Annotated in this window: 48 protein-coding genes and 2 pseudogenes; 12 read left to right on the top strand and 38 right to left on the bottom strand. The window is 39.9% G+C overall.

The window, feature by feature from the left end:
- From B1R93_RS10755 to B1R93_RS10765, 3 genes are all read left to right on the top strand, one after another.
- Positions 1-842: CofH family radical SAM protein (locus B1R93_RS10755; protein ID WP_088103968.1), on the top strand; the 842-nt coding region annotated here is incomplete at its 5' end.
- 253 nt (positions 843-1,095) lie between these two features.
- Positions 1,096-1,656 (top strand): transposase, encoded by a 561-nt coding sequence (locus B1R93_RS10760; protein WP_088103969.1) that lies wholly within the window; start codon positions 1,096-1,098, stop codon positions 1,654-1,656.
- Positions 1,557-2,483 carry an IS3 family transposase gene (locus B1R93_RS10765; protein ID WP_133058600.1) on the top strand — a complete coding sequence of 309 codons (927 nt, stop codon included), beginning with the start codon at positions 1,557-1,559 and terminating at the stop codon, positions 2,481-2,483. Before B1R93_RS10760 ends, B1R93_RS10765 begins: the two co-directional genes overlap by 100 nt.
- Before the next feature lie 118 nt (positions 2,484-2,601).
- Here B1R93_RS10765 and dapF read toward each other — a convergent pair whose 3' ends face one another.
- The 3 genes from dapF to B1R93_RS10780 form a co-directional block, all read right to left on the bottom strand.
- Positions 2,602-3,450 (bottom strand): diaminopimelate epimerase, encoded by an 849-nt coding sequence (dapF, locus tag B1R93_RS10770; protein ID WP_088103970.1) that lies wholly within the window; start codon positions 3,448-3,450, stop codon positions 2,602-2,604.
- Between the two features lie 9 nt (positions 3,451-3,459).
- A complete protein-coding gene (locus tag B1R93_RS10775; protein ID WP_088103971.1) occupies positions 3,460-3,699 on the bottom strand; it encodes a hypothetical protein in 240 nt (79 codons plus the stop codon).
- Between the two features lie 90 nt (positions 3,700-3,789).
- A complete protein-coding gene (locus B1R93_RS10780; protein WP_088103972.1) occupies positions 3,790-4,026 on the bottom strand; it encodes a YuzB family protein in 237 nt (78 codons plus the stop codon).
- 203 nt (positions 4,027-4,229) lie between these two features.
- On the opposite strand from B1R93_RS10780, the pseudogene B1R93_RS23810 reads away from it, so the two are divergent.
- Positions 4,230-4,391, top strand: a pseudogene (locus B1R93_RS23810) (TetR/AcrR family transcriptional regulator); the annotation flags it as partial.
- Between the two features lie 411 nt (positions 4,392-4,802).
- Positions 4,803-5,870 (top strand): NAD(P)/FAD-dependent oxidoreductase, encoded by a 1,068-nt coding sequence (locus tag B1R93_RS10785; RefSeq protein WP_342587528.1) that lies wholly within the window; start codon positions 4,803-4,805, stop codon positions 5,868-5,870.
- Between the two features lie 58 nt (positions 5,871-5,928).
- Here B1R93_RS10785 and B1R93_RS10790 read toward each other — a convergent pair whose 3' ends face one another.
- Positions 5,929-6,240 (bottom strand): YuzD family protein, encoded by a 312-nt coding sequence (locus tag B1R93_RS10790; protein ID WP_088103974.1) that lies wholly within the window; start codon positions 6,238-6,240, stop codon positions 5,929-5,931.
- 184 nt (positions 6,241-6,424) lie between these two features.
- On the opposite strand from B1R93_RS10790, the gene B1R93_RS10795 reads away from it, so the two are divergent.
- Positions 6,425-6,718 (top strand): NifU family protein, encoded by a 294-nt coding sequence (locus B1R93_RS10795; RefSeq protein WP_425348952.1) that lies wholly within the window; start codon positions 6,425-6,427, stop codon positions 6,716-6,718.
- A 745-nt stretch (positions 6,719-7,463) separates the two neighbouring features.
- On the opposite strand, the gene B1R93_RS10800 is transcribed toward B1R93_RS10795, so the two are convergent.
- The 5 genes from B1R93_RS10800 to yutH all read right to left on the bottom strand — a co-directional run bounded on the left by B1R93_RS10800 (position 7,464) and on the right by yutH (position 12,309).
- Positions 7,464-7,694, bottom strand: coding sequence for a transcriptional regulator SplA domain-containing protein (locus tag B1R93_RS10800; protein ID WP_088103976.1), 231 nt, complete (start codon positions 7,692-7,694; stop codon positions 7,464-7,466).
- Between the two features lie 51 nt (positions 7,695-7,745).
- Complete coding sequence (gene thrB / locus B1R93_RS10805) at positions 7,746-8,666, bottom strand: homoserine kinase (protein ID WP_088103977.1); 921 nt, start codon at positions 8,664-8,666, stop codon at positions 7,746-7,748.
- A complete protein-coding gene (thrC, locus tag B1R93_RS10810) occupies positions 8,663-9,727 on the bottom strand; it encodes a threonine synthase (RefSeq protein WP_088103978.1) in 1,065 nt (354 codons plus the stop codon). Before thrC ends, thrB begins: the two co-directional genes overlap by 4 nt.
- A 2-nt stretch (positions 9,728-9,729) precedes the next feature.
- Positions 9,730-11,025, bottom strand: a complete 1,296-nt coding sequence (locus tag B1R93_RS10815; RefSeq protein WP_088104652.1) for a homoserine dehydrogenase — start codon at positions 11,023-11,025, stop codon at positions 9,730-9,732.
- A 264-nt stretch (positions 11,026-11,289) separates the two neighbouring features.
- A complete protein-coding gene (gene yutH / locus B1R93_RS10820) occupies positions 11,290-12,309 on the bottom strand; it encodes a spore coat putative kinase YutH (protein ID WP_088103979.1) in 1,020 nt (339 codons plus the stop codon).
- Positions 12,310-12,447: 138 nt separating this feature from the next.
- On the opposite strand from yutH, the gene B1R93_RS10825 reads away from it, so the two are divergent.
- The gene (locus B1R93_RS10825; protein ID WP_088103980.1) at positions 12,448-12,945 is read left to right on the top strand and encodes a phosphatidylglycerophosphatase A family protein; all 498 of its coding nucleotides are present in this window, start codon (positions 12,448-12,450) and stop codon (positions 12,943-12,945) included.
- 773 nt (positions 12,946-13,718) lie between these two features.
- On the opposite strand, the gene B1R93_RS10840 is transcribed toward B1R93_RS10825, so the two are convergent.
- Genes B1R93_RS10840 through hepT form a run of 3 tightly spaced genes read right to left on the bottom strand, consistent with a single transcriptional unit; the run spans position 13,719 to position 15,651 of the window.
- The gene (locus B1R93_RS10840) at positions 13,719-14,486 is read right to left on the bottom strand and encodes a TIGR01457 family HAD-type hydrolase (protein ID WP_088103983.1); all 768 of its coding nucleotides are present in this window, start codon (positions 14,484-14,486) and stop codon (positions 13,719-13,721) included.
- Between the two features lie 50 nt (positions 14,487-14,536).
- Positions 14,537-15,175, bottom strand: coding sequence for a helix-turn-helix transcriptional regulator (locus tag B1R93_RS10845; protein WP_088103984.1), 639 nt, complete (start codon positions 15,173-15,175; stop codon positions 14,537-14,539).
- Positions 15,176-15,195: 20 nt separating this feature from the next.
- Positions 15,196-15,651, bottom strand: coding sequence for a type VII toxin-antitoxin system HepT family RNase toxin (gene hepT, locus B1R93_RS10850; protein ID WP_088103985.1), 456 nt, complete (start codon positions 15,649-15,651; stop codon positions 15,196-15,198).
- A gap of 111 nt (positions 15,652-15,762) precedes the next feature.
- On the opposite strand from hepT, the gene B1R93_RS10855 reads away from it, so the two are divergent.
- The gene (locus B1R93_RS10855; protein ID WP_088103986.1) at positions 15,763-16,029 is read left to right on the top strand and encodes a DUF3055 domain-containing protein; all 267 of its coding nucleotides are present in this window, start codon (positions 15,763-15,765) and stop codon (positions 16,027-16,029) included.
- A gap of 44 nt (positions 16,030-16,073) precedes the next feature.
- Here the strand turns inward: B1R93_RS10855 and B1R93_RS10860 are convergent, their stop codons facing one another.
- The gene (locus tag B1R93_RS10860; RefSeq protein WP_088103987.1) at positions 16,074-16,364 is read right to left on the bottom strand and encodes a YutD family protein; all 291 of its coding nucleotides are present in this window, start codon (positions 16,362-16,364) and stop codon (positions 16,074-16,076) included.
- A 149-nt stretch (positions 16,365-16,513) separates the two neighbouring features.
- Here B1R93_RS10860 and B1R93_RS10865 point away from each other — a divergent pair, with 149 nt between their 5' ends.
- Complete coding sequence (locus B1R93_RS10865; RefSeq protein WP_088103988.1) at positions 16,514-17,161, top strand: YhcN/YlaJ family sporulation lipoprotein; 648 nt, start codon at positions 16,514-16,516, stop codon at positions 17,159-17,161.
- Between the two features lie 101 nt (positions 17,162-17,262).
- On the opposite strand, the gene lipA is transcribed toward B1R93_RS10865, so the two are convergent.
- A complete protein-coding gene (gene lipA, locus B1R93_RS10870; protein ID WP_088103989.1) occupies positions 17,263-18,177 on the bottom strand; it encodes a lipoyl synthase in 915 nt (304 codons plus the stop codon).
- 246 nt (positions 18,178-18,423) lie between these two features.
- On the opposite strand from lipA, the gene B1R93_RS10875 reads away from it, so the two are divergent.
- The gene (locus tag B1R93_RS10875; RefSeq protein WP_088103990.1) at positions 18,424-19,428 is read left to right on the top strand and encodes a M23 family metallopeptidase; all 1,005 of its coding nucleotides are present in this window, start codon (positions 18,424-18,426) and stop codon (positions 19,426-19,428) included.
- A 73-nt stretch (positions 19,429-19,501) separates the two neighbouring features.
- Here the strand turns inward: B1R93_RS10875 and B1R93_RS10880 are convergent, their stop codons facing one another.
- The 23 genes from B1R93_RS10880 to B1R93_RS10995 form a co-directional block, all read right to left on the bottom strand.
- Positions 19,502-20,632, bottom strand: a complete 1,131-nt coding sequence (locus B1R93_RS10880; RefSeq protein WP_088103991.1) for a Ger(x)C family spore germination protein — start codon at positions 20,630-20,632, stop codon at positions 19,502-19,504.
- Positions 20,632-21,717, bottom strand: coding sequence for a GerAB/ArcD/ProY family transporter (locus B1R93_RS10885; protein WP_088103992.1), 1,086 nt, complete (start codon positions 21,715-21,717; stop codon positions 20,632-20,634). Before B1R93_RS10885 ends, B1R93_RS10880 begins: the two co-directional genes overlap by 1 nt.
- Entirely contained in the window at positions 21,714-23,219 is a 1,506-nt protein-coding gene (locus B1R93_RS10890) for a spore germination protein (protein WP_088103993.1), read from the bottom strand. Before B1R93_RS10890 ends, B1R93_RS10885 begins: the two co-directional genes overlap by 4 nt.
- 150 nt (positions 23,220-23,369) lie before the next feature.
- A complete protein-coding gene (locus tag B1R93_RS10895) occupies positions 23,370-23,480 on the bottom strand; it encodes a methionine/alanine import family NSS transporter small subunit (RefSeq protein ID WP_088103994.1) in 111 nt (36 codons plus the stop codon).
- Between the two features lie 2 nt (positions 23,481-23,482).
- A complete protein-coding gene (locus B1R93_RS10900) occupies positions 23,483-25,015 on the bottom strand; it encodes a sodium-dependent transporter (RefSeq protein ID WP_088103995.1) in 1,533 nt (510 codons plus the stop codon).
- A gap of 158 nt (positions 25,016-25,173) precedes the next feature.
- The gene (locus tag B1R93_RS10905) at positions 25,174-26,784 is read right to left on the bottom strand and encodes a Na+/H+ antiporter NhaC family protein (protein ID WP_088103996.1); all 1,611 of its coding nucleotides are present in this window, start codon (positions 26,782-26,784) and stop codon (positions 25,174-25,176) included.
- 169 nt (positions 26,785-26,953) lie between these two features.
- The gene (gene yunB / locus B1R93_RS10910; RefSeq protein WP_088103997.1) at positions 26,954-27,730 is read right to left on the bottom strand and encodes a sporulation protein YunB; all 777 of its coding nucleotides are present in this window, start codon (positions 27,728-27,730) and stop codon (positions 26,954-26,956) included.
- Between the two features lie 83 nt (positions 27,731-27,813).
- Complete coding sequence (locus B1R93_RS10915; RefSeq protein WP_088103998.1) at positions 27,814-28,299, bottom strand: dihydrofolate reductase; 486 nt, start codon at positions 28,297-28,299, stop codon at positions 27,814-27,816.
- Positions 28,296-29,090, bottom strand: coding sequence for a thymidylate synthase (locus B1R93_RS10920; protein WP_088103999.1), 795 nt, complete (start codon positions 29,088-29,090; stop codon positions 28,296-28,298). The genes B1R93_RS10915 and B1R93_RS10920 overlap by 4 nt, the downstream gene beginning before the upstream one ends.
- An 8-nt stretch (positions 29,091-29,098) precedes the next feature.
- Complete coding sequence (locus B1R93_RS10925; protein WP_088104000.1) at positions 29,099-30,214, bottom strand: HD-GYP domain-containing protein; 1,116 nt, start codon at positions 30,212-30,214, stop codon at positions 29,099-29,101.
- A gap of 195 nt (positions 30,215-30,409) precedes the next feature.
- Positions 30,410-30,718, bottom strand: coding sequence for a YunC family protein (locus B1R93_RS10930; RefSeq protein WP_088104001.1), 309 nt, complete (start codon positions 30,716-30,718; stop codon positions 30,410-30,412).
- A 78-nt stretch (positions 30,719-30,796) separates the two neighbouring features.
- Positions 30,797-32,167 (bottom strand): bifunctional metallophosphatase/5'-nucleotidase, encoded by a 1,371-nt coding sequence (locus tag B1R93_RS10935; RefSeq protein WP_088104002.1) that lies wholly within the window; start codon positions 32,165-32,167, stop codon positions 30,797-30,799.
- 27 nt (positions 32,168-32,194) lie between these two features.
- Positions 32,195-33,013, bottom strand: coding sequence for a sulfite exporter TauE/SafE family protein (locus B1R93_RS10940; RefSeq protein WP_088104003.1), 819 nt, complete (start codon positions 33,011-33,013; stop codon positions 32,195-32,197).
- 871 nt (positions 33,014-33,884) lie between these two features.
- Entirely contained in the window at positions 33,885-34,727 is an 843-nt protein-coding gene (locus B1R93_RS10950; protein WP_088104005.1) for a DUF72 domain-containing protein, read from the bottom strand.
- 132 nt (positions 34,728-34,859) lie between these two features.
- Positions 34,860-36,257 carry a Fe-S cluster assembly protein SufB gene (gene sufB / locus B1R93_RS10955; protein ID WP_088104006.1) on the bottom strand — a complete coding sequence of 466 codons (1,398 nt, stop codon included), beginning with the start codon at positions 36,255-36,257 and terminating at the stop codon, positions 34,860-34,862.
- A 29-nt stretch (positions 36,258-36,286) separates the two neighbouring features.
- Positions 36,287-36,730, bottom strand: coding sequence for a Fe-S cluster assembly sulfur transfer protein SufU (sufU, locus tag B1R93_RS10960; protein WP_088104007.1), 444 nt, complete (start codon positions 36,728-36,730; stop codon positions 36,287-36,289).
- Positions 36,717-37,937, bottom strand: a complete 1,221-nt coding sequence (locus B1R93_RS10965) for a cysteine desulfurase (protein WP_088104008.1) — start codon at positions 37,935-37,937, stop codon at positions 36,717-36,719. Before B1R93_RS10965 ends, sufU begins: the two co-directional genes overlap by 14 nt.
- Positions 37,937-39,244, bottom strand: coding sequence for a Fe-S cluster assembly protein SufD (gene sufD / locus B1R93_RS10970; RefSeq protein ID WP_088104009.1), 1,308 nt, complete (start codon positions 39,242-39,244; stop codon positions 37,937-37,939). The genes B1R93_RS10965 and sufD overlap by 1 nt, the downstream gene beginning before the upstream one ends.
- 65 nt (positions 39,245-39,309) lie before the next feature.
- Entirely contained in the window at positions 39,310-40,095 is a 786-nt protein-coding gene (gene sufC, locus B1R93_RS10975; RefSeq protein ID WP_088104010.1) for a Fe-S cluster assembly ATPase SufC, read from the bottom strand.
- A gap of 242 nt (positions 40,096-40,337) precedes the next feature.
- Positions 40,338-40,769, bottom strand: a complete 432-nt coding sequence (locus tag B1R93_RS10980; protein ID WP_088104011.1) for a carboxymuconolactone decarboxylase family protein — start codon at positions 40,767-40,769, stop codon at positions 40,338-40,340.
- A gap of 164 nt (positions 40,770-40,933) precedes the next feature.
- Positions 40,934-41,170 carry a YusG family protein gene (locus B1R93_RS10985; RefSeq protein ID WP_088104012.1) on the bottom strand — a complete coding sequence of 79 codons (237 nt, stop codon included), beginning with the start codon at positions 41,168-41,170 and terminating at the stop codon, positions 40,934-40,936.
- 141 nt (positions 41,171-41,311) lie between these two features.
- Entirely contained in the window at positions 41,312-41,701 is a 390-nt protein-coding gene (gene gcvH / locus B1R93_RS10990; protein WP_088104013.1) for a glycine cleavage system protein GcvH, read from the bottom strand.
- A gap of 66 nt (positions 41,702-41,767) precedes the next feature.
- Entirely contained in the window at positions 41,768-42,124 is a 357-nt protein-coding gene (locus tag B1R93_RS10995) for an arsenate reductase family protein (RefSeq protein ID WP_088104014.1), read from the bottom strand.
- A 184-nt stretch (positions 42,125-42,308) separates the two neighbouring features.
- On the opposite strand from B1R93_RS10995, the gene B1R93_RS11000 reads away from it, so the two are divergent.
- Together B1R93_RS11000 and B1R93_RS11005 are read left to right on the top strand one after the other, a co-directional pair.
- Positions 42,309-42,578, top strand: a complete 270-nt coding sequence (locus B1R93_RS11000) for a hypothetical protein (protein WP_088104015.1) — start codon at positions 42,309-42,311, stop codon at positions 42,576-42,578.
- A 14-nt stretch (positions 42,579-42,592) separates the two neighbouring features.
- Positions 42,593-42,919 (top strand): spore coat protein, encoded by a 327-nt coding sequence (locus B1R93_RS11005; RefSeq protein ID WP_088104016.1) that lies wholly within the window; start codon positions 42,593-42,595, stop codon positions 42,917-42,919.
- On the opposite strand, the pseudogene B1R93_RS11010 reads toward B1R93_RS11005, so the two are convergent.
- Positions 42,910-43,409: pseudogene (locus B1R93_RS11010) on the bottom strand (transposase); the annotation flags it as partial. The gene B1R93_RS11005 and the pseudogene B1R93_RS11010 sit on opposite strands and share 10 nt — an antisense overlap.

The raw sequence follows: 43,409 nt of genomic DNA on the forward strand, positions 1-43,409 counted from the left end.
TATTACGTGCCTATACCATGGATGGCGAGGCGTTGCTAAAATACGTTGAGGAGCGCTGGAATGATAACATCCGTGAATTCCATATCGTTGGTGGGCATAATCACGAAGTACCGTTTGATTATTACTTAGATACGATTCGGACTTTAAAAAAGCACTATCCTAAAGTGACAGTGAAAGCTTACACTGGTGCTGAAATTGAATTTTTCTCTCGTATCTCTGGTTTATCAATGAAAGAAGTTCTTGAAGAATTAATTAAAGCTGGTCTTGATACTCTTCCAGGCGGGGGAGCAGAAATTTTAACAGAGCGCTATCGTGAAAAAATGAGTCCTGATAAGGCATCAACGGATCAGTGGCTTGAAGCGCACGAAATTGCTCATGGATTAGGATTAAAAACACATGCAACGATGCTTTACGGTTCAATCGAAACGTTAGAAGAGCGTCTAATTCATATGGATCGTCTTCGTCAGCTTCAAGATCGTACCAATGGTTACATGGTGTTCATTCCTTTAGCAATGCAGCCTCGAAGCATTAATGCCAACTTAAAACGCCGTACGTCTGCATTTGACGATATGCGTACGCTAGCAATTAGTCGCTTAATGCTCGATAACTTTGACCATGTTAAAGCGTATTGGATTAATATCGGCGTTCAGCTTACACAAATGGCGCTTGCTTTTGGCTCTAGTGACATCCATGGTACGTTAATTGAGGAACGAATTTCTCACTCTGTTGGCGCATTAACATCACAAGGGATAACACGAGATGAATTAATTCACCTCATTAAAAGTGCGAATAAAACCCCTATTGAACGCGACACTTTCTATAACACCGTTAAAACCTATTAAAAAAAGTGGCAATATGCGAGGACGTTGAAAAAGGGTGCTTTTCCCTTTTTCAGTGCCTCTAAGCAATGTGTGGAGCCGTTGTAATCTTTTTAAAAAGCCTACTATGAGTGGATTTCTCATAGAAGCGAGCAACGTGTGGAGCCGTTGCTACTTAATAAGAGCCACTGAAAAAGGTAGGTTTTTGAGGGCACTGAAAAAGTGAACTGCACCCCAAAAGTTAGAGTTAACAATCTGACTTTGGGGTGTGTTTTTTATGGCTAAATATAGTGACCAATTTAAATTAATGATGGTACATGAGTATCAAAAAGGACATTTATCGTTTGACAGGTTGGCAAAAAAACACGGTATGAATGACAGCACTGCCATAAAAAAATGGGTGAAAGTTTACGATAAATTTGGGACGACAGGTTTGATGAAAAAGAGTAAGAGGGAAACTTTTTCTGTCCAATTCAAACTCGATGTATTAAGCTTTATGAAAAGAACAGGATCTTCAGAGATGGATACCGCTATTTACTTTGGATTGTCCACCCCTTCGATGATAGGTGCATGGAAGAAAGCTTTTTTGGAAGATGGTGCTGAAGCCCTGGATAGAACGAAAGGAAGACTACCCATGTCTGATAAAGCTAAAAATATAAAAAAACAACGTACAGAAAAAGAAATGACGTATGAACAAAAGCTTGAAAGAGAGAACGAGCTCCTACGTTTAGAGGTAGAATACTTAAAAAAGTTGCGAGCTTTTCAGATGGATCCGGAGGGCTATCTCGAAAAGCACAAGCAGCGTTATCATTCGAACTCAAAGAAAAGTTCAAACTAAAAGATGTTCTACAAAGAGTCGGAATTCCTGATTCCTCCTACCATTATCATATAAAAGAGATCAAGAAGGAGAATCCGAATCAGAAACTCGAGGAATGCATCCAATCCAAGTTTGAGGAACATAATGGGAATTATGGGTATCGTCGTATCTGTTTGGAGTTAAAACAAGATGGGCTCAAAGTGAATCACAAGAAGGTTCAACGCATCATGAATAAACTTGGGCTTAAATGCAAGAAATTTAGTAGAAAGTCACGAAAATATAGTTCTTACAAAGGAACAATTGGAACTGTTGCCAAGAACCTTATCAATCGTCGGTTTCACACAAGTGTGTGTCATCAGAAATTAACAACAGATATCACAGAATTCAAGTGCTCAGATGGTGTAAAACTGTACCTAAATCCAATTATGGACTTGTTTAATGGCGAAATTCTTTCTTATGAGATAAATATGCGTCCAACCTTAGAATTGGCTCTTAAACCTCTTGAGGAAGCTTTAGAAATAGTAAAAGATTCAAGGTATAGAACGACTGTTCATTCTGATCAAGGCTGGCATTATCAACATAAAAAATGGGTAAAAACTCTAAAGAAACATAAGGTGTTCCAGAGTATGTCACGAAAAGGAAATTGCTTAGACAATTCACCTATGGAAAGCTTTTTCGGATTATTAAAACAAGAAATGTATTATGGTGAGGCACTCTGCTCATTTGAGAAATTAAAAAAGAGAATTGAAGACTATATCAATTATTATAATAACAAACGCATAAAGCAAAAATTGGCAGGCATGAATCCGGTTCAATACCGTATTCATACCAGCCAATTAGCAGCTTAATATAAAACTCTAACTTTAGGGGGTCACATCAAGTAGTAATGGCTTCCGATATGTCGCTTTTTTTTTCATCAAAACTTATGCATCTGCTCAAAAAGTGAAAAGGTTAACGACATGTCTTCTATCTACGCTCAAACACACCTTCACAAATAACCTCTGCAGCCCCTGTCATCAGCACGTCGTCGTTGGCTTTCCACTCAATCGTTAAATCACCGCCAAGTAAATGGACCACGACTGGCTGCTCTTTTTTGACATGTCCGTTTAATACGGCAGCAACAACGGCAGCACATGCCCCTGTTCCACATGCTTGAGTAATTCCAGAGCCGCGCTCCCATACCCGAAAATGCAATTCCTCTTGACTGACGACCTCCACAAATTCAACATTCACCCAATCTGGAAAGCGCTCATGTTTTTCCAATAGTGGCCCTACTTCCTCAACTGATGCACTCTCAATATTGTCAACAAACATCACGGCATGGGGATTTCCCATTGAAACGGCAGTTAACTCAAAGGATTGCCCATTCACATCAATTTTCTCTGCTACAACTTGGGCTACTGCTTCCCCCGTCATCGGAATCTCTTCACGCTTTAAACGCGGTTGACCCATATTTACCGTTACGCTTGTGACACGGGTTCCATTAGTAATAACCGTTGCTTCGACCATGCCACCTAACGTTTCAATCAAAAATGTTTCACCTTCTACATACCCATGCTCATATGCAAATTTCGCTACACAGCGTAATCCGTTTCCACAATTCTTCGCTTCTGAGCCGTCATTATTAAATACCCGCATTTTTACAGGGGCTTTCTCGGATGGACATATGAGAATAAGACCGTCAGAGCCAATTCCTTTATTTTTATCTGCCACTTCAATCGCCAGTGGGGCTAACTGAGCCTCGTCTACTGTCTCTTTGAATAAGTCAACATAAATATAGCTATTCCCTAATCCGTGCATTTTCGTAAACTTCATCGTTTTTCCTCACTTTCGTAGTGCATCTGTTGTCCAAAAATAATCATCATCAGCTTCTAATATCGTCATCTTACTATTACAGCAAGGTAAAATCAGAATCGTTTTGATCCCTTCCTTTGCTCGATTTAAATCACGTGGCTTCATATGTGTTAATACCTGATCACTTCCACAATACGGACATTGATGCAAATAAATATCATTATATTGCTTCTCATAAGGCCACGTGTTTTGAAATGGTACAACACTCATGAGTTTCTCCCCTTCCAAACACCTAATCTATAAGTGAACCCGTTCAAAGTTTTTCAAAAAAAAGCTTCTAGTGTATGCTAGAAGCCTGTTTTAAATCATCATGTTTTCCTCTAGAAAATCATGTATATTTTCAAGTAATTCTTCATTGGTTTCACCTGATACAAACTCCCCGTTAACTAGCGCAAAAGGAGTGCGTGCACAATTTCCACAATTACCGAGGCATCCGTACTCAATAATATCTAAATTCGGATCCTTTTCAAGCTCTTCCATTACCTTTTGAGTACCACTTGCTAAGTTACTTAAACAAAATTCAATGATCGGACGCATACTTTCACCTCTATTTTCTTCATCATCTATGCTACTCCTACAAATAATAGAAGTCAATGATGTTCATCCTAAGAAGGTAAAGACAATTAAAAACAAATCAGAAAATAAAAAAAGTCAAAAATTCTTCACAAAGTTGTTGTTTCTATCCAAATGAGTCGTTATAATCAAAACTGACCAGGGTCATTTTTATGAGGAGCGACGTCATGAGTGAACGAGCAAAAAAGAAACAGACAAAAGAACGGATCGAGCGAGCAGCTTTAGAACTTTTTCGTGAAAAAGGATTTGCTCACACAACCGTACTTGAAATAACAAAGGCTGCAAATGTAGCGAAGGGGACGTTTTTTAATCATTTCCCGACAAAAGAGTCCATTATGCATTCACTTGCTAATGACCGTCTACAAGAAGTGCTTCCATATATTCAACAACGGCATCTAGTTCATCGCCCGTTATTAGTAAGGATGCGTGCTTATTTAAATTTTATTTTAACTGATTATGACATTCACCCTAAATTAACGATTCAAATTTGGAAGCATGTTATGGAAAATGAACAATTACTATTACCTCATTGGGAACAGCTAGTCCAACAAGCCCAAGAGCGTGGAGAGGTTAACCGGTCCGCCTCTCTTTATACATGGAGCCATATATTAAACAGCCATGTATCCTATGGGCTACAAACGTTTGCAAACGAACCAACAAAGGCACAGCTGCTCACAAAAGTGATAGCTTTGGTCGAAGCGAGCTTAGATGCAATCATAGAAAAAAGGAGACATCCACGTATGAAAAAACTAGTCCTTTTAGGTGGAGGATATGGCGGAATGCGGATATTACAACGCCTTCTTCCAAATGAATTGCCCGATAACATCGAGATAACATTAATTGACCGACTGCCTTACCACTGTTTAAAAACGGAATATTATGCCCTTGCAGCTGGAACGGCACCCGATAAACATCTTCGTGTCGATTTCCCAGATGATCCTAGATTGACAATTAAATACGGTACGATTACGAATATTCATTTAGCTGAAAAATCCGTCGAGTTAGAAACAGGTGAGCATGTTTCATACGACACATTAATTATCGGCCTAGGCTGCGAGGATAAATATCACAATGTCCCAGGTGCACCTGAGCATACGTACAGCATTCAAACAATGGGAGCAACTCGTAGAACATATGAAGCCTTAAATAATGTTCGACCAGAGGGTGTTGTTTCCATCGTTGGAGCTGGCTTGAGTGGAGTCGAATTGGCTAGTGAGCTTCGTGAAAGCCGACCTGATTTAACGATTCGATTGTTCGATAGAGGTGAAATTATCCTCTCCATGTTTCCAAGAAGATTGAGCACCTATGTTCAAAATTGGTTTATTGACCACGGGGTAGATGTACAAAATAAGTCAAACATCACAAAGGTCGAAGAAGGTGCACTTTATAACCATGATGAAAGAATTGAAAGTGATGCGATAATCTGGACGGCAGGTATTCAACCTGTGGAGGTTGTTCGGAATCTCGATGTCGAAAAGGATTCACAAGGTCGTGTCGTTTTAACACCACAGCATTTCCTTCCAACAGACGAAAATGTATTTGTTGTCGGTGATTGTGCTAGCTTACCTCATGCACCAAGCGCACAGCTAGCAGAAGGGCAAGCAGAACAAATTGTCACGATTTTAAAAAAACAATGGAATGGTGAACCATTGCCAGAAGAGCTACCACGAATCAAACTAAAAGGTGTGTTAGGTTCTCTTGGGAAAAAACACGGATTTGGTTTAATGGGGGAACGCACTTTACTCGGCCGTGTTCCTCGTGTTTTAAAGAGTGGCGTTTTATGGATGTATAAACATCATTCAGGTTAATCATATCATTAGGAAGACCAAACCTCAGAGGTTTGGTCTTTTCCTTTTAGAAAACCCTTTAAGGACATTCCTCAATTTTTTGATAGATCGTTTTTAAATTCGGGTTCCCTTCAGCTACAACTTCACCACCAAGAACAACTAAAGGGTAAAAATATTCATCGTTCAAAATTGCCTCAGCATACTGACGGTCCTTTTCACCTACCTGTTCTTCAATATCCACATATCGAATGTGAAAAATTTTTTCTGGGTATTTTCGTGTTAAAGCTGCTTCAAGCCACTCCTTCGTTTCAAACGCACTCGGTAAATGAACACAGCTTGCACATTTATTTTCTGCTCCAAATACAACAAGCTCGACGGTAGGCTTCTTCATCTTAGTCCCCCCTTTTTTTAAAATGTGGCCAAATGTGATTTTATCATCATTTTTTCGGAGTTATCATCATTTTTCCGCGAATTATCATCATTTTTTTCTGAGGTATCATCATTTTTTAAAATTTATCATCATTTTGTCAGTTTTGTCATTTAAAAAGGCAAGACGTACAAAAGTTTGCAGATTCATGGATTTTTTTTATCATCACTATTATAATAAGGATAGAAAGGAGTTGTTCTTAATGGAAACAAGTACTGAAATGTTTGAACAAGTACAAGAAGTATTAGATAAGCTTCGTCCTTTCTTGCTTCGTGATGGCGGGGACGTTGAACTTGTAGAAGTAGAAGATGGCATCGTAAAAGTTCGTCTTCTCGGTGCATGCGGCTCTTGCCCAAGCTCAACAATTACGCTAAAAGCAGGGATTGAGCGTGCACTTCTTGAAGAGGTTCCTGGAGTAAAGGAAATCGAGCAAGTATTCTAAATTAATCCGAGCCAAACGGCTTGGCTAACTTCTTATGTCAGTATTGATAGTAAAACGCCCATTTATTGGGCGTTTTCTTTTTTAGTTTAGGTAACGAAGAGGGAATTAGGAAAGGATACACCGCCTTTCTTTTTTTTTTCGCATGGCTCCGCTCGATGCTCGTTGGACGAGAAGAGCGCTCGTCCAACTTTAAGTGCTTGCAGCGGCTTCGCTCATGCGAAGAGGGAATTAGGAAAGGATACACCGCCTTTCTTTTTGTCGCATGGCTCCGCTCGATGCCCGTAGGACGGAAAAACGGCTCGTCCAACTTGAAGTGCTTGCAGCGGCTGCGCTCATGCGAAGAGGGAAGTAGGAAAGGATACACCGCCTTTCTTTTTGTCGCATGGCTCCGCTCGATGCCCGTAGGACGGAAAAACGGCTCGTCCAACTTGAAGTGCTTGCAGCGGCTGCGCTCATGCGAAGAGGGAAGTAGGAAAGGATACACCGCCTTTCTTTTTGTCGCATGGCTCCGCTCGATGCTCGTTGGACGAGAAGAGCGCTCGTCCAACTTTAAGTGCTTGCAGCGGCTTCGCTCATGCGAAGAGGGAATTAGGAAAGGATACACCGCCTTTCTTTTTTTCGCATGGCTCCGCTCGATGCTCGTTGGACGAGAAGATCGCTCGTCCAACTTTAAGTGCTTGCAGCGGCTTCGCTCATGCGAAGAGGGAATTAGGAAAGGATACACCGCCTTTCATAATTCCCTCTTTTACATCATATATTGGTCGTAGAGTTGTTGGGCTTCTTCTTGGGTGGAGAAGATAGCGTCATTGGCTTCAATTGGATGGTAGAAGTCGTGGATAAGTAAGGATAGCTGGTTTGGATCCATTGGATCACGGGCAACCATCGCTTCTTGGATCGTTTGTACCGATTGTGTATGTGGGTTTCGGTATATCACATACACAGACTGACCTTCTTTTAGTTGCTGTAAATCCAACATAGGGCATACCTCCAACATATTTGTTTTTGGTATGCCCTACAAGCGATTTAATTATGCTTCTGTTAACGAAGTAAGAGCTTCTACTTTAATTCCTTGTTTTGCAGGTAAAAGAACATCGACTTCAAAGCTCGGAAAACGGCGTTGAAGAATGCTTTTAATCTCATGACCTTTGTTTACAGGCGCCAAGCATAGCATAGTCGGGCCAGCTCCACTTAAGGCTGCTCCGTATGCGTCCGTTTCATGTAAGACAACATCGATCACTTCATCTAAATGAGGAACAAGTTTGTTTCGGTACGGATGGTGAAAAACATCCTCACTCATCATTTTACCAGCAAGCTCCCAGTTCCCTTGAAGGATGGATGCAACGAGGACATTTGCGACACTACTTCCTCGGACTGCTTGACGGTGAGTTAGTGTTTCTGGCAAGACACCTCGCGCCTTTTTTGTTTTCAACTCTTCGGTTGGAATTAAAAAGACTAAATCAACTTCAGGCACTCCACCAAATAGTACATTTGTTGCTTCCTCTGTATGAGTCCCGATGACAAGACCACCATAGACAGAAGCAGCAACATTATCCGGATGCCCTTCCCATACACTTGCATAACGTACCTTTTGTTCGTCAGTTAATACGTCACCAAGAAGTTGATTTGCAAGTTCAATACCAGCTACAATCGCCGCTGCACTGCTGCCTAGACCACGAGCTAATGGAATATCACTTGTCATTTTTACTTCACATGGAGAAAGTGTTTTTCCTAAGTCGGCAGCCACGTGCTTTGCTACTTCACAGATTAAGTTATCCTCTCCCGATGGAACATCCTGTAAATCTTCTGAGTCTGAGTGAAAAAACCATTCATCTGCTTCCTTGACGACAAGTGTCAAGTAACGGTTTACTCCAAGGCCGACAGAGTCAAAACCTGGGCCTAGGTTGGCTGTACTGCCAGGCACCGTCACGACAAATGGTGTTACGCTCATGACTTCACACCGCCCTTAAGGTAAGAAAGGAATGCTTCTTCGTCATTTGGAAGAACAGTTGGTTTAACCGATACTGTATCCATAGCCGTGTTTGGATCTTTTAGGCCATTACCTGTTAATACACATACAACCTTTGATCCTTTTTTAATTTCACCAGACTCGATTTGCTTTTTCAAGCCAGCAATTGATGCGCAAGACGCAGGCTCAGCGAAAACACCTTCGCGCTTTGCTAAAAGCTGATATGCTTCAAGAATCTCTTCATCAGTGACGAAATCAATTTTACCGTTTGATTCTTCAGACGCAGCGACTGCTTTATCCCAGCTCGCTGGATTCCCGATACGAATCGCTGTTGCTACTGTTTCAGGCTCAGGAATGACTTCACCACGTACGATAGCTGCTGCACCCTCTGCTTCAAATCCACGCATTTGCGGAAGTCCTGTCCCCTTTTTCTCATTGTATTCTTTAAAGCCTTTCCAGTAGGCAGTAATATTACCCGCATTACCAACAGGAATACAAAGTACATCTGGCGCTTGGCCTAATGCATCAACCACTTCAAACGCTGCTGTCTTTTGTCCTTCGATACGGTAAGGATTCACTGAGTTAACAAGCGTGATATCTTCTTTTTCACTAATAGAACGAACGATATCAAGTGCATTATCGAAGTTCCCTTTAATTTCAAGTACCTCAGCACCATACATAACCGCTTGTGCTAGCTTTCCAAGGGCAATCTTGCCTTCTGGAATAACTACGACACAGCGAAGACCTGCTCTTGTTCCGAAGGCTGCCGCTGCAGCAGAAGTGTTTCCAGTTGACGCACAAATAATCGCCTTGCTGCCCTCTTCTTTTGCTTTCGCAACTGCCATAACCATCCCACGATCTTTAAATGATCCTGTTGGGTTCGCTCCTTCGTACTTTACATAAATGTCAACGCCCCACTCTTTTGATAAATGCTCAAGTGGTACAAGTGGCGTGTTCCCTTCATTTAATGAAAGCATTGGTGTATTTTCATTCACCGGTAAAAATTCTTTATATTCGTGTAATAAACCTTTCCAACTGCTCATTCTTAATTTCCTCCCTCAACTCGATAACTGCTCTCTACTGATTCTACCACATCTAGAGCGGTTAGGCGCTGGTACAATTTTTCGTAATTTTCTTCGCTTGTTTTATGCGTAATAATAATAACCTCTGCAACCTCTTCCCCTTCGACTGGAAGCTGCAATAATTTTTCAAAGCTGACTTCGAATTCAGCAAATAGAGACGTAATCGTCGAGAATGTTCCCGCTTTATCTAAAACACGTAAGCGTAAGAAATGTTTTGCTTCAATTTCATTTGCTTCTTTTAGTACTTTTTCATGTAGCGGAACTAACACGCTATGTCCCGTTACACCAAGACGCATATTTCTCATAACTGTTACTAAATCGGAGACAACTGCTGTTGCTGTTGGCAATGAACCTGCTCCTGGACCATAAAACATCGTTTCACCAACCGCTTCTCCGTAAACATATACCGCATTATATTCATTATGCACAGAAGCAAGTGGATGCTCAGTCGGTAGTAATGTTGGTTGAACACTTACTTCAATCCGATTATCATCACGTTGCGCTAAACCAATTAGCTTCATTGTATAGCCAAGCTGCTCACAATAATGAAGGTCTGCCTCTGTTACTGCTGAAATCCCTCGAACAGTCACATCGTCAAAGCTCACTTCCGTTGAAAATCCTAATGATGCTAAAATCGCCATCTTTCTTGCAGCATCAAGTCCTTCAACATCGGACGTTGGATCCGCTTCAGCAAAGCCAAGCTCTTGTGCTTGCTTTAATACATCTTCATATGAACTGCCTTCTTGGCTCATTTTCGTTAAAATATAATTCGTCGTTCCATTCACAATCCCCATCATTTTAGTAATTCTGTCAGCTGAAAGTCCATCTGATAGGCTTCTTAAAATTGGAATGCCTCCCGCTACACTTGCTTCATAAAAAAGGTCACAGCCATTCTCTGCTGCAATTTTAAGAAGCTCAGCACCATGAACAGCCAATAAGTCTTTATTTGCTGTTACGACGTGTTTTTTGGCTTGTAGGGCACGAGCAATATGCTCCTTCGTTTGCTCCATCCCACCCATGACTTCAATAACAACGTCAATTTCTGGATTAGAAAGGATCTCTTCAATATCTTCTGTTACAATTTCTTTTGCAAGCTCTATATTACGTGCTTTATTCTTGTTACGAACGAGCACTTTTCTAACTTCAACTGGACAACCTACTTGATGCTGCAATTCTTCCTGATGTCGTTGAATTATGGAAACAACCCCAGTTCCCACTGTACCAAGACCTAATAACCCAACACGGACAACATTTGTCATTCTCACTACACTCCAATCTTCCAACCCATCTTTTTGTATCTCTAAAATGAACAGTTGTTTTTCTATAATGGACATTATAGACCTGATTCCCTTAGAACACAAGGGCTATTTCATCATATTTTGAAAAGTTTTTTTGAAAAAGGCATGTGACTATTATGTACCATCTACATATGTAAAGATTCTTTCCTTCCCTAATGTTTAATGTACATCAAAACGAATAGAGCCACCCTACTTTAACGGAGTGACTCTTTTGAAAAAACTTTATTAAATCCAATCAATTGAAGGGGTCATCCCTCTTGTTCTAGGCAAACGAATACGCTCGGAAAAGAACTCAAGAAAGCGTTCATTTTCAATTTCATTTTCTAACAAGGCCATAAACTGCTCACCATAAAATTGTTTTCTTTCCGGAAGCTGTGTTCGGTAATAGCTCTCAATCGTTTCAAAGTAATGCAATGGAAAAAGTAGTCGCGCATACGTTAGTCTCCAGCCATACGTCGAGAGCGGTTCATATTGCTCATAGCCCTCTAAAAAGGAAAGGATCTCCCTCCAGTCTTGTGATGCTCGATGACTTCTGATCCATTCAGCTATATCGCGACAAGAGTGATCATAAACAAATTCCGTCGGCTTTTTTACAATATCGCCGTTCTCCGATAACGTTAACCATGTTTGATCCGTAAACCGTCGGTGGCAGATCGTCCCTTTTTCCTGCTCCTTACCCCGGTCATCGTAATTGGCATCCACGACATACTGAATGGCGTTTTCGGTTAGTCCCATAAAATAAGGGTAAGTAAATAAGAACGATTCATCGACAATCGTTTGCGGTCCCTGCGCTAACACTTGCTGATACCAGTCTTCAAGCTGCTCTAAGCGCTTTTGCCATAGGTTATGCCATTGCCCGTAATAATCGAATGTCTTTTGGTGTACTGGCATTTGTTTTCCGTAATAATGAATTGCTGCTAAATGAGCCCCTTTTTCATCATCCGTATTGACCCGAAAGGCTTGGCGATTATCATTGACCGGTAAGGCACATACATACACATCCTGTCCATCCACCAAGCCAACATGACTTTGATAAACGGTTGGTTGCAGCTCAAGTACGCTGGTATCACCTATTGAACGGAGATATTCTGCATACTTTAACATCTCCTGTTCATTTGAAGCGCACTCTTCCTTTGGGAGCAGAAGATAAGACATTCCGCCAGCTTGAAACCCTTCATACTCACCAATTGTAAATCTTGAATCACAGTATAAATGATAGTAGTCATAAATATTTCGTTCAAACATAGGCTCCCCTCCTTCATTCGCCTACCTTTTTTTAGTCTATGACCTATGTGCATAAAATGTGTTTGAATGTCGTAGACTAGTAACATCCTTTTTGTCTTCAGGACATGGCAGGACGAGGTAAACGTTGGAGGTGTATGAATGACAGAGAAAAAAATAAATGCAGTAGAAGAAAAAGCTCGCCAATGGTTAACAGAACGAGGAGTTACCTTAAATGATATTGCAGAGCTTGTTTACTTTTTGCAGGTGAAGTACCATCCTAATCTAGAGCTTGACACATGTCTTGAAAATGTAGATGCTGTCATAGCGAAGCGCGAAGTACAAAATGCAATTTTAACAGGCATCCAGCTTGATTTATTAGCCGAGCAAGGAAAATTAGAACAACCTCTACTTGGAATCATTGAACGGGATGAAGGACTATATGGAGTCGATGAGATTATTGCTTTATCGATTGTGAACGTCTATGGCTCAATCGGATTCACAAACTACGGATACATCGATAAACAAAAACCTGGCATTCTCGAAATGCTTAATGACAAAGAAGGTGACAAATGCCACACCTTTCTCGATGATATCGTTGGAGCAATCGCAGCAGCAGCCTCCAGCCGCCTTGCCCACCGAGCTGAAAATGTAGAATGACTAGAAAAACTCCCTCCCGCCAGAAATTAAATTAGATGCTCGATTTTCCCCTTCCACACACAGCACATGATTAGAGTACATTCTCCGGCGGGAGGGGCTAGTTTTTCTTGCTTCCCACCATCTTCGCTCTCTTCCCCTGGTAAAAGGCTTTAATCAAGAAATGCCTGCATTTTCCTCCTTTCCTTTTACTAGGGCCGCCAGAAATTAAATTAGATCCTCGATTTTCCCCTTTCACCCACAGCCCATGATTAGAGTACATTCTCCGGCGGGAGGGGGTAGTCTTTCTTGCTTCCCACCATCTTCGCTCTCTTCCCCTGGTAAAAGGCTTTAATCAAGAAATGCCTGCATTTTCCTCCTTTCCTTTTACTAGGGCCGCCAGAAATTAAATTAGATCCTCGATTTTCCCCTTTCACCCACAGCCCATGATTAGAGTACATTCTCCGGCGGGAGGGGGTAGTCTTTCTTGCTTCCCACCATCTTCGCTCTCTTCCCCTGGTAAAAGGCTTTAATCAAGAAAAGCCTGCCTTTTCCTCCTTTCCTTTTACTAGGGACGCCAGAAATTAAATTAGATGCTCGATTTTCCCCTTTCACCCACAGCACATGATTAGAGTACATTCTCCAGCGGGAGGGAGTTATCAGCGAAATCGGACCATTTATCAGCGAAAATGATCTGTTTATCATCAAAAATATAATTTTATCATCAAAAATTCTGATATTATCATCAAATGTGCACTAAAAAAACCTGGCACGAAAATGCCAGGTTTTATTCTTTCTTATTCAAATGTCCATTCTGCTAAAGAATCAATCGCGATCGTTGGTTTTTGCTCTTTTTGTGCCATTTGTTCTTTTGTTGAAACGCCGGTGTAGACCATGAGGGTATCCATTCCCGCTCGTAGCCCAGCTAAAATATCTGTATCATAATTATCGCCGACCATTAAGGTGTCTTCCTTTTTTGTTCCGATTACTTCTAATGCCTGCTCAACAATTATGGATTCAGGTTTTCCGATAAAGGTTGGCTGAACTCCAGTTGAAACACTCACAACCGATATAATCGATCCTGCACCTGGGAGCAGTCCTCTTTCAGTTGGAAGGGCTACATCACCATTTGTCGCAATGAAGGTTGCCCCCGCACGTACATTTAGCGCAGCTCCGGCTAGTTTTTCATATGTAATTTGGCGATCTAGCCCCATGACAACAAAGTCTGCATCCTTTTCAACAATTTCATGGCCAGCTGCCTCTAAGGCATATTTTAAGCCTTGTTCTCCCACCATGTAGACACGAGCTTGCTTTTTTCTTTCAGCGATAAAGGTTGCAGTTGCCATACTTGTTGTAAAAATATGCTCCGGTGTCGCCGGCACATCCATCCCTTTTAACACATCAGCAACATCCTCTGGGCGCTTTGTAGAATTGTTTGTCACAAATAAATAGGGCAACCCTCGACGTTCAAGCTCCTTAACAAATTGAACAGCTTCGTCTATTTTTTCTGTTCCACGGTACATCGTTCCATCTAAATCAATGAGAAATCCTTTGTATGTCGGCAAATTTGTCACACCTTTTCTTATCTTTAAAGTTGCCTTGTAAACGGCATCTGTTATTTATTTTTCTTTAACATATATTCACAGCACGTTGAATCTTCTTTCGCGACACAGCTGACTTGCTGAATATCATCCGTATTAAGAAGTACTTGAAAAAGCTCGTGCTCACAAGAACAGGCGACAGGATACTCTTTCGCGACTTTCGCAATTGGGCAATTGTACTCAGTAAATCGAAATGTCCCATCTTCCTGCTTTTCTACTTCGACCATATAGCCATTTTCATTTTGAATCTTCGCTAAAGCTTCGACCCGCTCTTCGAAGGTCCCATTCATAGTTTGGATGTATTTTTCCTGTAATCGCTCTTTTCTTTTCTCGAAGAGCTGCGTAATTACCTCTTGTCCACTTAACTCTTCTAGGTCTTTTAAAAAATCTACCGTTAAACTGCCATAATTACGAGGAAAGCTTTCTTTTCCTTGTTCCGTTAAAAAATATTTATGAAGTGGCCGCCCCATCGATTGACGTACAATCCGCGCCTCAATCAAGCCCTCAACCTCTAAGCCTTGCAGGTGACGGCGTACAGCCATTTCTGTAAGGCCTAAATCCTTAGCAAGTTCGGAAACAGTCTGCTCCTTTCTTTGCTTTAACATCGTTAAGATCGTTTCTCTTGTAGAACTAGCACCTTTGGTCAACACCATCACCTTTCCTTTTGAGCAGTTTAGCCTTTTTTTCCATCCTCAGGTAAAAAAGCTGATACCGGTCCAAGTTCCTCGACTAAATACCTCCGAACAGCTTTAGGGAACTGAATCAGGGCGAAAATATGCTGTCTAATAGTTGATTCTAGAAGCGAATGGTCAATGTTTGCGTAATCTTGGACTAAACTTTTACGACATCGAACAACTTCCTTTAACGCCTTTGCATCCTCCGCTGGAATGACGGATTCATCCTCTAATATATCAATAATATCTTCATAGCTCCCAGGATCACGCATAATAAAACCGTCAATCATGCTATTACCTACATCAATAATTGATTCAATGATAACATAAGAGACCCGTTCTAAAGCGAGTCTGTCTAAACGAGTGGTAAATTGTTTATCTTCGTTAAGTAGTTGTACTAGGTCCTCGTAGTACCGTAACGTTTGCTCGATTTTTTCTCGATCGACAAAATACATTCATATCACCTTTTCTAATCAGTTTATCCATTATAAAACGACTGAATCATTCGCACCCCTTGTCGTTGCATGTTAAAATGAATGTAATGAACTAGAAAGGGGCAAGAACGAATGTCTGAACGTTTTTACCTTTACGATGATGTAGAAGAAACACGAACTCGATTCGTAAGCTTCATGGGAGAACATCAACGCTTTGATTTAGCAATTATCTCTTCATCACGATATTATGGAAAGCAGCTTGTCCTAGACGTCCAATCGAATCGATTCGCGATTATCGGCGAAGACGATTTGGAAGAGCCAGGTTATTTAGAGCATGCCTACCAGTTAGATGAAGAAGATGCAGAAGAATTGCGCTCCTTTTTACATGAGGTTATCTAAATCATAAAACCATCTTTTAGGGGGGATTCCTCAAAAGATGGTTTTTAGACGTTTTCCACCTTTTCCTTTACTCGTCTTAAAACGAAATAGGCACAACCGAAGTTACAGTACTCATACAAATACTCGGGTAATGTGCTAATTTTCGTATCATATGTAGACTTTTTATGTTTATCCTCAAAAAAACCGCGAAGCCTAAGCTGACTATAACCCCAATCCCCAACAATATAGTCGTATTTATTGAGAACATCGCTATATCTTTCCTTAAAGGCCTCTTCGTTCCAGCCGTCCTTTACATTTTCAACAACCTCAAATTGCATATCTTGTATGCGAACCATAGCGGGCTCACCTCTTTATTTTTTGCTATTCCTATTGTACCACAAGAATGGATTTCTTTTACGATTTGAGTTTGATTGCTTCACCAGCATTTTCTAGCTGTAAAATTGTTTCTTTCGGGTCATTCTGTAAAAGAGGAGGGATCATTCTAATGATAAAAAAATCATGGCTAGTCACCGGATTAACAAGCGTCGTTCTAATGACTGGCTGCCAAATGAATGCAGGGGAACAACCAACGAACCTTCAGCGTACTGCAAATACAAATGATCAAGTTGCAACTCGGAGCCATTATCAAATGACTCAAGCTGAAAATATTGACGATTATGCACATTATGGATATTCACGCATTCAACGACAAGATGTTCAGCAGGATGACAGACAACAATTGTACCCAGTCATTGATCGCAACAGGTTATCGGAGGGAATTACGCGCTTAGTTTTAACGAACCCAACAGTCGAAGAAGCTGCAACATTAGTGACTGATAAATATGTCTTAGTGGCTTATAACGGCGATCGTGAAAATCGTGAACTCGTGGCAGATCAAGTAAAACGGAGCGCGATTTCTATCGCACCGCGCTATTTAGATGTATTCATTACAGATAACCACGATCATTTTGACGAAATTGAACGCTTTAAAGGACAATCCTCCACGGACCCGGCTTATGAGCGGACAATTGAACAAACGATACAAGAAATGAAGCAATCACCTCAAGGAAAATATGATGAGGAAACCGATCATGATCTAAAAATAATGAGCCAAAAACATCAGCGTCTTCAAAACGCTTCAACTAATTCATAAATGTAAGTCTGTATAAAGCACTCTTTTATAGATGCTCCTTCTATACTTTCTTACCTCAAAAAAAGGAGTGCTTTTACGCATCTCCTTTTTTTAGATTATTTTTATGATTTCGCTTCAGCTACCTTTTTAGCCTCTTCACGTACTTGTGCTTCATTTACTTGTTCATCAGCATGGTAAGAGGAGCGGACTAGTGGGCCTGCCTCACAATGGCTAAATCCTTTGCTCAAAGCGATTTCCTTAAGCTCTGCAAACTCATCCGGATGATAATACTTCTGTACTTTTAAATGCTTTCTCGTTGGCTGTAAATACTGACCGATCGTCATAATATTTACATCGCTTGCACGTAAGTCATCCATCGTTTCAATAATTTCTTCTTTTGTCTCACCTAAACCAATCATTAAACTAGATTTAGTTGGAATATCAGGCTGTAATTCTTTTGAACGGCGTAAAAATTCCAGCGTTCGCTCATATGTTGCTCTAGCCCGAACTCTTGGTGTTAAACGACGTACCGTTTCAATATTATGGTTCATAATATTTGGTCGTGCATCAATTAATGTTTTTAGACTGTTAAAGTCACCAAGCATATCTGAAGGTAATACTTCAATCGTACAGAAAGGGTTGCGACGACGAATCGCCCGAACTGTTTCTGCAAAAACGGCCGCACCACCATCTTTTAAGTCATCTCGTGCAACAGCTGTAATTACGACATGTTTAAGCCCCATCGTTTCAACTGACTCAGCAACGCGTTCTGGCTCTTGAAGGTCAAGCTCTGTCGGCAAACCTGTTTTTACAGCACAAAAACGACATGCGCGTGTACAAATGTCTCCTAGAATCATAAACGTCGCTGTTTTTCTAACAGCCCAACACTCATGAATATTAGGGCAACGCGCTTCTTCACAAACAGTATGTAATTTTTTTTCACGCATCATTTTTTTCAACCCAGTATAGGATTCATTCGTATTAAGCTTTATTTTCAGCCATTCCGGCTTACGGAGATGTTCTTCTTTTTTAGCCATTTCTTTCACTCCATTCATTCCCTTTTAGAAACGATCAATGACACATAAAGTGGCCATTGCCAAATAATCAACAAAATAAAAAGTTCACTATTATTCTTCTCTCTCTTCCCTACTTTATCATGATTTACTACAAATGACCAAGGTACGGCTCAAAATTTCCATTGATTCTCACCTATGTTTTGACGAACTTTTTACAGACTATAAGTAAGAATGCAAAGTTAAACAAAAAAAGGAGTCGATTGGAGCATGAAGCAAGCAATACTAATTTTCGTCCTTCTTTTCTCTGTCTTAAGCGTTGCTCCTACAACACTTGGAGCCGAGAAGGAAGAAATGACAGCAGCAGAGAAATATGAAAAGCGACTTGCTCTTTATAAAAAAACAGAAACCCTCACAAACGTACCTTGGTATTATTTAGCTGCCGCTGATACATATGAGCGCGGCTTACGAAAAGCAATTCGAGATCGCCCGACAGAAGAAGGGTTAATCTCAATTTTTTACGCACCAAGTCAATGGGCTGGTCCTCTAAACCCAGATTTAGATGATACGAATCCTTTATCCATCAGTATGTTTGATGGGGTTGGACTTGATGGGAATGGTGATGGTATTGCGGATCGTAACGACGATGAAGATGTCCTGTATACCTTTGCTCGTTACCTTGAAAAGTATGGGTATGATGAAGAAGATTTTCGAATTGCTCTGTGGGAGTATTACCAACGGGAAAAGTCCGTTAATATTGTCCACGGACACGCTAAGGTTTATGAAAAATTCGGTACTTTGGAGTTAGATGAACACGCCTTTCCAATGCCACTAAATTATAATTACAGTTACAACAACACGTGGGGAGATCGACGCGGCTGGGGTGGTCGCAGAATTCATGAAGGTACCGATATTTTTGCTAATTATAATGTTCCAATTCGTGCAACAGCCTACGGTATCGTTGAAATAAAAGGATGGAACATGTATGGTGGCTGGCGAGTTGGAATTCGCGATTTGGATAACGTCTACCATTATTACGCCCATCTAAGTGGTTTCGAAAAAGGAATTGAAGAAGGTACGATCGTCGCACCAGGTGACGTTATTGGCTACTGCGGAAGCTCAGGCTACGGGAAGCCAGGAACACAAGGGAAATTCCCACCTCACCTCCACTACGGTATGTACCGTGATAATGGTCGAACTGAATGGTCCTTTGACCCTTATCCATCACTAAAAAAATGGGAACGTCAAGCATACCAAAAACGAAAAAAGAAATAATAACGGTTTTCCGTTTTTATTCTTAAGTATAGCATTACGTTGCAGGGTGTCTTAGCCTTTCGAGACACCCTCCTCAACGTTCCTTTCTCTCTTTTGTAAATAAATCTCGTTGCCCTGTATTCGTTATATTGAATTTGACGTCAACCGTAAATTGGGCATTTTTCCATCCTTCTTCTTCCCATTTCAACTTATTAAAATAGGAAGGGTTCAGCCCCCAAATACGCTGTCCCATCAGCCAGGGTTCGATGTTTTTTTGTTGTAATTTATTTATTAATTGTTCGATATCAGTCTTTATTTCTTGTTCCATTTTTTTATTTATCTTGTCAATCAATTCGTTATCTATCATTTTATTAATATCATCAATTGCAATAACTTCACCTTTTCCTTTAATCTTTAGGTGAAATTGAACCGGATTGGTTTCATCAAAATCAACGTCCTGTGTTAACTTAATCCTACTTAAATTGACCTTATGATCCTCAACGACGGTTGTATAATTCATAAAGTCTAGACGGTCTTCCTTCATTAACTCACTTAATCCGACTAGATTGCCTTGTAATTTTTCGACCAAGTGATCATTTTTAAAAAAGGCCATCCCTTGAATCTTAATGACGTTGTCCTCAATTTTTGCTAGTGGTAAAGTAGCAACATTGGAAATCGTATTGCTATCTCTGCGATACTCATAAAGCTTAACTCCTTGAGAACGCGATAATTTTTGATCTGAACTAAAATACCGATTCACATAAAGTGACGGTAAGCTAACTAACGGTGACTCTGCCTGCAAAAATTCTTTGGCAGAGCCCTCAATGACAAGTAAATAAACTTGGCTTCCAACTGAAGATTCACGCGCTAATAAATCTAATACTTTCGGTAGATGTTCCTTTGCCACAGCTTCCGATATCATGACGGTTTTCATATGACCGAAAAATAATATCGATGGCGTTACAGATTCAAGTTCACTTAAAGCATCCCATAACGTATCCGCTTCCGCAGTAAATGTTTCAAATTCTCTCGCACTCGGCCCCGTTCCTGTCTCTGTCCCCTGTGTTAATACTGGTAATTGGATTGTAATCGAGAAAAGATGTTCCTTTCCCTCTTCAATAGCCATCCCCATTATAAGAGAACGATGATCAAGCTCACGTGAATCATATAAACAACCAGTTAAAACAATGAGAAGAACCACCGCAATTAACAACGTCCTAACCATTATGAATCCTTCCTTTTCTTAATCAATAAATAGGATAATAAAAAGATTGGCAGGATGAGTGAATAAAATGCCGCGTTTCGATGGTGCATTCCCCATACTTGATAATCGTAATTTGGAATCAATAATGCCCCTAGTCCCATTAAAAAAACAACGATAAAAATCGTAAACGGCTTAGAAATGTTCGGTATACTTTCTTTAATAATAAATGAACTAAACCAAATAAGAATCATCGTTAATTTTAAAAAAGCTGCAAGCCAAAAACTTAAAAAGAATAAATCAAATCGTTCAAACACACCTTGGCCAGTTGAAAAAGTTTGGACTACGGCAATTAATGGTGATAATAAATTTAAGGCTTCTTCAAACCCGAACGTACCGATAACGATTAAACTTAAAACGACATAAAATAGCACGACAAAACCTAACCCTAGATTCATCGGGAATAACAGCTTATCTTTGTTTTTTACATAAGGGATAAAGGAAAGCAGCGTCACAAGTCCTGCAAACCTAGCTAAATCAGAAATTGAACTTTTGACTAGAACGATCAATTCGTTTGGCTGAACAGGCAAAACATAAATGATTCGAAAATTTTCTCTAAACCCGAAAAAAATTAAAACGAAGAAGACAAAAAATTCTATGGCAACAAACACCACGACAAAACGGGTTATCGTTTTGATTCCATAAAGTACACCAATTGCTGCAATACTTAAGAAGTATCCTAATATAACCCATTGGGGGCTGTTCGGCAGCAGGAATACCTGTGTCATCACGAGTAATCCCCGCAAAATTACAATCCCCCCAAAAATCGTACTAATCATAAAGTAAATAACAATCGGCCAAAATAGGACTGGGTATATATTCTCTTTTAATTGTAAAATCAAGTTTGGATTTTCATACCTCTTTGCAAATTGTGACATTAGATACAGTAAAAGAAAAAAAGGTAAAGAAACAAATAGCATGAATAACCACGCACTTCTTATTTCTTCCCCTCCGACAAACGGTAAAAAAACCATACCAATTCCTATCGTTGAACAGATTGTAAAGGCAAACACATCAAAGCTTGAAAAATATTTGGATTGTTCACTCATGTCTTTTCACCCTTTGATCCCGGAATACGTTTAAAAAACATAGCCTTCAGCCCTTTGAAATTAAATGGAGCAATCGGGTCAAGGTAAGGCTTAGAAAATGATTCTAAGGAGCTAAGGTGAATAAAGATAAGACATACGCCTAACGTTAAACCATATAATCCAAAAAACACTGACACAAACAAAAGCAAATAGCGGACCAACCGTAAAGAAGTCGCCAACTCCCATGAAGGGACGGTAAAGGAAGCGATAGCAGTAAATGCAATGACAATAACCATTGCACTACTAACAACCCCGGCAGTGACTGCTGCTTGACCAATTACAAGTCCTCCAACAATACCAACCGTTTGTCCGATAAAGCTCGGTAATCGAATACTTGCTTCAACTAGTACATCTAAGGCAAACATCATCAATAACGCCTCAAGGCCTGCCGGTAATGGAATATTATTTCGTGACTCAGCAAGCGTCATCGCTAAGGTTGTTGGAATCAACTCGGGATGAAAGGCTACTAATGAAACATACAGTGCCGGGAGTAACGTGGAGATGATTAAGCAAACATACCGTAAAAATCGAATGAACATCATGCTCCATGTTGTCCCTTCATCGTTATCTTCTGCTGTTTCATAAAAGGTAGTAAGGCCTATTGGTAAAACGTTGCAGAACGGTGTATTATTTACCATTAATGCTATCCGTCCTTGAGTCAAAGCATAAGCGACTTGATCGACTCTTTCTGTTTTTTGAACTTGTGGAAAAAGCGAATTTGGACGTTCGATTACTTGTTCTGCAAGTTCACGAGACGAAAATATTTTTTCTACCTTAATTGAAGCTAATTTATTTTGAACCTCATCTAGCAGATTTTCGTCTGCATAATCATCTAAATAGAGTAAACCAACATGTGTATGGCTAAGAGTGCCAATATTATAGTTCTTTACTTTTAACCTTGGATCAGGAAAGTATTGTCTCATTAAAGCAATATTACTTTTACTATCTTCAATAAAGCCAACCTTCGCTCCATATACCTGCTGTTCAGTAAGTGGTGGTGAAAGACTCCGAGTTTCCATTCCATTTAAGGAAACCTGAACAGGCTTATCGCCGTCCAAATGAATAATCACATCCCCTGTCAATGCACCTTGAACGAGCGTTTCAAGATCTTGATATTTCTTTGGTGATAGACTCGTAAGTGTTTCGGAATAATGGTCTTTTTTCTCTGCATCTTCTCTGTCAAAAATTGGTCGGACTATCATCTTCTCAATGGCTTGTTCGTCTACCAAGCCTTTAATGTAAACTAGAAGTAACGTTTGCGTTGGTGACAGCTCTATCTTCCGGAAATGAACATCATCACAATCTTTAAAAATATGAGTAAGTAAGTCTTCAAAAGACTGTGTTTTCGTTAAATCGTGATTCGGAAGTGTAATGTTTGCTAGAAAATCATTAAGCGGCTCCTTCAACTCTGGATTTAGTTTTATCGTACGGTGAAAATATTCCCTAAATCTTCGTTTACTCATAGCCACAACTCCTTGTAAGAATCAATATTCTTACCTACCATTATGAGATCGTTTGCCATTTTCTATACTTAGTAGAGTGATATAACAACTTAAGTATCATTTTACGGACCAAAAAAACCCTCCAGTACGAACTGGAAGGTTTTAACAACTTTACGACTTTTTTTGTTTCGCTACTTTCACGGCATTTGTAATACTAAGGGCCATTCCACCCCAAATAATCACCATTCCGATAATCATCATGACAACTGCACTTGCACTCATTATTATTCAGCCCCTTTTTCAGTTGAGTCTGAAGGAACGTTTAAGTCCCCTTTTTGCCACTTCATCGCTGAGAAAATAAACCCGACAATAATTGCTCCGATTGCTACAAACCAACCTGAGTAGAGCAAGAACGAAGTAGGATAACCTTCGTAATTATTTGTGAAGTTCTCGATTGTATTTTGAATCGCCATGTATCCTAAAACAACCGGAGTAACGACGCCTAAGCATACTTTCCACCATAACCCTGTTTTAAAATCTGACACACGGTTTGCATGCTCTTGTAATCCAGGAAGTTCTTTGACAAACCAAGCGACAGCAATAACGGAAATTAATCCAGCTAACGCAATACCGAACTGGTTGATGAAATAATCTGCTGCGTCTAAGAAGAAAAGACCACCTTGCGTCGCAAACATAATCGAAATAATTGCAGCAAGACCTCCACCAAACGCAACTGCCTTTGTACGTGATACATGGAATTTATCCTGAATTGCTGAAATAAACGTTTCTGTAATCGAAATCAATGACGATAATCCTGCTAACACAAGCGAACCAAAGAATAAGACCCCAAAGAAGCCATTCATTCCTGGGAACGTATTAATAATTTCAGGGAAGACGACAAAGGCTAATCCAATTCCAGCACTTGCGACCTCTGAAACAGCCACTCCGCTAGCATTTGCCATAAAGCCAAGTGCCGCAAAGACCCCAATCCCCGCAAGTAATTCAAAGCTTGAATTACTAAAGCCTGTAATAAAGGCATTGTTGTTAATATCCGATTTTTTCGGTAAATAACTTGAATACGTAATCATAATGGCAAACGCTATCGAAAGGCTGAAGAAGATTTGTCCATAGGCCGCAACCCATACGCTTGGAGACATAATTTCTGACCAATTTGGTTTAAAGAACGCATCTAAACCAGTCATTGCCCCTTCCAGTGTTAACGCACGAATAACGATTAAAAGGAACATCACGACTAATAACGGAATAAAAATCCGGTTAGCAACCTCAATTCCACGCTTAACCCCTTTAAATAAAACAGCAAGTGTAACTACCCATACAAGAATTAATGGGAAGAATACCCCCCCAACAATTGAACCAAAATCTCCTGGTGCGCCACCTGACACGATATCCACTCTTTGTAAAAAGTCCCCCATTAGGAAGTCTCCTGGTGCATCTCCCCAACGTTGGTTTACAGCAAAATAGGTGTAAGCAAGGGCCCATGCAATAATAACAGCATAGTAAGTTGAAATAACAAATGAAATCGCAACTTGCCACCAGCCAATCCATTCTGTTTTCTTACTAAGACGTGCATACGATAATGGCGCAGAGCCACGATATTTGTGGCCGAGAGTAAACTCCATAATAAGAAGGGGAATCCCTGCTGTTAATAAAGCAAATAAGTACGGTAAAAAGAAAGCTCCTCCACCATTTTCATAAGCGACATAAGGAAAACGCCATATGTTTCCTAATCCTACCGCAGAACCGATTGCAGCTAAAATAAAGCCAGCGCGTGTTCCCCATTGTTCTCGATTAGCCATTTTCTAATCTCCTTTCGTTTTAAAGTTAAAGTCTTTGTTCATGACTATTCATCGATCCTAAAAATATCATAATTCTTACACATTTTTTTAGAATCGACTATATTGTAATACCTTTTCGGTAGAAAATCTAAACATTTGGTGAGTTTTCTACCGAAAATTTACTCATTAACTCGATACCCATTCTTTTTTCTTATAAAGAACACACAAATTGCCAATAACATGACCGCTGAAACTAGAGCTAAAGAAACGCTCATCGTTACCCCTAGAATGAGGTAGGAAATAAACGTAATTACAGCTCCTAAAAGTGCATAAGGTAACTGGGTAATGACGTGATCAATATGATGACTGCCTGCCCCTGTTGACGAAAGAATCGTTGTATCTGAAATAGGTGAACAATGATCCCCAAAAATGGATCCTGCTAGTACTGCAGCAAGCATTGGCAGCATAAGTGTTATATCTAATACTGCAGCCATTTCACCTGCGATTGGCAACAGTAAGCCAAACGTTCCCCATGAGGTCCCCGTTGAAAATGCAGCAAACCCAGCAACAACAAACAATATAGCTGGAAGAAACATAGGGTTTAAATTTGCTTCCTCAATTTTGATGGCGAGATATTCACCCGTCCCTAGTTGGTCAATAATCGCGATAATAACCCAGGCTGCCAGTAAGATATAAATGGCTGGTAGCATCGATTTAATTCCTTCACGTAACGCTTGTAACAGTTCAATTGGACGGGCCTTTTCAACGCAATTTAATAAAAGCGTTACGACCAACCCGACAACTCCACCGTACACAAGTGATGTCGCCACGTCTGTATTTTCAAAAATAGCTAATAGAGAGGCTTGTCCTTCTGATGCCTGTAAGCCTGTCCAAACCATAAAAAACACCGTTGAGATCACTAGCGCAAGAATCGGCCAAACAAGATCCCCTACTGTACCGTAACGATTTGAACCTAATCCTTCTTGATCGCCAGGAACTGGTCCACGCTTCGGATCGACCAATTGACCTGTCTCCATTGCCGCTGTTTCATGCGTTTTCATAAGGCCAATGTTTAAATTGAACATCGCAACCGAAAAAACGAGTAGCATCGCAACAACCGCATAGATATTCATCGGGATCATTAAGATGAACGCTTGTAAAGCTTCATACTCCGTTACTCCATGCGTTGCTAAAATCCCTGCGATAATTGCAATGATGTAAGCTCCCCAACTCGATACTGGGGCAATAACACAAATAGGAGCAGCTGTTGAATCAACTAAATAAGCGAGTTTAGCCCGAGAAATTTGATGGCGATCTGTTAAAGGACGGCTGACATTCCCAACCGTTAAACTATTAAAATAATCATCAATAAAAACGATAACCCCTAAAATAACGGTTAAAAGCTGAGCTCCTCTTCTTGTTTTCACACGCTTAATCGCCCACTCACCAAACGCACGGCTCCCACCTGAAAATGTTACCAATGCGGCAAGCATACCTAATAGTAGCAAAAACAAAATAATAAAGAGTTCCCACGTATTTAAGGCAAAGCCTGAAGCAAAAACGGCCTCTGTTACCGATTGAAACGTAACCTGCTCGATGTCTCCATAGCTAAAAAAGATTCCAACAAAAATTCCATACACATTTGCTAACGCTTCAATCGGGTTAAATTGATGTAAAAGTAAGGCACCGACAACAATTCCAATCCCTAGCGATAAAAGAACCCGTCTCGTAATAATGACCATAACTAATGCTAAGACCGGTGGTAATAACGATAAAATCGACGTTTCCATACTGTAATGTCCTTTCTCTAAAGTTGTTAGTTTGAATACATTTACACATACGCAAACAGGCAATAATGGTAGCCATTATTGCCTGAACCCTAGTTTTTTCTACTAGGCAAGCGCTGACATTTTTCGACAACCTGAACTAATATATCATGTTCTTCGTGCTTTTACAACGCTAATTACTTGATTTTGAATCAGAAGGTGGGTCAACCGGCAGAACCATTCCGCCTCCTTCTGCATATACATCTGGTACTCGTCCTTGAACCGTTACAAGCCCAATTGGAATCGTTGCCTTAACCGCTTCTGTATTTGTCGCAAATGGAATCACAATTTTAACGTCGACGACCAAATCAAAGTTTACGATCATCGTCGTATTATTAATACCGGTATCTTTTACTTCTAAATTCAAGTCTGGTCTTACATCTCCAATGGCTGAAAAGCGCACAGGAATTTTCGGTCCTAACTGAGCAAGTAACGCATTGTTTGTTGCTTGCCCTAAAGGTATCGTATAAATAATACCGCCTTCAGCATCCGTATCTGACCCTACCTCAACATCAACATCATCAGAAGCATCAATATCGAAAACCTCTCCTTGTTCGATCGCCTTTAAATGTCGTTGCACCCGATTCGTTGCTTCTGAGAGGACACGGTTGTAAATTTGGGTATTGAACTGAATCATTTGAATATAGCCTTCCGAGTCTTTATCAACAATAAAGAGTTCTTCTTGAGTCAAACCATCAGTTATTTTTTTATCAACCGCATCGTTAATCGCTTTGGTCGCTATCACCTTCGTTTCCGTCGTTGCAATTTGTAGCAATGTCGGACGTATCCCCTTCTCAATAATCCATAACCCTTGAGCAGTTAATATAATAAATATTAAGAAAGATAAGAGCAACACATACCGAAACGGCAGCGGGCCTTTTCGGGGTCTAATTTTTCTCTTAAAGGTCATGTTGAAAACCCCCTTCGCTTCATTCTATGCAAAGGAGGTAGGTAGTTTGACCACTAATTATTACTTGTTCTAAAAACATTACTTTATCCTTTTCTTTCGTAGAGACAAAAGTCATGAGCATGACGGTTTTTTTCATCGACCTTTCCTTTTTCTACCGAAACGAGCTTCCAATCAGCTTCTGAGATCTCTGGAAAGAAAGTATCTCCCTCAAAGGTTTCGTGAATTTTTGTAACATATAAACGGTCTACATCATTCCAAAATAGCTTAAATAATTCCGTGCCACCGATAATGAATAACTCTTCGTCTTCATTGGATAACGCTTTGACCTCATCTACGGAATGAACAACTTCACAGCCAGGTGCCTGAAAATCCTGACTTCGTGTTAATACGACATTCCGACGCTTAGGCAAAGGGCGACCAATCGATTCATATGTTTTTCTTCCCATCACAATCGTATGCCCTAACGTTGTTCGTTTAAAAAAAGCCAAGTCAGCAGGAAGGTGCCACGGTAAGTCATTGTCTTTTCCAATTGTGCGCTGTTCATCCATTGCAAAAATAAATGAAATCATACCGACACCTCACCTTTTATATGAGGGTGTGGATCATAATCGACAAGTTCAAAATCCTCATATGTAAAGTCAAAGATAGAAGAAACCTCACGATTGATCTTCACCTTCGGAAGTGAACGTGGCTCTCGCGTTAATTGAAGCTTTACTTGCTCTAAATGGTTCAAATAAATATGCGTATCGCCAAATGTATGCACAAAATCACCAGGCTCTAAGTCGGTTACTTGAGCTATCATCATTGTTAAAAGCGCATAAGAGGCGATATTAAACGGAACACCTAAGAATACATCTGCACTACGTTGGTAGAGCTGGCAAGAAAGTTTGCCATCATTTACGTAAAATTGAAAGAAACAATGGCATGGTGCTAAGGCCATCTCATCAATTTCTGCTGCATTCCATGCACTAACAATCAATCGACGTGAATCTGGGTTCTCCTTAATTTGGCGAATAACATCAGAAATTTGATCAACCGTTTTTCCATTTGCCCCTTCCCATGAGCGCCACTGCTTACCATATATAGGACCTAGCTCTCCGTCCTCATCTGCCCATTCATTCCAAATCCGGACACCATTTTCTTTTAAATAACGGACATTGGTCTCTCCTTTTAAAAACCAAAGCAGTTCATGGATAATCGACCGAAGATGAAGTTTCTTCGTTGTCACTAGGGGAAAACCCTCATTAAGGTTAAACCTCATTTGATAGCCAAACGTACTAATCGTCCCTGTCCCTGTCCGATCAGATTTTTCTGCGCCACTTTCTAACACATGCTTACATAAATCTAAATATTGTTTCATTCTTCATCTTACTCCTTTTTTGACGACGCTGGGGCTGCTTGCGTCGATTCGATTTCAACAATGGTTATATTGATTTGCTGCATTAAGTTGATGTCATAAGAGGATTCGAGCTTCTTACCTTTCTCAGATATAACGCGAACGACTGGTCTAGAACTTAGCTGCTTATTTTGTTTAATCACAATGGCCTCGCGTTCATCATTAAGTGTCACCGTTACCCCAACCGGATACACTGCAACCGCTCGACTAAATGCTTCAACCAAACGTTTATCAAATTGGGTATTGACCCCTGAATATAATAGCTCTAACGCTTCATGTGGTAGCATCGGCCTTCGATACACTCGATGGGATGTAACAGCATCGAATACATCAGCAATCCCAATCAGCTTTGCATACAAATGAATACTTTCATTCGTTAACCCTTGTGGATAGCCTGTCCCATCCATTCGTTCATGATGCTGTAATGCACAATGAGCTGTGACTAACGATATGTTCGGTAAATTTTTCAGCATATCAAAGCCCACTTTCGGATGGGTTTTGATAACATCAAACTCTTCTCGCGTTAGCCGCCCTGGTTTATTCAGTATCTCACTAGGAATGGCCATTTTTCCAACATCATGTAAAAGAGCCCCTAAGCCTATTTCCATTAACTGCTTTTCAGTAAATCCAACTTCAACGGCCAAGGCTAGAGTATACACCGTCACATTTAAGGAATGAGTAAAAATATAATTATCGTAAACATAAACATCACTTAGTAAAGCGAGGGCATCCTCTTTTTGCTTAATGTCAGATAAAATACTTTTCACAACCTCTGAAAAGTTCCGACTAAGATAATCACAATTTATCGACATATTTAGCTTTAAGTCATTGCTAATCGATTGAAATTCTCTCTTTATAAATTTAATCGCTTTATGCCTAGTTTCATCGGTAATGACGTCTTCTACGACGATATCCTCAGTTCTCTCATCATATATATATATAAATGATATACCTAAATTTAAAAGGCGCTCTAACACTCGTTCTGTTAGCTCCACTCCCTCGAATAAAAGCACTTGTCCATTATCGTTAAATATGGGCTTGCCAAGCTTCGTACCTGGTTCAACAGACTTCGTCGCCACTAATCTCATTTTGTTCTCCCTTTATCATAGGATTTATCATACTTGTAGTTTTACATGAAAACTGTCGAACTTCAAGGTAAACTATCTGAAAATAGAGGATTACTTTTAGAGAATAGATGTTTATGTTTCAATTAATTAACGCTATTGGTTATTATAGTGAAAATTAATGAAAACCTCAGCATCTAAGATACTGAGGCTTTCAGATTAATCATACTTCATTTTAAGTAATGCATCTTTCCCCTTCATCCCCGCTTTAATGCCAAGCTCTTCTGCCTCTAATGTTACCGATTCAAGTGGTGCCTCAAGGAGTTGGTCAATTGTCCGAACTCCAACTGCACGCCCTGCAACAATTTTTCGTTCCTTTAATTTATCATTTAATAACGCGACATCCAATGCACCACACATAATATATCCCGTATCATTCATAACTGCCATGAAATTTGTTTTAGGAAGCTTTAACGTCACTGCAATAAACGTCTCTCCCTCAATTTTAATTGGGTTCATATCTAGCATTGATTTCACGCTCCTTATCGTTTGCTCATTCCTTACTCGTAATACGATATGAGCAAAGTAAATAGAACGTGAATTATTTTAAGCATATGTTTGCCCAAGCTTCCATGCCAGTATGTCACGTAATAACTCAGGCATATAGTAATCCTTAAATGACGATTCTGCTACATCCGGATAAAGGTGGCCAAACGTGTACATATCTAATGTTGCAATCGTATACTCTCTATCAAGCTGAAGCGGTTTTCCAAGTACATCGACTTCCCCTAACGTACCATCGCTTTTTTCTCGAATCGTTATCCCCGTAAAAATCATTTTTCCTAACACCTTCCCCCGAAAACCAAACCCTCGTAACTGTAAGGTTTTCATTTCAGTTGTACGAGAACGCTCAATGGTCTTCAACAATTCCAGTCCTGATAATTTCACTACACAAGGGTTAATCGGATGTGGACATATTCGATGAATGTCCGCCTTCGTAATTGTTCCTTTTTGGAGAGATTCTAGCAACACACCTGCATTAATCATGCCAATTTCTTGATCACACCACTCTGCTAACGCACGACAGAGCAAATCGACCGCCTCAGTTTCTTCCTCCCAAGAAACAAGTAACGTCTTAGGTAATATCGCAACAGGCTCTGCTAATTGCTTAGATGCTTGCTGTTGTAATTGTTTTAACAGTGTAGTTGTAGCCGAATCTTCTTCCCAGTCCTTTTCGACTTGTAATAATTTGGCCTCTTTATGAACAACAGTTTTGGTAGCCTGGTCATAATGAAGGTTAATTTTCCCGAAGTGCGCGCCATATTTTCCAGCCTGAGCGATTAAAGTACCACAAATAGTCTTTCCTTGTTTTAAAACATCATGAGTATGCGCGCCTAAAATGATATCAATCCCATCAACTGTTTCCGCTATTTCTTCATCTCGAAATAAGCCAAGATGGGACATCAGGATGACAACATCTACTTGAGGTCTCACCTCATCAACTAATTTTTTTAATAATTGAATTGGGTGCTCAATTTTCCAGCCTAACTGCTGATAGAATCGAGTAAACGGCGCGGTTAAACCAATAATCCCTATTTTCACTCCGCTGTTTAATTGATGAATAACATAAGGCTTTGCCCAGTCTGGTCGATTCCCCTTTTCATCAAAGAGGTTTGCTACAATTACTGAGAATTTCGCTTCATTATATAATGTATTTAATTGGTCTTTCGAAAATGTGATACCTTCATTATTTCCAATCGTTGCAAAATCAACTTTCGCTTCATTCAGTAGTCGAACATTTCCTTTTCCTTCTGTTGCCTCCGTAATTGGATGACTACGGTCCGCATGATCGCCAAGTTCAAAGAATAAACTATTTCCATCTCGGTGCTTCTTTGTATAAGCGATAATCTGTGGCCAATAATCAAAGCAGCTATGAATATCATTTGTATGAAAGAATGTTAATTGTACGGTTGTCATCGGTTCCTAGTTTTCCTCCTCATTCATTCAAAAACTACCATTAAAAATTAAGCGTATTGCCATAACTATTAAAAATATGCGAAAAACCATCACTAACGTGTCGCTTGATAAGCGACGGTTTATCGCTGCTCCAAGCTGACCTCCAAACCAAGCTCCTGGAATCAGGGCCGTTGCAAGAAACCAATCAACGTTACCTAATGCTATATGAGAAATAGAGCCAACAATGGAAGACAATAAAATCATAAACATCGATGTCGCCACTGCAATATGTGGAGGAAAGCCAAACAATACAATCATAGCAGGAACCATTAGCGATCCTCCTCCAACACCAAAAAGACCAGAAACCATTCCAACACAAAAAGCGATTATAATGGCGATAAAAGGATGAAAACGATATGTATAATGATGACCTTCCTGATCTATATGACTGCGTTCAACTCCAGAAAGCCTTCCTGGTAACGGTTTTATATGGTTTCTAATAAATAGAATAAAAGAGACGAATAAAATAAAAAGCCCAAAGTAAAGAAAAAACGCATCGACGTTAATCCCTTTGTTTAACCAAACACCAAACAATGCGCCAGGAGCACTACCAGTAAAAAATATCGCTCCACTTTTAAAGTCAATTTTTTTCTGCTTCATATAAGCAAATGTTGAGGAGAGACCAGTAAAAATCATAATTAACAATGAGGTTCCGACTGCCACTTGAGGTGTCATATGATTTAATATCGGTAAGTAATAGGCAAACAAAAGTAAAGCTGGAACAATAACTATGCCACCACCTAGTCCCATTACACTGCCAAGCGTTCCAGCAACTAACCCAATCAGCAGTAACACAATCCATTCCATATAAAACCCTCTTTAAGTTTAGTAAAAACTTGAGAAGAAGGAAACCACCTGCTTCTTTCGTAAAGAAGCACACTTCGCTTCTTTTTTTAAACCTTGAGAAGAAGGAATACCGCCTTCTTCTTTCGTAAAGAAGCACACTTCGCTTCTTTTTTAAAACCTTGAAAAGAAGGAATACCGCCGTCTTCTTTCGTAAAGAGGGACACTTCGCTTCTTTATTTAAACCTTGAGAAAAAGGTATACCGCCTTCTTCTTTCGCAAAGAAGCACAAATCGCGTCCTTTTTTTAAACCTTAAGTAGAATGAATACCACCTTCTTCTTTCGTATAGAAACACACTTCGCTTCTTTATTTAAACCTTGAGAAAAAGGTATACCGCCTTCTTCTTTCGCAAAGAAGCACAAATCGCGTCCTTTTTTTAAACCTTAAGTAGAATGAATACCACCTTCTTCTTTCGTATAGAAACACACTTCGCTTCTTTATTTAAACCTTGAGAAAAAGGTATACCGCCTTCTTCTTTCGCAAAGAAGCACAAATCGCGTCCTTTTTTTAAACCTTAAGTAGAATGAATACCACCTTCTTCTTTCGTATAGAAACACACTTCGCTTCTTTATTTAAACCTTGAGAAAAAGGTATACCGCCTTCTTCTTTCGTAAAGAAGCACACTTCGCTTCTTTTTTTAAACCTTGAGAAGAAGGAATACCGCCTTCTTCTTTCGTAAAGAAGCACACTTCGCTTCTTTTTTTTAAACCTTGAGAAGAAGGGAAAACCGCCTTCTTCTTTCGTAAAGAAGGACACTTCGCTTCTTTTTTTAAACCTTGAGAAGAAGGGAAAACCGCCTTCTTCTTTCGTAAAGAAGCACACTTCGCTTCTTTACTAAAATAAGTTTAGTTGTTTTGGGGAGAGGCCTTTGTATTCGATGCCGAGCATGGAGAGAAGTTGCATGGCGTTGTCGGCAGCGTCTCCTCCTGAGTTGTTATTAAAAATAATATAAATGTCGTCAGTTTGTTGTTTTAGTTCTTGGAGATAATCATACCACTCCTGTAGTTCCTCTTCTTTATAGCGGTACAAATAACGTACTTCCCGCCACCGTCCATTACCAGGATCCTTCCAACCATAGTGATTACGACCATGAAAACGAATCAATGTTTTCTTCTCATCCGTTGGCTTTAAAACGATCGGAATTGAGCCCGTACCAGCCTGAGGCTCATCGCAAATGCTATGAATCCATCGCTCTTCCTTCATAAACGCTAATGTTTTTTCTATCATGCTCGGAGAAAACCATGTTCGATTCCGAAATTCTAAAGCAGCAGGGACCTCTTCTAATTGTTCCTTAACATAGCGTAAATACTGGACATGCTCCTTTTTACAATCAAACCAAGGGGGGAACTGACAAAGAACCATCGCAAGCTTCTTTTTCTCTATTAATGGTTGTAGTGATTCTAAAAATGCTGAAAACATGTCCTTTTTGTTTTCGAAAGGATCACTTCCTTGTTGATGACCAGTCATGCCTTGAAAGGCTTTAACAATAAACTGAAACGAATCAGGTGTCTCATTTGCCCACTTTTTCATATTTCGAATGGGCTGTACAGCATAGTAAGAGGCATCTAATTCTACAATCGGAAAGTAGCTCGAATACGTTTCAAGCGTTGGCTTGCTTCCTGTTGCTTCATATAATGATAGATGGTCACCCCATCCAGCTAGCCCAATGTAAATCAAGGCACTTCACCTCTATTACTAAATAAATAATCAGGTTCAGCTTGGATTAATCATTATCTCAAAACGGAACCTGGTTATTTATTATGTATGAAGGAAAAGCGAACCCTTTTCGGATTCGCTTTATTCCTTGTATTACCCAATTGAACCTTCCATCTCAAACTTAATGAGACGGTTCATTTCAACAGCGTATTCCATTGGTAATTCTTTTGTAAATGGCTCGATGAAGCCCATAACAATCATCTCTGTCGCTTCCTGTTCAGAAATACCACGGCTCATTAAATAGAACAATTGGTCCTCTGACACTTTAGAAACTGTCGCTTCGTGCTCAAGCGTAATGTTGTTGTTTAAAATTTCGTTATATGGAATTGTATCAGATGTTGACTCATTATCCATAATTAACGTATCACACTCGATTTTCGATTTCGACCCTTGTGATTTACGGCCAAAGTGACAAATACCACGGTACGTTACTTTACCACCATGCTTTGAAATGGATTTAGACACGATTGTAGATGAACAGTTAGGAGCAAGATGGTGAACCTTTGCGCCGGCATCTTGATGCTGCCCTTTCCCTGCAATTGCAATCGAAAGAATCGTTCCTTTTGCGCCTTCACCACGCATAATAACAGCAGGGTATTTCATCGTTAATTTTGAACCGATGTTTCCATCAACCCATTCCATTGTTGCACCTGCATCAGCAACCGCACGCTTTGTTACAAGGTTGTAAATGTTCGGTGCCCAGTTTTGAATAGTCGTATAACGGCAGTACGCATCTTTCTTAACAATGATTTCGACAACCGCACTATGAAGTGAATTTGTTGAGTATACAGGTGCTGTACAACCTTCAACATAGTGTACAGAGCTATCTTCATCAGCAATGATTAGTGTACGTTCAAACTGCCCCATGTTTTCTGAGTTAATACGGAAATAGGCTTGCAGCGGTGTATCGGTTTTTACCCCTTTAGGAACGTAAATAAACGAACCACCTGACCAAACAGCGGAGTTCAAAGCAGCAAACTTGTTATCCGTTGGTGGAATAATTGTACCAAAGTGCTCTCTGAAAATTTCTTCATGTTCTTTTAAAGCTGTATCCGTATCTGTGAAAAGAATCCCTTGCTCCGTAAGGTCTTCTTTCATGTTATGGTAAACAACCTCTGATTCATATTGCGCAGAAACCCCAGCTAAATATTTTTGTTCTGCTTCAGGAATTCCAAGCTTATCAAACGTGTTTTTAATCTCTTCAGGTACTTCATCCCAAGATTTCTCAGACTTCTCAGACGGCTTTACATAGTACGTAATGTCATCGAAATTAAGCTCCGATAAATCCCCACCCCATTGAGGCATAGGCATTTTATAAAATGTTTCTAACGATTTCAAACGGAAATCTAGCATCCACTCGGGCTCATTTTTCATACGCGAGATTTCCTCAACAATTTCACGTGTCAATCCTCGCTTAGAACGAAAGATTGAGACGTCACGGTCCGAAAACCCATATTTGTATTCGCCGATATCTGGCATTTTTTTCGCCATGTCGTAAACCCTCCTTATATTCTTTCAGATTATTCTTCGTGGTCCTGTAGGCCTTTCTCCATCGCCTTCCACGCTAATGTTGCACATTTAATTCGAGCTGGGAACTTTGACACACCTTGTAGGGCTTCAATATCCCCTAAGTCGAAACGGTCCTCATCATATTCTTTTCCAAGCATCATATCGGAAAATATCGCCGACATCGCCTTTGCTTCTTCAGGTGTCAATCCTTTTACTGCCTGCGTCATCATTGAAGCAGAAGCTAAACTAATCGAGCAGCCTTCGCCAACAAATTTAGCCGCAGTTACCTTCCCATCCTCAAGCTTCATTTGAATTTGAATCCGATCTCCACATGTAGGATTATTCATGTTGACCGTTAACGTATCCTCATCTTCAAATTCGCCACGATTTCGAGGGTTTTTATAATGATCCATAATTACTTGTCGGTAAAGTGTATCAAGATTAGAAGACATCACCAAAGTACTCCTTTGTTTTTACTAATCCAGCTACTAATGCATCAACGTCTTCTTTCGTGTTGTATAAATAAAAACTAGCACGTGCAGTTGCTGTAGCGTTCAGCCACTTCATTAGCGGCTGTGCACAGTGATGCCCAGCACGAACAGCAATACCTTCAGCATCTAAAACGGTTGCCACATCATGTGGATGAACATCATCTATATTAAATGTTACCACACCTGCACGCTTTTGCGGTCCATAAATCGTAATTCCATCGATATCAGAAAGACGTTCTAGTGCATAAGCAGCCATTTCATGTTCATGCTTTTCAATTTCATCAAGACCAATCTCAGTAAGAAAATCAATTGCGGCCCCTAATCCAATCGCACCAGCAATAATTGGCGTCCCTCCCTCAAATTTCCAAGGGAGCTCCTTCCAAGTTGAATCCTGTAATCCAACAAAGTCAATCATTTCACCGCCAAATTCAATCGGCTCCATTTTATTAAGAAGCTCTTTCTTGCCATATAGTGCTCCAATTCCAGTTGGACCAACCATTTTATGACCAGAAAATGCAAAGAAATCACAGTCTAGATCTAGCACATCAACCTTCATATGAGGCGTACTTTGCGCCCCATCCACAATCATGATAGCACCATGTTTATGAGCAATTGCTGCAAGTTCTTTTACAGGATTAATTGTACCAAGTACGTTTGACACGTGCATAACCGATACAATTTTCGTATTGTTAGTAATCATGTTTTCGGCATCAGCCAAATCAATGGTTCCATCTTCTTGAAGAGGTAAATATTTCAACGTTGCTCCAGTCACTTTTGCGACCTGTTGCCATGGAATAATATTACTATGGTGTTCCATTGGGGTGATGACAATTTCATCGCCTTCCGATAAATTGTCTCGGCCATAACTTGACGCTACAAGGTTAAGAGCTGTCGTTGTCCCACGTGTGAAAATAATTTCCTCTGTTGATTTTGCACCAATAAAAGAACGAACCTTCTCACGTGCACCTTCGTACCCATCTGTCGCAAACGTTCCAAGTGTATGAACCCCTCTGTGAACATTTGAGTTATAGCGTCTGTAGTAATCATCGATTTTTTCAATGACGACTGCTGGCTTTTGCGATGTTGCAGCACTGTCCAAATAGACGAGCGGATTTCCGTTTACTTCCTGATTAAGAATGGGAAACAGCTCTTTAATCTCTTTGGCATTCATCATTTAACTTTCCTTTCAATCGCTTCACGTAAACGTTCCTTCACGGATTCGATTGGCAGTTGGTTCACAACTGGAGCCAAGAATCCATGAATAACTAAACGCTCAGCTTCTTTGCGTGGAATCCCGCGACTCATTAGGTAGAACATTTGTAATGGATCAATCCGACCAACTGATGCTGCGTGCCCTGCTGTAACATCATCTTCGTCAATTAGAAGAATCGGGTTCGCATCGCCGCGTGCCTTCTCGCTTAACATAAGGACACGCTCAGTTTGCTCACCATTTGACTTTGTAGCACCGTGTTCAATCTTAGTAATTCCATTAAAAATCGCCGTTGCTGAATCACGCATAACACCATGCTTTAATATATGCCCTTCTGAATGCTTTCCATGATGGAAAATTTGTGTCGTGAAATTTTGCTTTTGCTCTCCTCGACCAATTGATACAGTCTTTGTGTCAGCCCATGAGCCATCACCGATTAAATGAGTGGTATTTTCAGAAACGGTATTACCATCATTCATTTGGCCAAGAGCCCAATCCACTCGTGCGTCGCGTTCAACGTGTGCACGGCGAACGACATAGGTTGTGACTTCAGTCGCTAAATTGTCAACAGCACCAAATGCTACTTTTGAACCTGCTCCAGCATAAACCTCAGCTACAATGTTTGCGACAGCAGCTTGGCCTTCCGTTGATACGTAATTCTCTACATATGTTACCGAGCTATTCTCTTCAGCTACAACGATCACGTGGTTGAATAAACCTGTTTCCACTGTGTCAATAGAGTAAACCGCTTGAAGTGGTAGCTCTACTTGCACATTACGAGGAACATAGACGAAAGCTCCTCCATTTAAACAAGCAGCATGTAACGCTGTTAAACGGTTTTCGTCCACATTTACAGCTTCCCCGAACAAGTATTTCTTTACAAGATCCTCATGTTCAGTTACCGCCGTTTTTAAGTCTGTAAAAATAACGCCTTTGTCCTTTAGCTCTGAATTCAGCTTTGCGAAAACAGCAGAAGTGTCCTGTTGAACAACTAAATTTTGTTCAGCTGTTTCCTCTCCAATTAATGCCCGTACATTTTCAGGGAGTGTAGCAATATTATTCACAGCAGGAACGTCTTGAACGCTATGAGAAAATTGTGTAAAGTTCCATTTATCAATTTTAGTTTTTTCCGGTCTTGGTAATGCTAGAGTTTCAAAAAGTTCTAAGCCTTTTAATCGAATGTCTAAAAGCCATTTTGGCTCTTTACGTTCATTCGAGAATGTTTGAATGTGTTCTGATTCGAACGGTACTTTCGTCTCGACTGACATACATACCCACCCTTTACTATTAATTCTTGAATATATTTATGGTCGTAAGCATATGGTCTAAAAAATTATGCTTCTTGGTTTACACGCTCATCTTCAATTCCAAGCTCTTCTTTAATCCAGTCATAGCCTTCAGCTTCTAAACGTTCTGCTAACTCAGCTCCACCAGATTTAACGATACGACCTTGCATCATGACATGAACCTTATCAGGCTTAATATAATTTAATAGACGTTGATAGTGGGTAATAATTAAGCAGCCAAACTCTGGGTTACGCATTGCATTAACACCTTCAGATACAACTTTAAGAGCATCAATATCTAAACCTGAGTCAATTTCATCTAAAATCGCAATTTTCGGGTCAAGCATTAGAAGCTGTAGGATTTCGTTACGCTTCTTTTCACCGCCTGAAAAACCTTCGTTTAAATAACGATGTGCGAACGATTGGTCCATTTCTAAAAGGTCCATCTTCTCATCTAATTTACGGATGAATTTCATAAGAGAGATTTCGTCGCCTTCTTCACGCTTTGCATTAATTGCAGAACGAAGGAAGTCAGAGTTTGTAATTCCACTAATTTCACTTGGATATTGCATTGCAAGGAATAATCCTGCTTGTGCACGTTCGTCAACTTCCATTTCTAAGACGTCTTTTCCGTCTAACGTAATTGAACCACTTGTGATCTCATACTTGGGGTGACCCATGATTGCAGATGATAACGTTGATTTACCTGTTCCATTCGGCCCCATAATTGCGTGGATTTCTCCACCTTTAACTTCAAGGCTGAAGTCTTTTAGAATTTCTTTTCCTTCAATTGATACGTGTAAATTTTCAATCTTTAAATACGGTGCTGACATGATTAATTACCTCCAATTTATCCTGCTTATTTCCAAAGCGTAAGTTTTTAGCCTTAAATTGATCAATTCTCAATCTATTCTCATTACAATCTTATAACAAATTTAACTTAAGTTCAAGAAACGCAACTTGCAACTAAGAATGAATTCATTATGTATGAATAACAGAGTGATGCATTTACATCACTCTGTCGACTATCATAACATGTATGGCATATTGTCCCAACCTTATTAGGGTAAAAACTTTAGATTAAACCCGAAAGTTGACTTTCCTTATCCTCTTTACCTTTTTTGCTCTTGGTATTTTCGCTGTTTTCACTTTTTTTACTTAACTCGGTAATAGACTCCTGCACAAGTGTAACAGCTTGACTCATGGCAGCTCCTCCACCGAAAGCTGCTGTTACACCAACAGCCTCTAATATTTCATCTTCAGTACACCCTTCATCTAAGCAGCCCTTAGTGTGATAAATAATACAATACTCATCCTGAGAAAAAACACTAATCCCTAAAGCTATCATTTGTTTTTCCTTTTTCGAAAGCTGGCCTTCTGCAAAGCATTCCTGCGTAAATGCATTATACTTTTCTGCGATTTTCGGCATTTTTTTTGTAAAATCACCTAAGCCTTGCTTGTAGTCCTCTAATGCCATTTCTATTGGATTCATTTGTTGTTCGTCCATGGTATTCTCCCTTCAAACAAATTAACAACGATAGTATCTGTTTTACAAAATCTTTTCATGCAGTTGCTTACAGGAAATCTGTCAAAACCTCGTTGGAGCCCATGAATTAGTGTAGTCCTATCTATTGAAAAGCCTTTTTCAGTGTCCTTGCCTAGCTCACTTGGTTAACACCAGCCTTCATCACAACCATTTACATAGGACTCAACTTCTTGAGGCTCGGCATTTTCAAAACGGTAAATTTTATCTTCCTTAAATAAATACCCTTCCGCCATTTCATGCTGCAACCCTTGATTGGTTTCTATGATTTCACCTATTTTGGCATCACCTATATATAAACTCATCGTTCCATCGACCATTTTCCCGTTTACTTTACTTGTAATATCAACCTTTTTCAAATCCATCATGACTCCTCCTTTTTAGATAAGTCATTTTTAAGTTACCCTTCCTTAGCTAGTGCATACCCGTAAGTCACTACCAAGACAACGACTAACCACTAAAAAAATAAGCCATGGGGAGAAAAACCCATGGCTTGAAAACATTTATTAATCTTCGCTTATCATTTGCTCGTATTCTTCAGCAGACATAAGCTTGTCTATTTCCGACTTATCAGATGGCTCAATAACAATCATCCATGCCTTTTCATAAGGTGACTCGTTGACAAACTCTGGAGAATCGTCAAGCTCTTCGTTAATTTCAACGACCTTTCCACTAATTGGAGCATAAAGCTCAGACACGGTTTTCACCGATTCAACACTACCAAATGGCTCGTCTGCTTCGATTTCATCTCCAATTTCGGGCAATTCAACAAAAACAATATCTCCAAGCTCTGATTGCGCAAAGTCTGTGATTCCAATACGGACTTTTTCTCCTTCTACTTTAACCCACTCGTGTTCTTCTGAATACTTTAGTTCCTTAGGTAAATTTGCGCTCATCTAAATCCCTCCGTTTACATATTACTTCTTATATTATACATGCTTTACTTCACGAAAAAAAATGACTCATTTCCATGCTTGCTCATAGGCTTCATCTTTAAAGCCAACCGTAACTTTATTGCCATCTGTTGCGATTGGACGTTTAATTAGCATCCCGTCACTTGAAAGTAGCTCGAGCAGATCATCCTCTGACATATCTTTCAGCTTGTCCTTTAAGCCAAGTTCACGATATTTTTGACCACTTGTATTAAAGAATTTTTTTAGTTCCAGCCCGCTTTTTTCATACATTGTTTTTAATTGTTCTTTACTCGGCGGGTTCTCAACTATATGTACTTCATTAAATGCAATATTGTGGTCTTCAAACCATTTTTTCGCTTTTCTGCATGTTCCACATTTCGGATAATGATATATCGTAATACTCACTCTTAAACCTCCCCTCTTACAATCTTTACCGTTATTATTGCTTATTTTCACATACGTTACAACTTATTTGCATTTCATTTGGTGATTATTAGATCTCATAGTATACCGAATTTTTTTCATACTAAACCTTGTATCCGAATGAAGGATACGCTGTGATGAACAGCATCCAAAGGAGGGTATACTCATGCAGCAACAACAAATGACCATGAAACAAAACCAAACCATTATGCAACAACCACCAGCTGTTATTTCGACAAAGGATCAGCTATATATTTCTGATATGCTTTCTTGGAATTTGCTAGCGATGAAAAAAGCACATTTTTTCGCACAGCAATGTCAAGATCCTGAAATTCGCCAAGCATTAGAAACAGCAGGAAACATGCATCAGAAGCATTATCAAATGATTCTTAATCACTTACAGACTAACCAGCAGCAACAAATGCCGGTACAATAAGGGGGACGAACAAGATGAATCAACAATCAAAAATTCAAAACCCAGAGATGCAAGTACCGAAAACACCACAAATGAATGATCGTGATTTTATCAACGATATTTTAACAACCGAAAAATATATGACCGCTTCTTATTCAGTTGCATTAAACGAAGCAAGCCATCAACAACTATACTCTGACATTTTAGGTATCTTTACCGAAACCCAGGATTGTCAACGAGATATATACAACTTAATGTTTAAAAAAGGGTTCTATTCATTAGAAGCAGCGGACCAGCAAAAGCTCCAGCAAGGCTATCAGCAATTTTCAGGGTACAGCAATCAATTCCCATATCAACAATAATGCCCTATGACACTCCTATATTGGAGTGTCTCAGACCGTAGACAAAACGCCTTTGAGAAATGACTCTCAAAGGCGTTTTCGCGTATTTCCGTCTATTGTCTGTTGGTGACGCTGGAGGATGGGTGTTCCTCCAGTGCCAGTTGGCTAATTTTTTTAGGTTCATGGCAGCGAAAACAAGCATCGCCTGCATTGAGTTTTTTTCCAACCCTTTTAGGTTGGTCCAACGCATACCATGCTTTTGTTTGAGATCGGCAAAGACACGTTCAATCGTTTCTTTACGCTTGGCGTAAATCTCTTTATTTACCTCTGTGTGTCGTAAGTGTTCGGCTTCATCCAAAGCATCCTGCCAAATGTGTCGTAAAACCAACTTCTGCTGGTTTTTACTCTTGGTACATTGGTGTAAGACCGGACAAGCCTGACAAATGGATGAATCAGATATGTACTCCCGATAGCCTTCTCGGTTCGTAGTCCTATATGGTAGAATCTGATT

It is taken from the genome of Halalkalibacter urbisdiaboli (assembly GCF_002156385.1).
GTDB lineage: Bacteria > Bacillota > Bacilli > Bacillales > Bacillaceae_D > Halalkalibacter_A > Halalkalibacter_A urbisdiaboli.

What these genes read in the sequence shown, in the direction of transcription:
- B1R93_RS10965 (WP_088104008.1), bottom strand. Translation starts at nt 37,937, where the DNA reads ATGAATGCCAAAGAGATTAAAGAGCTGTTTCCCATTCTTAATCAGGAA.
- B1R93_RS10785 (WP_342587528.1), top strand. Translation starts at nt 4,803, where the DNA reads ATGAAAAAACTAGTCCTTTTAGGTGGAGGATATGGCGGAATGCGGATA.
- B1R93_RS10815 (WP_088104652.1), bottom strand. Translation starts at nt 11,025, where the DNA reads ATGACAAATGTTGTCCGTGTTGGGTTATTAGGTCTTGGTACAGTGGGA.
- B1R93_RS10980 (WP_088104011.1), bottom strand. Translation starts at nt 40,769, where the DNA reads ATGGACGAACAACAAATGAATCCAATAGAAATGGCATTAGAGGACTAC.
- hepT (WP_088103985.1), bottom strand. Translation starts at nt 15,651, where the DNA reads ATGTATTTTGTCGATCGAGAAAAAATCGAGCAAACGTTACGGTACTAC.
- B1R93_RS10760 (WP_088103969.1), top strand. Translation starts at nt 1,096, where the DNA reads ATGGCTAAATATAGTGACCAATTTAAATTAATGATGGTACATGAGTAT.
- sufD (WP_088104009.1), bottom strand. Translation starts at nt 39,244, where the DNA reads ATGTCAGTCGAGACGAAAGTACCGTTCGAATCAGAACACATTCAAACA.
- B1R93_RS10800 (WP_088103976.1), bottom strand. Translation starts at nt 7,694, where the DNA reads ATGTTGGATTTACAGCAACTAAAAGAAGGTCAGTCTGTGTATGTGATA.
- B1R93_RS10940 (WP_088104003.1), bottom strand. Translation starts at nt 33,013, where the DNA reads ATGGAATGGATTGTGTTACTGCTGATTGGGTTAGTTGCTGGAACGCTT.
- B1R93_RS10900 (WP_088103995.1), bottom strand. Translation starts at nt 25,015, where the DNA reads ATGGCTAATCGAGAACAATGGGGAACACGCGCTGGCTTTATTTTAGCT.
- B1R93_RS10865 (WP_088103988.1), top strand. Translation starts at nt 16,514, where the DNA reads ATGATAAAAAAATCATGGCTAGTCACCGGATTAACAAGCGTCGTTCTA.
- dapF (WP_088103970.1), bottom strand. Translation starts at nt 3,450, where the DNA reads ATGAAGTTTACGAAAATGCACGGATTAGGGAATAGCTATATTTATGTT.
- B1R93_RS10875 (WP_088103990.1), top strand. Translation starts at nt 18,424, where the DNA reads ATGAAGCAAGCAATACTAATTTTCGTCCTTCTTTTCTCTGTCTTAAGC.
- B1R93_RS10895 (WP_088103994.1), bottom strand. Translation starts at nt 23,480, where the DNA reads ATGAGTGCAAGTGCAGTTGTCATGATGATTATCGGAATGGTGATTATT.
- B1R93_RS10880 (WP_088103991.1), bottom strand. Translation starts at nt 20,632, where the DNA reads ATGGTTAGGACGTTGTTAATTGCGGTGGTTCTTCTCATTGTTTTAACT.
- B1R93_RS10890 (WP_088103993.1), bottom strand. Translation starts at nt 23,219, where the DNA reads ATGAGTAAACGAAGATTTAGGGAATATTTTCACCGTACGATAAAACTA.
- B1R93_RS10855 (WP_088103986.1), top strand. Translation starts at nt 15,763, where the DNA reads ATGTCTGAACGTTTTTACCTTTACGATGATGTAGAAGAAACACGAACT.
- B1R93_RS10885 (WP_088103992.1), bottom strand. Translation starts at nt 21,717, where the DNA reads ATGAGTGAACAATCCAAATATTTTTCAAGCTTTGATGTGTTTGCCTTT.
- B1R93_RS10905 (WP_088103996.1), bottom strand. Translation starts at nt 26,784, where the DNA reads ATGGAAACGTCGATTTTATCGTTATTACCACCGGTCTTAGCATTAGTT.
- lipA (WP_088103989.1), bottom strand. Translation starts at nt 18,177, where the DNA reads ATGGCTAAAAAAGAAGAACATCTCCGTAAGCCGGAATGGCTGAAAATA.
- B1R93_RS10925 (WP_088104000.1), bottom strand. Translation starts at nt 30,214, where the DNA reads ATGAGATTAGTGGCGACGAAGTCTGTTGAACCAGGTACGAAGCTTGGC.
- B1R93_RS11000 (WP_088104015.1), top strand. Translation starts at nt 42,309, where the DNA reads ATGCAGCAACAACAAATGACCATGAAACAAAACCAAACCATTATGCAA.
- thrC (WP_088103978.1), bottom strand. Translation starts at nt 9,727, where the DNA reads ATGAGCAGTTGGAAAGGTTTATTACACGAATATAAAGAATTTTTACCG.
- B1R93_RS10790 (WP_088103974.1), bottom strand. Translation starts at nt 6,240, where the DNA reads ATGAAGAAGCCTACCGTCGAGCTTGTTGTATTTGGAGCAGAAAATAAA.
- B1R93_RS10930 (WP_088104001.1), bottom strand. Translation starts at nt 30,718, where the DNA reads ATGCTAGATATGAACCCAATTAAAATTGAGGGAGAGACGTTTATTGCA.
- yutH (WP_088103979.1), bottom strand. Translation starts at nt 12,309, where the DNA reads ATGTTTGAACGAAATATTTATGACTACTATCATTTATACTGTGATTCA.
- sufC (WP_088104010.1), bottom strand. Translation starts at nt 40,095, where the DNA reads ATGTCAGCACCGTATTTAAAGATTGAAAATTTACACGTATCAATTGAA.
- B1R93_RS10825 (WP_088103980.1), top strand. Translation starts at nt 12,448, where the DNA reads ATGACAGAGAAAAAAATAAATGCAGTAGAAGAAAAAGCTCGCCAATGG.
- B1R93_RS10985 (WP_088104012.1), bottom strand. Translation starts at nt 41,170, where the DNA reads ATGGATTTGAAAAAGGTTGATATTACAAGTAAAGTAAACGGGAAAATG.
- gcvH (WP_088104013.1), bottom strand. Translation starts at nt 41,701, where the DNA reads ATGAGCGCAAATTTACCTAAGGAACTAAAGTATTCAGAAGAACACGAG.
- B1R93_RS10935 (WP_088104002.1), bottom strand. Translation starts at nt 32,167, where the DNA reads ATGACAACCGTACAATTAACATTCTTTCATACAAATGATATTCATAGC.
- B1R93_RS10795 (WP_425348952.1), top strand. Translation starts at nt 6,425, where the DNA reads ATGGATTTTTTTTATCATCACTATTATAATAAGGATAGAAAGGAGTTG.
- B1R93_RS11005 (WP_088104016.1), top strand. Translation starts at nt 42,593, where the DNA reads ATGAATCAACAATCAAAAATTCAAAACCCAGAGATGCAAGTACCGAAA.
- B1R93_RS10775 (WP_088103971.1), bottom strand. Translation starts at nt 3,699, where the DNA reads ATGAGTGTTGTACCATTTCAAAACACGTGGCCTTATGAGAAGCAATAT.
- B1R93_RS10920 (WP_088103999.1), bottom strand. Translation starts at nt 29,090, where the DNA reads ATGAAACAATATTTAGATTTATGTAAGCATGTGTTAGAAAGTGGCGCA.
- B1R93_RS10915 (WP_088103998.1), bottom strand. Translation starts at nt 28,299, where the DNA reads ATGATTTCATTTATTTTTGCAATGGATGAACAGCGCACAATTGGAAAA.
- sufB (WP_088104006.1), bottom strand. Translation starts at nt 36,257, where the DNA reads ATGGCGAAAAAAATGCCAGATATCGGCGAATACAAATATGGGTTTTCG.
- yunB (WP_088103997.1), bottom strand. Translation starts at nt 27,730, where the DNA reads ATGACCTTTAAGAGAAAAATTAGACCCCGAAAAGGCCCGCTGCCGTTT.
- thrB (WP_088103977.1), bottom strand. Translation starts at nt 8,666, where the DNA reads ATGAGCGTAACACCATTTGTCGTGACGGTGCCTGGCAGTACAGCCAAC.
- B1R93_RS10845 (WP_088103984.1), bottom strand. Translation starts at nt 15,175, where the DNA reads ATGGTGTTGACCAAAGGTGCTAGTTCTACAAGAGAAACGATCTTAACG.
- B1R93_RS10860 (WP_088103987.1), bottom strand. Translation starts at nt 16,364, where the DNA reads ATGGTTCGCATACAAGATATGCAATTTGAGGTTGTTGAAAATGTAAAG.
- B1R93_RS10780 (WP_088103972.1), bottom strand. Translation starts at nt 4,026, where the DNA reads ATGCGTCCGATCATTGAATTTTGTTTAAGTAACTTAGCAAGTGGTACT.